The organism is Methylomonas sp. AM2-LC, from assembly GCF_039904985.1.
Taxonomy (GTDB): domain Bacteria; phylum Pseudomonadota; class Gammaproteobacteria; order Methylococcales; family Methylomonadaceae; genus Methylomonas.
Genome location: NZ_CP157005.1, coordinates 2,595,216 through 2,652,886, shown reverse-complemented (window position 1 = coordinate 2,652,886; position 57,671 = coordinate 2,595,216). Strand labels below are relative to the sequence as shown.

Sequence of the window (57,671 nt, the reverse complement as noted above, 5' to 3'; positions counted from 1 at the left end):
AACTGCGGTTTGGACGATAAATTCCGTCAAGGCGTTCTGCTGCTTTTTGATAAATGATTGTTTTTTGATATTGTTGCATATCAGCATATAGAAACGCCAAATCATCATAAAGATTTGCCATAGAAAGGTCTTTTAACTCCTGACTGGAAAACTGAAAATTTGGCACATTGGCAATTGCACGCTGATACAATTTTTCCGCTTCGCCATAATGTTGCTTATTAACCCATATTTTGGCAATTAAACTGTCCAGCATGAAATTGTTTTTCGCAGGCTCTGGCGCCAGCAGTTCATTATTATTGCCTATGCCATTGGCAGCCCATTGCAATAAAGTGCCATTTGTTTTTTCATAGCATCGGCAATGCGTTATTTGATCTAAGGCATCATACACCGACAGAATAAACTGATAATGATCCGCATAATGCTGCATTTGCAAAGCATCCTGAACGTTTTGTTGCAATTCGGCAGTAGCAAGTTCAGCAATGGACGACTGAACGCAGTCCTCAACAGGTTTGGCTTTTTTTGCATAACAATGACTGGATGCCACATCTAAAAGTCCAGTATAAAGATTTAAATACAGAATTTTTAAAGGCGAATCTATAGGGGCAGGCTTTGCGTATTTATCAACAAATGCATACATTTGCTCAACAGATCCGCCCCATTTTGGTGGCAAATTATTCAAACGGGCTTGAAACAAACCTAAATGTTGTGGATATTTTGCCAGAATTTTCTGAAAAGCTGTTGCCTGACTGTCATCATCGCCAAAAGCACCCAGAATATCGATTAACAGTTTGGCATAATAGGGATTGTCATCTAGCTGCATAGCCTTGTTTAAATCCTGCATAGCTAATTCCAAATGCTGTATAAACTGGTTCATACGTTGATCCGGTACTTTATTGGCATAACCATTCCCGCGTATATCCCAACCAGTATTGTAATGATATTTTGTGCGTAGCAAATAAGGAATAGCGTTGTTAGGCTGTTTTTTAACCCAGTTGTTTAAGCTTTCCAGATATTTTTCATTAGAATCTTCGGTAATTAAATCAAAAAAATACTTGGTAGGTTGAAAGCGCCAGTTGTTTTTCAATCCCTGATGCAGAAAGTCTGAAATTATCGTATTTGCAGCAGGAAATTCACCTTTGTTTATATTAGCCCTTACGCGCATAGCTTGCTCGAAGCGTGTTGGATAATCAGGCGATGTACCGATTAGTTTACTCACTTCCGTATCAATATCTTGTTGAGACAATAGCGGTTTTGGTGTTATGGCTGGCGTGATATTAGCGGGTACAACACTGATAGGTGGAGGATAAATTAGTGAGCCGTGGTTCAATACCAGCAGTCCAGATAATGTAAGGATAACAATAGCCAGAATATAAAAAGCTATTTTATAAGGGTTAATGCGCTGCTGCTGATCCTTCATTGTTTATACCAGTTAATGTTCAATGTAATTGACAGAAATTAAATATTACACATTCATGGAATAATTTGCAATGTTAGATTATGTCGAATTTTTTAATCGCATTGCTCTTTGTATAATGAATAGACAAAAGGTTTAAGGGTGGTTTTAGCCGCAAGACAACATGTTAAGTCTGAATTTCTATATAGCTTTGTTTTACAATAGGATAGTTTACGAAACATTCGTATGTTTGATTAAACCCACCCTAATCACAAGGATCATATATCTAATGGGTAAATAATAAGTAACACAGCAAAAGCACTATATAAAACAGAGATAAATACTGATAAATAAATAAGGTATTTAGCTTTGTTTGATTTTATAAATTGTCTAGCGCTTTGACTCAGCATGGATAAGATTGCGACTGTGGCGAAAGCTAACAAAAGTGAACCAACAATCAAAATTAACATTTCTGTACCAGGTACAAAATAGCGCATAAGCCAAGGCAGACTGACTATGAAAATAACGATTGATGATGCAAGTCCAAAATATAATTTTGCTATGTTCATTGGCAACCTATCAACTAATCAGCCCTCGTAGCCGCGATTAGCAACGGAGACGGTGAAAGTATTCATAATTTTTGTCAAAATATCCTATATATAGTTGTTTTTGTGATTTTTTACCACTAGATATACTGGTAAATATTTTAAAAATTGAATACTTTAACAGTCTCAACGCGTAATCGAGGGAATAAATTGCAGTCCAACCTTACCATTAAACGTAGCAGAAATAATATGTATGTCTATCAATTATATAATTATATTTTGGTACATTGCGTAATCAACGCCCAGTAATACCATTAACTAATAACCGAGCTAGTGGCGCATAAATATTGTGTTACCTAGACTGGCTGAAAGACAACTCCGTAGAAATTACTATCGGTAAACTGAGTGGCTCAAGAATAATCACGATTCGCAAAAAATAGCGTAAAATTTACAAATAACTTTTGGGGAATCTGCAATGCACATTGAAGCTGAATTAGACGATGTTTATGCCGAACGTCTACTAGAGTTACAACAACGCCTACAAAAACCACTTTCTGAAATCGTGGCTGACATTGTGACAAAAGCAATTGATGAAAGAGTTGAAGCCCCTGAAACTGAAGGGCAAAAAATGCTAAGTATTTTTGCTGATGAAGGATTAATTGGCTGTCTACATGGCGACGGAAATCTTTCTGTTAATTATAAACAGCATCTATGGGGCAATGAGTGATTATTGCGGACACTGGTTTTTGGGTTGCAATTTTAGATGATAGTGATAATTTTCATGACCTTGCACTTCAAGTAGCTAAAACGCTTCAAGAGCCGCTTATAACCACAATCCCCGTTATTACAGAAGTTTGTTACCTGTTACAAAAGCGCAGGGGTGAGCGCTTCGCAACAGCTTTTTTACGTAGTCATCACCGCAGTGCCTTTCGACTTTTTGATATTACAGCATCTCATCTGTTTCGCTGTGAAGAGTTGATGTCGCAATATGCTGATTTGCCCATGGATTTTGCAGATGCTTCATTAGTTGTACTTGCAGAGCATTTGGGGCATGGTCGCATCGTTTCTACTGACAAACGTGACTTTGGTGCGTATCGCTGGAAAAATCGCCAGCCGTTTCAAAATTTATTGGAAAATGATTGAATAACTCCTTATAGCAGTGAGCCCTTCTCCAGCTACTTCAGCCCGCGTAGCTGCGATTAGCAACAATGAAATGACACGGTAACTTTAAAAATTCATAACTCATCACGAATACAAATATAAAAACAGGGTAATTCAGTATAAAAGTGATATAAACGCATGCCTACTGTTATTCAATTTGCATGAATTGATAGCCATCCCCCGTTTGCCAAGACACATATAATTGCTGTCCATCCGTTAATAAAAAGCCATCATCAGCACTTAGCGCCGTTCTAGCAATTGTTTGCGGAGAATTCCAACTAACACCGGAATCATGCGACAGCTGTAAGATTAATTGATTCTGTTCACCATCAAATTGCGACCAAAGTAATGCCACTGTCTGTCCTTGAGATATCACAGCAGGATGCCCTGCCCCCTGACTAGCAAAAGGATAAGGGTTGGAAAAATGTAATCCACCATCCGAAGAGTTAGCATAAAACAAGCCCTGCCGTCCGCTGGCACCACTAAACCAGGCCACATGATAGTTGCCGCTACTGTCTATTGCCAAGGCGGGTCCGTGGTGTGGACAGGCGTCAATTTGCCAGTTTTCATTACTTACTCGATGTAAGGTCCCAGGTTTAAGGCTATCCTGAAAGCGTAGCAAAGCATGATCGCGAATATTTCCAGCAAACACATGCCGCCAGAGAACAACAGGCAAATTATTGTTATCCAACTCCAACCCTAACCGACAACATTCACAGGTATGATTGATTGCCATCTGGTTTGCATGAAAAGTAATACCACCATCCTCAGAGTAAGCAAAATACAAACTCGATCCTTCAAACGGTTGGTTAACAAGTTTTGCTTGTTCTTTATCGCGTGCATCCAGCCAAGCTATCCATAATTCACCGTTTTTACCGATAAGTAAACTGTCGAAACGATGCCCAATAACGTCCAGATTATCGTTAATGGTAACTGGCTCACTAAAGGTATTTCCGCCATCACTAGATCGACTAAAACGTATATGTCCGGTGTTTTTCTTTTCCAATGCCACTGTCCAGGTAATAAAAATAGTATCCTGAGCATTGAACTTGATTTTTGGACGATATTCCCCGTGAGCAATCACAGCTTCCTCTACACGATTAACCAACTGCGGTGCGGAAAAATGATCACCCTGATCAAGTGATGATTGCAGATAGATATGATTATGATCAACCCACGTTACCCACAATCTGCCTTGATGATCAAAAGCAGAAGTCACAGTCTTTGAACACTGAATACTGGGTGTTTTACTGGCCGAGCATTGAGGGCTTTCAGCACCATGGTGCTGTTGATGGCTGGCCTGGGTAGCCAACGGGGTACTGTAATCCGTTGCACAAGCACATAGTGTTAAGGTAAATAATACAAGCAATAAGTTTTTATAATTCATAATCCTAAGAACAGCAGTTGGTCGCACTAAATGGTGTCGTTTTCAGTTTGCCCGCTAAAGAGTGAAACGCTACTGACATAACAGTAGCGTTGAAATAATAGCCTATCTTGATAAAGCAACAGTGTTCCGAGTTACCCCTATCAGCAACCGCACCTGCACTCTGCATGGACTTTACTTACCAGCTAAACTTAAAACCACCCATGATATTTCGTGGCATACCCATGGTTGGTATGGAAGAAGTGCCATTTGAGTTGGTGGTGATATAAGAAGCATTAGACAAGTTTTGCGCATTGATATACAAATCAAGACGTTTATTGGCTTTGTAATTAAAGTGCATGTCCGCAGTAGTGGCCGCAGTATTTTGCTGGTTACTACCAGGTATTGCCTGTGTATTGGTCCAATAGGCTGGCCAGCTTTTAATTGTCCAAGAGACAGAGAAGTCTGGATAGAAATCCCATTTACCACCCAAATTCAGAGTCCAGGGCTGCACATTAGGAATTTGTCTATTCAAATAATACGCAGCAACACCATGGTTACCCGCCGCAGAAGCAGCATTTAGCGCAGCAAATTGACCAGTAAATGAGTTCATATACGCCCATGTTCTATTTACGCCAGCATTAATATCAAAGGTGGGGGTTGCTTGCCAATCCACCGAAAACTCACCGCCTTCCATAGTAGCCGTGCCGATGTTTTGATTCCAACCGATTGAGGTAGTATTAGAACTTAAATTAAATTGGTTAACATAGCTATTAGCACCACCAGCTGTACAGGTAGCACCCGTGTTACACAAGGTGACACTGTTAATAAAATTACTCAGTTCATTATGGTAAGCAGTAAACTTGGTTTTGACCGTATCATTAGTAAAATCGATCCCAATCTCTTGACCAAAGTTGGTTTCTGGATTCAAGGAAGCGTTTGCCTCGTAAGCAGCATTAGAACCATAATAAGTTCTATACAGATTATTCATACCAGGGGCGGCAAAATTTCTGTAAATGGCACCGCGTAAATCCACGCCAGAATCAAACATATACTTTAAACCTAAGCGCGGATTAAACTGATAAAATCCCTGGCTAGGTGTTTTGTTAGCGAACGTAGGTTTGTTAAAAGTACCGTTGGTTTTATACAAACTGGTAGTACCATAAGCGTCAAACGCTTGCCAAAAATCGTCCCGCAAACCAACGGTTACATCCAGTGGTATATCTTTTGGGCTGAATGTGGCTTGTGCAAAAATACCTTCAAAGGCATTGCTGGCACTCGTGTTAATGTTGGCATACTTGTAAGTGCTGCCATTAGCCAAAAACGATCCGGGATTTAACGTTGAAGAGGTTGATGATGATACAGCTGCATTAACTTGCATAGTATCATCAATATTAATACCGCGCGCATCAAAACCTACTTTAACATCTTTAGCATCGCCCCAATTGCCATGAAACTGTTCCTGAATAAAAGCCGCAGCACCATAGGTTTGGTATTGCTGAGATTCAATTTGCTGGGCATAGGCTTTAGAATTTGCCAGTAGTGTCAAATAAGATTGATTAGGATCATTGGCTACACCACTGATGGTTAAGCCTGAACCATTTGGCTGTATCAAAGCACCATTCATTCGGTCCTGTTCCGAGTGATTGTAATAGGCATTGAAGTTCATACTACCGGTTTTGGAATATTTAATTTCACCACCGCTGCGAAAATCGTATTTGTACCATTGGTTATTACCCAGCGCAAAACCACCCGCCCCTTTATCCATCAACTGCTCAGAAGCCAGAAACTTTACAAAATATTTGGAATAATCGTTAGGTGTAAAATAGGCAGATATTAAACCGTTATTGGTGCTATTAACCGTCGCGCTGATATTAGGTGTCACATGATAAGCGTTAGGCGTCATATTATAGCCATCAGACGAAATGGCATTAAAGTTAGCCCCTACTTTCACATCGCTGCTGTGATACAAAGTACCCGCCAAATCACCAGCTACAGTATTAAAAGAACCGTAGGCTGCGCCAGCGCGTTTTTCATCTTTTATTGGCTCGCGAGTGATAATATTGATAACCCCACCTTCAGCAAGATTACCCCACATGGCCGCCCCACCGCCACCACGGATAATTTCGATTTTTTCAATGGTATCCTTTGGAACTTGGTTCCAGTCTATAGTTCTGAAAAATCCGTCATTGATGGGCACACCGTCCACAGTAACCAATACTTTTTCGCCGCTGGCACCAAAACCACGCATTTGCACCGTGGCACCGGTAGGGTCAGTTTGACCAGGCAAGGTATTGGACGTAAAAATGCCCATTTGCCGATTCAAAATTTGATCGAGAGTCAGCTCCGCACTTTCCTGAATTTGCTGTCTGGAAATAACAGTGGTACTAATATCCATTTTTTCAACATTACTGCCTCGCCCCACACTCACTGCAGAAACTTTTACGGTATCTAAAGTATTAACCGCATCACTCTCTGAACTCACTGTTGGCTCAGAATTACCTGTACCCGCAACAGTATCAGCAGCCAGAACCATTGTGCTAGGCAATAAAGCTGTAGAAACCGCCAAGTATAAAAGTTTGCGTTTAAAGTCCACTACAATGCCTCATTTATTATTATAAAAACAACAACAAAAGCAAAGTATATGCCCAGAATATAAACAGAATATAATTCAAATAGATATACTTATCGTATAATTAGAAGTTAATTAAACTATGTTATATAACACAATAATTAATTCAAAAATACGTGATATAACGTAGTTTTAGGTTTTACACGTAGGCATAGCTGATGAGAAATAGATGGAGACACAAATCAGTGTTATTAAGCCAACGTAGCCGAGAGTAGTTGTAAAAATTCAAATAATAGCCAACATTTAAGTTTGCTTGCTCAGATTAGATGGGGCAAAGACTGACAAAGTGCGGCCAAGTAGCGCCAGTTGGTACGATTTTACCTACAACCAAAAACTGGAAATAAGCCAATGTTTGGCTTGCAGAAGAAGGCTTAGTTGAATGATAATAAAACCCTGCTTCGAAGCTGATAAGCGTTGTAATCCAAAGGAAAACTTCAATGCAAAGAAACCCGGTAATTTCAAAGAATTTTCTGGGTTTCACGTTGTTCAACCCAGCCTAGGGCCCTGAACCCACGAAGGAATGCAACACCAACGCTAGTCTACTTACTCAAATTGAAAAGAAAACCCTCATATTTAGGTGACTTTTGAAAGTAAACGTACAAAAAATATTTGGCAACTGGGATACTGGTTATTCTCTTGACAAGCACTCTCTCGGTAGTGTTTTTATCGGTTACAACAATTACGGGCACCCTATGTTTGATACGACAAGAACAGAGATTGGCGAGGCTTTATATCAGTTAAAATTCCGTTCTGATCGTAACCAAGTTGACGCACTTGGGCAACAGATTGTCGATTCTCTGGGGCATTTTTTCCAAAGTGCATCATTTATCTTGCCCATGCCGGCATCCAAGCTAAGAGCTTTCCAGCCTGTAAATGAAGTTGCAAATCAAGTTGCGGCATTAATGAACATTCCCTACATTGACAATGTTCTAGTAAAAACTGCATCTACGGATCAAGTTAAAAATATGCCATCAAAGGAAGATCGCGTTAAAGCGCTCTGTAAAGCCTTTAAGATTAATGACGTTTTAGTGGAAGGCTCATATAATGCACTGATTGTAGATGATCTTTATGACACTGGGTCATCACTCGAAGCAGCTACAGCTATGTTAAGGCAATACACAAAAATCAAGAAAATTTTTGTCGCTACAATAACCAGGAAAAACCCATGACAAATGTTTTTGTATCCGGCTCAATCAAGATTAAAAAGCTCGACACTAAAGTCATTGAGCGACTAAAAAATATTATTTCATCGAAACTTGAGGTAATTATTGGTGATGCTGATGGGGTTGATAGCTCTATTCAAGAGTTCTTTAAATGCAACGGGTTGCGTTCTGTTGTCGTATATTGCTCTGGAGATACGCCAAGAAACAATCTTGGGAATTGGGTCACTAAGAAAATTAGCTCCAACTACAAACCCGGTACTCGACAATATTTTACCGCAAAAGATAAAGCTATGGCTGCGGACTGCGACTATGGTTTTATGATTTGGGACGCCAGCAGTACAGGAACCCTGAGTAATGTAATTGAACTTGTTGAAAAAAACAAAGTTGGTTTAGTTTACGTAAACAAAACCAAAGAATTTATTAAAATTAAAAATATTCAAGACCTCGAAACTCTAATCAATTTTATGAGTGTAACATCGCTCAAAAGAGCAGATGAAAAAATCGGATTATTTAAAAAAATTGAATCACTAAAGTCCATTCAACGCGACTTGTTTGATGAACAGCCTGTTGAAGCTATTGTACTTGTTAAACATCCAAGCTTAACTAAACGCTCCAGCGAACTCCGCTAATGCTTCGTCTTTAGGCTTTTCCTCTGAACGACTTAGCCTGCGAACCAATCGACATTCTTTTTGTAGGTAACTCCCTAAATGACAGTTGGGCATCTAAGTCCGGCGCGCGGACACTTTGCGTTAATCCAGTAGATGTTGACTTCTCAAACACTCTCGTCTGGAACTGGTACATTAGAGAAATGTCGAATTTGATGGAGATACTACCGTTTGCCACACGTTCCTAGCTTTGTTTTAAGGAGCCCGCGTAGCCTCTATAAGCAACGCGTTATCGCAGGAATTGTTAGCCTTGGAATATTTTAAAGTTTTCCAAAACGGGAATATTATATTAATTGGCAATTTACTTCTGTTAGGTTTAGCGGTAAGTTTGGTCTGCAATATATTCCCGGGATTACGCATTGCTAATCGCGGCTACGCAAGGTAGTTCTCTAAATCATCAAATCTAATCCTGACTTTTACACTTTATGTTGACTTAAACCACCCCCTAAAATCCACCTTTTGGTGCAAATACCCTCAAAAATGAACCATTTCGGTGCAAATACTCTAAACCCAAACACCCAACATCCGATAAACCATTGACTCAAATCATATTTAAAACTGGCACACAGCTTGCTTAACCATAAGCAATCTCCCGCTGAGATTAATTTGATCATTGTTACCTTGGACAAAGGCGTCCTAATGGAATGAATTATTCATTACCATTGGGATGCCTTTTTTTTTGCCTGGAAAAAATGATCACTCTAATTCGCGAGAGTTTTGCTATCGCCTAAATGGCGACACGAAATATATACATTGTAGAGGTCAAAGTATGAGTTACAAACAAACCTTGGTGGTTATTGGTAACGGCATGGTCGGTCAACACTTTCTGGCACAACTGCTGGAAAATGCTACACCCGGTCAGTTTCAGATCGTGGTATTTTGCGAAGAACCCAGAGCAGCTTATGATCGTGTGCATTTGTCAGAATTTTTTAGCGGTAAAAGCGCGGCTGATTTGTCTCTGGTGCCCGACGGATTTTTTGAAACAAATGATATACGCATACTGCTGGGCGACAGAGCGGTAAGCATAGATAGACAGTTAAAACAGGTAGTGTCTGCCCAAGGCGTCAGGGTTAACTACGACAAATTAATCTTAGCAACCGGCTCCTATCCATTCGTGCCACCGGTACCCGGTCATGAAAGACCACAATGTTTGGTCTATCGTACCATTGAAGATTTAGAAGCCATGCAAGCAGCTGCACTAAACTCACGCGTGGGTACTGTCATTGGTGGCGGCCTGTTGGGATTAGAAGCGGCAAAAGCGTTACAGGATTTAGGTCTGGAAACCCATGTAGTCGAATTTGCTCCGCGTTTAATGGCAGTACAACTGGATGAAGGCGGTGGAGCGCTATTAAAACGCAAAATAGAAGCATTGGGCGTTAGCGTGCATCTGAATAAAAACACCACCTTAATCGACGTAGGCAAGCAATGTTATCACCGCATGACCTTTGCCGATGGTGAGATACTGGAAACTGATATTATCTTATTTTCTGCGGGTATTCGGCCACGGGACGATCTGGCACGTGCCAGCGGCCTGGATGTCGGTCAGCGCGGCGGTATTGTGATTAATAATGTTTGCCAAACTTCTGACGAAGCTATCTATGCCATCGGTGAATGTGCGCTTTGGAACGGGCAAATATTTGGTTTGGTAGCACCCGGCTACAGTATGGCACGCACAGTAGTGGCGCATTTAACAGAGAAAACAGCCGCATTCACCGGTGCAGACATGAGCACCAAACTAAAATTATTGGGTGTGGATGTAGCCAGTATTGGTGACGCCCATGCTAAAACGCCAGGCTCATTGGTGTATACCTATCAAGATGGACGCGCAGAGATCTACAAACGTTTAGTGGTCGATGCCAATAATAAAAAACTACTGGGTGCGGTATTGGTTGGCGATGCCAATGGTTATAGCACCCTGCTGCAATATTGTTTAAATGGTATCGAACTGCCAGAAAATCCAGATTCATTGATTTTACCGCCGCGCTCCGATCAGTCGGTGGGGTTAGGACCCGATGCCTTACCAGATGCTGCGCAAATTTGCTCCTGTTACGCTGTTAGCAAGGGTGATGTATGTCAAGCCATTGCGGCAGGTTGCACCACTCTACCTAACTTAAAAGCCGAAACTAAAGCAGGTACCGGTTGCGGCGGATGTGCCGCCTTATTAAAATCGGTACTGGATTGCGAACTAAAAAAATCCGGCGTTGCAGTCAATACCGATATTTGTGAACATTTCCACTATACCCGTCAAGACCTATATAACCTGATACGTATTGAAAAAATCAAAACCTTTACTGATTTAATCGATAACCATGGTCGCGGTCTGGGCTGCGAAATCTGTAAACAGGCCGTCGGCTCTATATTGGCCTCGCAGTGGAATGAGTATATTCTAGAAAAACCGCATATTGGTTTACAGGATACTAACGACACCTTTCTGGCAAATATTCAGAAAGATGGAACTTACTCTATAGTACCACGTGTTACAGGCGGCGAAATTACGCCAGATGGTTTAATTGTATTGGGACAAGTCGCCAAAAAATATGGGCTGTATACAAAAATTACCGGCGGTCAACGTGTAGACCTATTTGGAGCGCGGGTAGAACAATTACCACTCATATGGGCCGAACTGATTGCGGCAGGCTTCGAATCGGGTCATGCCTACGGTAAATCCTTACGCACGGTAAAATCTTGTGTAGGTAGCAGTTGGTGTCGCTACGGGGTCGACGACAGTGTTGGTTTGGCCATAGAACTGGAAAATCGCTACAAAGGATTACGTGCGCCGCACAAAATTAAATTTGCGGTATCCGGCTGTACGCGGGAATGTGCAGAAGCGCAAAGTAAAGATATAGGCATTATTGCAACAGAAGGCGGCTGGAACCTGTATGTGTGTGGTAACGGTGGTATGAAACCGCGCCATGCAGATTTGTTTGCCACCAATCTGGATAAGGCTACCTTAATTCAATATATTGATCGGGTGTTGATTTTCTATATTCGTACCGCAGAGCGCATGCAACGCACCTCAGTATGGATGGAAAACATTGAAGGTGGCCTGGATTATCTTAAAGCAGTGGTTATCGACGATAGATTACAACTGTGCAGCGAATTCGAACAGCAAATGCAGCATGTTATCGACACCTACCAATGCGAATGGAAAACCACACTGGCAGATGACAACAAACTAAAACGCTTCCGCCATTTTATCAATAGCGACATGGCAGACAACCATATTGTATTTGTCGAAGAACGCGGCCAAGTACGCCCGGCCAACGCATCAGAACGTCAGCATTTCGAACTGGTTGAGGTGCCCGTATGAGCACCTGGATAGATGTGTGCAGTGTCGATGATTTGCAACCCGACTCTGGCGTGTGTGCGCTAGTGGCAGGACAACAGCTTGCCTTGTTTTATGTAACTAAAACCCAGCAAATTTTTGCGGTCGCCAATTTCGATCCCATAGGTAAAGCCAATGTGTTATCACGCGGCATGATAGGCGATATCGCTGGCGAACCCATGCTGGCATCGCCACTGTATAAACAGCATTACAGCTTAATTACTGGCCATTGCTTTGAACATGCAGACATAAAAATAGACACTTATGCGGTACTTATCGAAAATAACCGTGTTGCGGTCAAAATAGAGGCAGAATAATTGATGAAATATAATTACTATATTGCCGATGTATTTACGCAACAAATTTTTAATGGTGCGCAGATTGCAGTATTTCCGCACGCCGATGGTCTCGATGCCAAACACATGGCCTTAATTGCCCGTGAAATAAACTTATCAGAAACCGTGTTTATTTTTAAAAGCAGCCAGGGTATACAGCATAGGCGCATGCGTATTTTTACGCCGTTAATAGAAGTAGATTTTGGCGGACATCCAATCATCGCTGCTGGCTATATATTAGGATTATGTGGCGAAGTCGATCTATCCACCCCGCTATCAGCCATGGTGTTTGAACAAAATGCTGGCGCTATCGATGTTTATATCTCCGGCGCAGATCACAAACCCAATTTTGTGCAATTTTCACGCACGGTTAAACCCCTAGTGGATAGATTTGCACCCAGTGATGAAGAATTGGCACAATTTCTGGGCATTAAGCTATCAGCACTGGATCACAAGAAATACGCACCGCGTTTGGTATCATGCGGGTTTCCCTATCTGATAGTGTCGGTATGGAATTATGAAGCCGTCAGAGCCGCCCGCTTCAACTACGCCGCTTGGAGCCAATCAATTGCACCGCAAACCGCCGCTCAGGAAATTATCATTTTTGCGCCAAAATCGCCTTATGCGGACGCCGATTTCAACGTACGCTTGTTAGGCCCACGTATCGCACTGCATGAAGACCCGCCAGTAGGCAGTGCTATGCCCGCTTTTTGTGCCTATTTATGTTCTTTTGAACATACACGCAAAGGTACACATGTATTTAGTGTCGATAGAGGCGATGAACATAGCCGTCGCAGTGTTATTAATCTGGAAATGGATAATAAACACGAAGAATCGTTAACGGTTCGCATTGGTGGACATGCCGTACTAACGGCAACGGGAGCCTTCGAATTATGAAACAGAAACTCGTCGTCATTGGCAACGGCATGGCCGGTATGAAAACGGTCGAAGAATTATTACAGTCGGCACCCGACAAATACAGTATCACCGTATTCGGCGCAGAACCCTACGGCAACTATAATCGCATACTGTTATCTGCCGTATTAAGCGGTGAGAAAAACATGGCAGACATTATTATTAATAACAAACAATGGTATGACGACAACGGTTTGCAATTGCATGCAGGCCACGATAAAGCAGTAGTCAGCATTGAGCGTGGTCTGCGCAAAGTAGTCGCACGCGATGGCACCGTCGCAGAATATGATCGTTTACTGATAGCCACGGGTTCCAAACCAGTGGTTCCAGATATTCCCGGCATCAACTTAACGGGTGTCATTGGTTTTCGCGACATTTTAGATGTTAATACCATGCTGTCATACTGCGAAACTCACCAACAAGCCGTGGTGTTGGGTGGTGGCTTATTAGGTTTGGAAGCCGCTAATGGTTTATTGCAAAGAGGTATGGATGTTACCGTTATTCATAATAACGAGATATTGCTTAATCGGCAATTGGATAGACAGGCTGGACAAATGCTGCAAAGCAACTTGGAAAACCGGGGCGTTAAATTCAAAATGTCTGCACAAATAAGCCATTTAGTCGGCAATGCAGAACAGCATATCCAAACAGTGTACTTTAGCGATGGCAGCCAGTTGCCCTGTGATTTATTGATTATGGCCATTGGTGTGCAGCCCGATATTAGCTTGGCCAAACGTGCGGGCTTGTATTGTGAGCGTGGCATTGTGGTGAACGATACCCTACAAACCTATGATCCCTGTGTGTATGCCGTCGGCGAATGTATACAACATCGTGGCGCCACGTTTGGTTTAGTGGCACCCTTATTTGAACAAGCCAAAGTCTGTGCCAATCATCTAAGCGCACACGGTATGGCAGAATATGTCACCTTGCCTACCGCCACCAAACTAAAAGTAACAGGCATCCAGCTTTTTTCGGTGGGTAATTTCTTGGGTGATGAGCAGTGCGAACAGATTCATTATAATGATGTAAAACAAGGCATCTACAAAAAACTCATCGTTAAGCACAACCAATTACAGGGCGCTGTGTTATATGGCGACACCGCATTAGGTAGCTGGTATCAAGAATTAATTGAACAAAAAACCAATATTGCTGATCAGCGGCAAGCATTGATTTTTGGCGGGCCGTTATCGGGCAATGCCGCAGCCCCCTCCCCTGTTTAATACACATGGCTACTCTTGTTAAAACCACGTGTCCTTATTGTGGCGTCGGATGCGGTATAGATGCTGAAGTAAACACCGACCTGCGCCAGGTGATTATTCAGGGTGATAAGTCGCATCCGGCCAATTTTGGACGTTTGTGTTCAAAAGGCTCGGCATTGGCCGATACCGTTATTTTAGACGGCCGCTTGTTACAACCCAAAATTGCCGGACAAGACAGTCACTGGCCGACGGCACTCGATCTAGTTGCAAGCACATTCAGAGACATTATCGATACACACGGCCCAGACGCAGTGGCAATATACGGCTCAGGACAATTACTAACCGAAGATTATTATGTTGCCAACAAACTGATGAAAGGCTTTATCGGCAGTGGCAATATGGATACCAATAGCCGCTTATGTATGTCGTCTTCGGTAGCTGGCCACAAACGCGCCTTTGGTGCAGATACAGTACCCGGTTGTTACGCAGATTTTGAATCCGCCAACCTGATACTGTTAATAGGTTCTAATGCAGCTTGGTGTCATCCGGTTAGTTTTCAACGCATCAAAGCCGCCAAGGCAGCAAATCCGGCACTCAAAGTGGTAGTGATAGATCCACGCAGAACCAACAGTTGCGATATCGCCGATTTACATCTACCCCTTGCTATCGGTAGCGACACCACTTTATTCAATGGTTTATTACAGTACTTAGCTGCACATAACGCGCTAGACCAGCCTTATATTGAAACCCATACAGAGGGATTTTCCGCGGCATTATCACAAGCCACGCTCACCCTTAAAAAAATCGCTAGCGTTTGCCGCTTACCCAAAGCCGATATCGACTTGTTTTACCGCTGGTTTAGCGAAACCGAAAAAGTCATGAGCTTGTACAGTCAAGGCGTAAATCAATCCTCCTCAGGTACCGATAAAGTTAACAGCATCATCAATTGCCATTTAGCCACGGGCAGAATAGGTAAACCCGGCATGGGGCCGTTTTCTTTAACCGGACAACCCAACGCCATGGGCGGACGGGAAGTGGGAGGCTTATCGCATCAATTGGCAGCACATATGGATTTTTCCAATGCAGCCGATATAGAACGAGTGGCGCGTTTTTGGGGTACTGACAACATTGCCCAAAAACCGGGCTATGCGGCAGTGGAGCTATTCGACGCCATACATGATGGCAAGGTAAAAGCTGTGTGGATTATGGGTACCAATCCGGTTGTGAGCATGCCGAATGCCGATAAGGTAAAACAAGCCCTTGCAAAATGCCCGTTTGTGGTAGTGTCTGATTGTATAGAGAAAACCGACACCACCGCTTACGCCCATGTATTATTACCCGCCGTGGGTTGGAGCGAAAAAGACGGCACGGTAACCAATTCTGAACGCCGCATTTCCAGACAAAGAGCCTTATTCCCCGCCGCAGGTGAAGCAAAACCCGATTGGTGGATAATCAGTGAAGTTGCCAAACGACTTGGCTTTGCAAAGGCGTTCTCCTATCAAAGTGCTGCCGATATTTTTAGAGAACATGCGGCCTTATCCGGTTTTGAGAATAATCAGCAACACGGTGAACGTGATTTTGATATTTCCGCGTATGCGGATATTACGCCAGTAAGTTATGAGCAACTGCAACCCACACAATGGCCAGTTAATCAACACTATCCAGAAGGACGTGCGCGTTTGTTTGCGGATGGGCAGTATTTTACCGCATCGGGTAAAGCGCAATTTATTGCCATTACACCCCGATTACCCGTAAATCAACCCAATAAACACTACCCACTGATTTTAAACACCGGGCGTTTGCGTGATCAATGGCACACTATGACGCGCACAGCGCTGTCAGCCAAACTGAATCAACATAAACCAGAGCCCTGTGTCGAAATACATCCGCTAGACGCCCAACAGTATGGCTTAATAGCTAACAGTCTGGCAAAAATCGAAACGGCTTGGGGAAGTATGCTGGCACGGGTAACCATCACCGACCAACAGCAATCCGGCCAGCTATTTGTACCCATGCACTGGACAGCTCAATATGCCAGTCAGGGTCGCATGGGCAGCCTGGTTAATCCAGTTGTCGATCCCATTTCCAAACAAGCAGAAAGCAAACATACCCCGGTACGCATTAGCCCCTACACACCCGATTGGTACGCTTTTATATTATCCAGACACGCATTAAAGCTGGATAATATTGAGTACTGGATTAAAAATAAAGCAGATCATTATTACCGATACGAGTTGGCAAGCGCGGCTTTATCGCAATCCTGGCCGGATTGGATAAGCCAGCATCTGCCAAATAGTCATCAAACCGCAAACGATGTAATGGAATATGCAGACTCTGGCTTACAACAATATAGAGCCGCCTATCTGCATGAGAACGAATTAGATACGGTTATTTTTATTGATGGTACCAACACCCTGCCAGAACGCGCCTGGCTAGGCAGCTTATTTGCCAAAAACCAACTGGATACCTCAGAACGTAGTGCATTACTCAGCGGTAAACCTCCGCAAGGCAAACCGGATTGTGGCGCCATCATCTGTGCCTGTTTTAACGTGGGCGAAACCACAATACGTAACGCCATTGCCAGCCAGAGTTTAAAAACCGTTCAAGAGGTGGGGCGCTGCCTAAAAGCTGGTACAAACTGTGGATCTTGTCTGCCGGAGATTAAGGCTTTGTTTTAAAAGCATATCAAAGGGTCAGACTCGATTGATTTCTTTATTTAAACTTTTAGTAAGATGCGAATATGCCATTCAATTCTTTAGCAGACACTGCTTCAGTCGCATAATTAAAAGTGCCAGCCGATTGTACTTCTGTGGCAGCACGCAGAAAAGCGCCGTAGGCCGCTCTTGCCAGTGAGCCGCCTAAACTAATACGTGTCACACCTAGTTCTTGTAACTCCGACACGCTTAGCTGAATACCATTAAAACCCATGATAACATTGAGCGGTTTATCAATGTTTTGCAAGATGGCTTGAATGTCATGTTTCGATTGAATACCCGGTGCAAACAAAACATCGGCACCCGCTTCTTGATACGCTTGTAAACGCCGAATGGTGTCACCAATATCGGGTTTACCATAGAGATAATTCTCCGCACGCGCTGTTAACATAAACTTAAAACCCAGCGTTTTGGCTGCCGCTGCGGCACTTAAAATGCGTTCAGCGGCTAATTCAATGTCATAGATAGGATTATCTGCATTTCCGCTAGCATCTTCTATGGAACCACCAACGATACCCGTTTTTGCCACCGCCAATATGGTTTGCGCAACATCATCTGCACTGTCACCAAATCCATTTTGCAAATCTGCACTTAGCGGCAGATCAGTTGCCATTGACAATTCAGCAAGGTGTGGAAGCATATCACGTACATTAATGCTCAAGTCGCTGCTGCCTCGAGAAAAAGCAAATCCTGCTCCAGTTGAGGCTATGGCTTTAAAGCCAAGCTGTGCAAGTAACCTAGCCGAGCCAATATCCCAAGGATTTGGCATCACAAAACAATTCCCGCTTTGATGTAACTCCACAAACTCCTTGGACTTTTCGATCTGATTTTTCATGGTAAGCTTCAGATAATTAAATATAAACGGACTAGCCGATCCGACGTAAAAAACACATACTGATTAATTGCTAAGCGCTTACTTAGCGTAATTGACTACCCTAAAATAGTCTAGGCCAGCTTCTCAACGATAGCTTTTATCTATCGTATTTATCAAAACAATCGATTATACATTGAGTCTGTGCGCTACTAGACTATAACCAACCCGAATAACAAGGATACTGTTCAGGTTTGCTAAACCAATGTAAAAACCAAGTCGCATGCCTAAAATGGCAGGAGTCGCTATATGATAAGCACAGTTACCCATGCATTATGCAAATCCTTACGGATACAAAGTTGCATTTGCAAACATAAACACTACGCTAATTCATAAACTACAGCCCTGCACTCTTAAACATGCACCAGTTTGACTATAAATAAGCTAAATAATAATTGATAACAACCCTTACCGGGTATTGATTTCCCCTAAACCAGTAGTAGAGGTGCTTTATGAAGATTAAACCATCATTCAAGGTCACTGCAATTGCAGTCGCCGTATTTTCTGTATTAACGACCAGCACGGTTTTAGCCGATACACAACCGACTGTAAACAGTTTCTGGTGGCCGGAACAGTTAGATTTAAAACCCTTACGCCAGAACTCGGTTGAATCCAACCCGCTGGGTAAAACATTTAACTATGCTGCACAATTTAAAACCCTGGATCTGAAAGTTGTAAAAAATGACATTGCAACAGTGCTGAAAACATCCCAGCCTTGGTGGCCAGCCGACTATGGTAATTACGGACCATTTTTTATTCGCATGGCCTGGCATAGTGCTGGTGTTTACCGCATATTCGATGGTCGCGGTGGCGCTTCCGGTGGTCAGCAACGCTTTGAACCTTTGAACAGCTGGCCGGATAACGTAAACCTGGACAAAGCCCGGCGCTTGTTGTGGCCAGTAAAACAAAAATACGGCAACAAACTGTCATGGGCCGACCTGATGGTACTGGCAGGCAATGTAGCCTTGGAGGATATGGGCTTCAAAACACTCGGTTTTTCGGGTGGTCGTGCCGATGATTGGGAAGCGGAGAACGTTAATTGGGGTGGCGAAAAGAAATTCTTGGCCGACGAACGTCACGATGGTAAAGGAGACTTAAATAAACCATTGGCTGCTGTGCAAATGGGCTTAATTTACGTTAATCCAGAAGGACCAGGCGGCAACCCAGATCCGCTGCTGGCTGCTAAAGATATTCGTGTCGCTTTTGGCCGTATGGCCATGAATGACGAAGAAACAGTGGCACTAATTGCGGGTGGTCATACATTCGGCAAAGCACACGGCGCACATAAGCCAGCCGAATGCGTAGGCAAAGAACCCGCTGCAGCCGGCATAGAACAACAAGGCTTGGGCTGGGAGAACAAATGTGGCAAGGGTAATGGCGTCGATACGGTTTCCAGTGGCTTAGAGGGTGCATGGTCAACCAATCCAACACGCTGGACACATGATTACCTGACTTGGCTGTATACCTTTGATTGGGAAACCAGTAAAAGTCCGGCTGGCGCGACACAATGGATTCCAAAAAATGGTCAAGGCGCAAACTTTGTACCCGATGCGCACGACTCCACTCAACGTCATGTGCCTATTATGTTTACCACGGATATTGCTTTGAAAATGGATCCGGATTATCAAAAAATTTCGAAGCGTTTTCTGGATAACCCTAAAGACTTCGAACTTGCATTTGCTAAAGCCTGGTTCAAATTAACCCACCGCGATATGGGACCTAAAGCGCGCTATGTAGGTGCCGAGGTACCTGCCGAAGATTTCATCTGGCAAGACCCTATCCCCAAAGTAGATCATAAGTTGATCGATGCCAAGGATATTAGCAAACTAAAAGCAAGCATTCTGGCTTCTGGTTTAACGGTGCCAGAATTGGTTAAGACTTCTTGGGCTGCAGCCGCAACCTTTAGAGGTACCGATTTACGTGGTGGCGCTAACGGTGCGCGTTTACGTCTGGCCCCGCAGAAAGATTGGGAGGCCAATGATCCAGCTGAACTTACTACTGTGCTAAATCGCCTGGAAAGCATCCAAAAAGATTTTAACCAGTCGCTTAAAGGCGGCAAGAAAGTATCGCTGGCCGACGTAATCGTGTTAAGCGGTACTGCAGCCGTAGAAGCCGCCGCCAAGCAAGCCGGTTACAGCGTACAGGTACCCTTTACACCGGGTAGAATGGATGCCACACAAGAGCAAACCGATGTTAACTCTTTCCAAGTTTTAGAACCTAAGGCCGATGGCTTCCGCAATTACTTTGCTAAAGATAACACCCGCTCCCCCACTGAATTGTTGATTGAGCGCGCCAACAATTTAACCTTAAGCGTACCCGAAATGACGGTTCTGGTGGGTGGTTTGCGAGTGCTGGATGCAAATAGCGCACATAGCAAAAACGGTGTATTGACCAACCGCCCCGGCCAATTGACTAACGACTTTTTTGTTAATCTACTGGATATGTCTACCAAATGGAGCAAGGCAACACCCGAAGGACTTTACGAGGGACATGATCGCGTAAACGACCAGGTTAAATGGACGGCTACACCGGTAGATCTAATTTTCGGCTCCAACTCAGAGTTGCGTGCGGTTGCAGAAGTGTATGCCTACGATAACGCCAACGAGAAATTTGTAAAAGACTTTATTAACGCATGGACTAAGGTAATGAACTTGGATCGCTTTGATCAATGATACGTTAAGCAGCGCTGTTCAATTTATTCATAATTGAACAGCGCCACCTTTGATTCAAGCGCTAACATATGGCAACATGCTTGATCCAAACTTCACCGCTCCAAACATCAAAAATCACATTCCGATGACCGGTACCACCAATATGCTCGGCTGTAATGGAAAATCCATACTGTTTTAATAATTTGTGGCCAATCTGGATATTATTAGCCGGTATACTGATCAATTCGCCATTAGCATATCCGGGAAATTGATCGCCACCACCAAACATTTTGACTTCATAATTGATCGGTAGGCTAGCTGTTTTGTTAAGCTCACGCATGAATAAAGTCATCGCATCATCAGCATAACGACCATCCAGCTCTGTGTTCCTATTTCGACTGTCCCGCACGGGTAACATGTAGTGACACATGCCACCAATCTTCAAACACGAATGCCATAGGGTAATCGCCACGCAAGAACCCAGCATGGTTCTGATCCGCGTATCCTTAGCACCAAAATAAAATTCGCCGGGGTTCAAAAAAACATCCACGCAAAAATCGGGGGTCGTTAATTCGCTATTCATAGCCAATTTTCCGGTATATCGATGGAGAAATCATGTTCAAATCACTTTGCATGCCATTAAGATTTTCAGAATGGCTAATAATAAAATAACCGCCAGCTCGCAAATAGCACTGAATACGTTCAAGCAAGCGTTGTTTTGTCCGACTATCAAAATAAATCATGACATTGCGTAAAAAAATAATGTCAAAACTACCTATATCAGGTAATTGTTCAATCAAATTGGCATAGATAAATTTAACTCGACTGCGTAGAACTGAATCAATTATGAAAAAGCCATCACGTTCATTTTTACCTTTCAAACAATATTTTTTTAACAACTGCATAGGGATTTTTTCCGAAGCGCTCATAGGATATAAACCATTACGTGCTTTTTCCAGTATTCGAGTGGAAATATCGGTGCCGACGATTTCCCATTGACTGGTTTTTGCATACTCAGCCACTATCATGGCCAGCGTATAGGCTTCTTCACCGCTAGAACTGGCGGCACTCCAAATCCGCAAATGCTGACCAGCCGGATGCTGGGGGAAAATCTGGTTTTTGAGAAAGTCGAAATGTTTAGGTTCTCTAAAGAAATAGGTCTCATTGGTAGTCAACAAATCGATGGCCATCAGAGTTTCTAACTCGCATCCTGGCTTACCGAGTAATCGAAAATATTCGCTATAACTGGATAATCCAAGGCTACGTACACGATTATCCAAGCGTCCAGAAACTAGCGCATGTTTGTTGTCGGTTAACACAATGCCCGCATGTTTATAGAGATAGTCCTTGATCCACATAAACTCGTGATTTTCCAATACTGGCGTGACCCGAGAACTGAGCATATTCTCCACATTTATCATCGCCATCTCATACAAAACCATCCACAACAGTTTTACTTAAGCTTGCCATCTCATTAACCGACAACACCCTGTCGATGTTAAGCAAAATAATAAATCGGTCATTTCGCTTTGCCATACCATTGATGAAATCAGGGCGAATGCCAGTGCCAAAATTCGGTGCGGGTTCAATCTCTTGTGGACTGATATCAACAACTTCATTCACTACATCAACTATAATACCAATGTATTGTTGACTGTCGTCTTCGCTATCGTTTGGGATTTCGACGATAACAATCCCCGTGCGTTTAGCAATCGGAGTCATTCCCTTGCCGAAACGCGCCAATAGATCAATTATCGGCACTACACTTCCGCGTAAGTTGATGACGCCGCGCACAAAAGCGGGCATCATCGGCACTTCGGTCAGGTAATCGTAATCAATAATTTCCTTGGTATTTAATATGCCCAGCGCATAAACCTCACCGCTCAACAAAAAGGTGAGATATTGGCCAGTACTGACAGCTTGATCGTCAGTCAGCACAGTTGCCGATTTCTTGGTCAGTGTTGTGATCGTTGTTGCCATCATCCACTCCTAGAAGCGTTCGAAATTCTTTAATTCAAATTCGGATTTGGCGTTAGTCCGATTAACCTGCAAGATTGGTTTAGATTTAACCGCCTTATGGGGGCTTTTTGTTGCGGAATGCCGTAACGATGCATCATTGTGATCGGTAATGTTGAAAAAACTCATCAATTTTTGCAGTTGTTCAACCTGTCCAGTCATTTCTTCAGCAGTTGCTGCCAATTCTTCACTGGTAGAGGCATTTTGCTGGGTAATCTGATTCATCTGGTTCATTGCGATATTGATCTGGCTGACTCCTGACGATTGTTCCAGTGAGGCGGCGGCAATTTCCTGCACTAAATCAGAGGTTTTAGCAATGCTCGGTACAATGTTATCCAGTAGTGTACCTGCGGTTTCAGCTGTCTTGACACTGGTTTCGGCTAGTGTACCGATTTCCTGTGCCGCAATTTGGCTGCGCTCAGCCAGCTTGCGGACTTCAGCCGCCACCACCGCGAAACCTTTACCGTGCTCACCAGCCCGCGCCGCTTCGATAGCGGCGTTCAAGGCCAACATATTGGTTTGATAGGCAATGTCGTCGATGATGCCGATTTTATTGGCAATGAGCTTCATAGCATCCACGGTCTGTTTTACTGCTGCACCGCCTTCGATAGCCTCTTTGTTAGTTTTTCCCGCCATACCGTCGGTGATTTTGGCGTTCTCGGCATTCTGGTTGATACTGGCTGCCATTTGTTCAACACTGGCCGTTGTTTCCTCGACGCTAGCGGCTTGTTCGGTGGAAGCTTGAGACAAGGACTGCGAAGTAGCGCTGATTTGTTCAGAGGCATTACTTAATTGGTCAGCGGAACTGATAACTTCGGCGATGGTTTGCGATAACTTAGCGATGGTATTGTTAACAGTATTTTTAAAGTCGTCTAGCTGACCATTGTAGTCACCTTTGATTATTTGGGTTAGGTTGCCCTGTTCGACAAGCGTCAAAACTTCTATGGCTTCATGCAGCGGCAGTACCACGCCATCCATGGTATCGTTCAAGCCTTGCACAACTTTACGAAAATCGCCTTGATGTTTACTGATATCTAAACGTGTTTCTAAACGACCTCCAATCGCATCCACTGACAGCAAGTTAGCATCCGTTACTAAAGCCTGAATATTACGCTTGAGCAGTAATAGCCATTCGTGTATCTGGTCATCACTGGATGCTTTCGCCATTTCCGCATTCATATCACCACTCGCAATCTTGGTAACATACACAATCAAGTCGGATAGCCAGCTATGCACACCATTAACTGCCTGTTTCATTTTATCGTGATCGCCTTTACAGGCGATTTCTACCCGCTGGCGCAAGTCTCCGCCGCTAATTAGACTCAAAATACGGTTGCCTTCGCCGATAGGTAACAGAATGGCATCTAACATATGGTTAACACCACTGACGATTTCCCCATAGGCGCCATTGAACTTCTCGGGCGTACCCCGTTCAGAGAGCTGGCCCTCTGTAGAAGCTAAGGTTAGACGCTGTAATTCATGTTGTAGCCCTTGTAGTGAAGTAGCGACATTGTTGACCGCTAATTTCATTTTTTCGTGATCGCCCTGATAAGTCTCAGCGATTAATTCATCAATTTTGCCTACGGAAATTTGTGCCAGAATCCGATTGCCTTCACCAATTGGCAATAGAATAGCATCCAGCATCTGGTTTACCCCCCTAACTATTTCCCCATATCCACCCTTGAATAGCTCCGGTTTACCCCGTTCGGCAAGCTGCCCTTCTCTTGAGGCGACTGTGAGGCGCTGGAGTTCATTTTGTAAGCCCTGAAGTGTTGTAGCGACATTGTTGACCGCTAATTTCATCTTTTCGTGGTCACCCTGGTAAGTCTGGGCGATTAACTCGTCGATTTTACCGTTGGAAATTTGCGCTAAAATCCGATTCCCTTCACCAATAGGTAGTAAAATGGCGTCTAACATCTGGTTTACACCACTCACTATTTCCCCATATCCGCCTTTGAAAAGCTCCGGTTTACCCCGTTCGCTAAGCTGGCCATCTCTTGAGGCGACGGTGAGCCGTTGTAATTCCCTATTCAAGCTCTGTTGCACCTCAATAACACTCACCAGACTTTTAGCCACTGCATCGTTTTCCGATCGTACATTCACTTTTACCGAGAAATCACCGTCAGCTAACGCTTGGGTCACCGCTGCCTGCTGCGTGATAGTGTCAATAATCAAATTAAGATTATTCTTAATGACAGTAAAGTCACCCGTGTAATGATCAACAATTTTGGCAGGCACAGCACCTATGGAAATACTTTCGACACATTCTGCCGTTACTTTCAGAGGCTGAACGATCGCATCCAGAATTTGATTGATCGACTCGCCAATGTGTTGTGCTTCATGGCTACTACCCGTGGTATTGAAACGCTCATTTATACGCCCAGCGATAATAGCTTGGGTAACTCGGTTAAGTTCAGCATCAAATTGTTGATTGCTGCGATTGGCAAACATATTGAAAATGCTCATATAACTCTCTCTCCTGTGACAAAACGTGAGTATCTGAAAAGTGATTTAAATTCGGATAATGACTTGGACTTTTACGGAATTATTAAAATATTGGAGAGCGATTCCATATAGCCAGCAAATATGCACAAATGTATTGTTTGTGGTCTTAAATATCGGGCCCACATGGTTCAAACGCTTTAAAATCAGCGAAAACTTGTGCTTGAACAGCGCCCAATGTTCTGTCGGATGGTATATAGCCTTGTGCATCTGGGAACTTCGAAAAACCCGGCTTTTGAGCATTGACAGGGGTCTCCTGTGTTGTATCGAAGGGTGGTTTTTCAACGTTCCCATCTGTTTATGTCATCACTCATAGGCTTCAGAAATTTGCAAAAGGCAAGTTTAGTGTCTATGTCACTTCGCATCGGTACCTGTAATAAATAGTGGCCAATTTTTGCTTCCAGATAACCCACGGTCATTGCTTCGCCTTATCTTGCTTGATTTATCCTATGAATAATTCCTCCAGTACACGGCTTAAGATAGACCAGTACTGGTATCAATTAAATCAGTTATTCTCTTCATTTTTTGTAGGGTAAGGATTTAATAACAATTAAATTCCCTACATTGATGAGTATTCTTGATCAAAAATTAAACGAAATATTAAATTAAGAATTCGATTTTATTAAACATACTCGTTAGTGAGTTTATAAGGTGATGCTATCTTTTAGTTATCCAACAGCAGCAAAGTATGTTGAATTACGGAAATTTCTGAGCTTGGCAAAATGGCCTTCTGAGGTTAAGATTCAACTATTCCATTCAAAATAATATTTATAACCCCGTCTGGAATAGTTACAAACTAAATGAGTGATTTTAAAATTCTTCAAATTGATAATGACGTCTACCAGCAGACTATCACTCGGCTAATCCCGTTTGTCGACTGTCCCGAAATTGAAAGCATAGACATTGCCACCCCCAAGCAATACCTTGACAGCCTCACTCGAACAGACATTACTTTGGTGATTACCAAATTTGATCTGGGGTGGACAAACGCTTTTCAAGTGTACGCAATCAAAGTAAAGCTCCTCCACCTAGATGGCACGCTAGCCGATAATAAAGTTTCGGCAATAGCGTTTATTGACGATAAAGGGCTATTACTGTTGGTAATTTTGTTGCACATTACCTCCCGAAAACAGGCCGAAACTGCATTGCAAAACAGTCAACATAAACAGCGCGAATTGTCTAATCATCTGGCATTGATCAGAGCGGAAGAAAGCACTCGTATTACACAACAAACAGACTCTGGCTACCTCATCCTGAGCAGGCATTCACATGCACAATACTTAGCTGCTAAACTCAGGATTATTAGTAGCCTAGTGACTAGAAAAACAGTAGTATTACCTATGCCGTTTCAAGACATAAGGAGTTAGATAAGTATGATTAAAGTAATGCTGGTGGATGATCACGCCATGTTTCGAAATGGCCTCAAGCTCATACTTAACGAGGTTTCTGATATGGAAATCGCCTTTGAAGCGGCGGATGGTGATGAAGCAATCAGTGGAATACGCACTAATCTTTGGGATATTTTAATACTGGATATCTCTATGCCTGGCAAAAATGTTTTGGATTTGATTAAAATGGCTAAAGAATATCATCCAAATAAGCCAATCTTGGTATTAAGCGCATATCCAGAAGATCAATATGCCATTAGGATACTCAGAGCAGGCGCACAAGGCTATTTAAGTAAAGAATGCGCAGCCGAAAAACTAGTGGATGCCATTCAAAAATTAGCCAACGGCGGCAAATATGTCAGTAGTGCTTTAGGCGAACTACTGGCAAACGAATTGACCTCTAGTACTAGACTACCCCATCAATCACTTACCGACCGCGAATATCTGGTTTTTCTTGCCATCGCCAAAGGAAATCGTCTAGTAGACATCGGTATTGAATATTCGCTAAGTCAGAAAACCATTAGCACTTACCGCGCTCGGATACTCAAAAAAATGCAACTATCAACCAATGCAGAAGTAATCCACTATGCCATAAAACATAACTTATTAAACACACGCTTACTTTAATAACAAAGTCAGTTAAACGAATCAAACGGGCTTTGTTGAATAAATCAAAAAATGGACAGAGCACCCCATTTTTCGGCAATCCAACACAAATATCGATAAAGCGTGTCGTTTGACTAGCGCCTTTGCTTCTTTTAATAATTGGCTCTGAAAATTAGTATCGACTTCTTTCAGGCCAAATTTATTCATGACCTCGCAGCGGTTCCGGTAGTGACTGCTTGTCGATACCGAAAGGTTCCTCAGGAAAATATAACTGCATAATGAACGTTACGTCAGCTTTAACTTTTTGGAAACTGAAAAAGAAAAAGTAATTGACGGCCCTGTAATAACCAAGCTGTAGGATGTAATCCACTTTTCGGGCAGTGTTGTCATCAAAGCTTTCGAGAACGGCTACATCGTTGATATCGAGGGAGAACAAAAAAGACCGCTCTTCATCATCAAGCGGGGGTATTTCATAAAGAGCGTTGATTTCGTCTGGGGTTAAAATCGATAGTCGAGCCATGCTGAATCTATATTGGATGAGGATAAAGTTATGGCACGGTTTTTTCTGCACCACCGCCTTTCTGGGTGTTGGTTAACTATGCAAATATAGCTGAGTAAAATTAAGATAGATTTAGCCTACCATTAGGCCATGGTCTAGTGATAGATTCGAAAATGCCATAAATATCTATCATTAGACATATTTTTGCTTTATGATTGACACTCTATCACAACATCTTAAATTCTTTTGAGCGAAAATGATTATCGGCTACGCCAGAACTTCGACCGTCGATCAAATTGCTGGTCTTGAAGCACAACTACGGGAACTCGAAATTGCCCAGTGCGAAAAAATATTTCGGGAGCAAGTGTCATCCATTTCAATTCGGATCCAGCTTGAGGCTGCTTTAGAATTTGCACGAGAAGGCGATGTATTAGTTGCCACTAAGCTTGATCGACTAGCTCGATCAGTTTCCGATCTTATGACCATCATCAAAACACTGGAACAAAAAACCGTCGGTTTGCGGATTCTTAATCTAGGTATGGACACACAAACCCCGACCGGAAAATTGATGTTAACTGTTTTGGGTGGTGTTGCTCAATTCGAACGGGAAATGATGCTTGAGCGGCAGCGGGAAGGTGTTGCGAAAGCTAAGGTAGCTGGTAAGTACAAAGGCAGAAAACCTTTGGCGAATGAACTCCGTCAAGAAGTTGTTACCCTCGCTGAAAACGGAAAAACCAAAAGAAACATTGCCAAACATTTAAGTATTGGAGAGGCTACCGTTTATCGTATTCTAGCCACTTTGAAAAAAAATGATGCGTAATAAATTTTCGTAAATCTATATGAATACCCAGAACCCTTCACCTCAGCAGCAAACTTATAAAACGATAACCATCCAAGAAGCTCTAAACATTGCTATCGGATATTTTCAACAAGGCAATCTCGCAGACTCCAAGATACTCTGTCATAAAATATTATCGACCAATCCTAAAATATCGGACTGTTATAATTTACTCGGTAACATTGAAGCGCAGGAAGGGCAATATCAAGATGCAATACTTTATTTTAATCAGGCCATAGCGCTAAAAAAAGACTTTTCTTATTTTTACAACTTGGGCAATTGTTTTAAAGCGTTACACCAGCTGGACAAGTCCATAGAAAACTACCGCTTAGCTATACGCTTAAACCCTAAGTTTCCGATCCTATATTTTCATTTAGGTATGGCTTTGCGAAATCAGGGGAAATACAAAGAAGCGGCCAAAATATTCAGAAGCTGGGTGAGTCTTAACCCATTGAATCCAGAGTCTTTGATAAATCTCGGTTCCATACTTGCTGAGCAAAATGAAAATGATGACGCAATCGAATGTTACGAAAAAGTCTTAGCGTTAGAGCCAACACATCAAATAGCCCTATACAGTTTGGCAGGCGTTTTAGCGAATCAAAGTCGAATGAGCGAGGCACAACAAGTATTTGAAAAGCTGTTGCATAGTTATCCTACCGACGCGCTTAAAATAAAAGCGGCTTTGCAAATACCGATTATCGCTCCCTCTGTACAAGCTCTGGTCGATTGGCGGAATGAATTTTCATCAAAAATAGATGAACTCATAAAAACTGGCGTGCGGATAAAAGATCCGTTGAAAGAATTAGGGAAAACAAATTTCTATCTTGCATTTCAGGGCTTCGACAACCTTGAGCTAAACAACAAAGTGGCTCAACTGATGGTGTCGGCCTGCCCGTCATTGGTTTGGACAGCACCTCACTGTTTAACAATACGTCAAACACAAAGTCGAATTCGGGTCGGATTTATTTCAAACTTTTTCCATTTGCATAGTATCGGTAAAACCAGCCGAGGGCTGATTGCAGAGCTTTCCAGAAACCGGTTTGAAGTTCACTCATTATTTGTACCACCAGTAATCAACGATCCAGTTTCTAAATTAATACAGGATTCGTCAGATCATTATCACATTCTGCCTAATTCACTTGAAGACGCCAGAAAAGTGATTGCCGATTTGAAGCTTGATATTCTTTTCTATCAAGATATAGGTATGGAGCCCTTTACTTATTATCTAGCTTTTTCCCGCTTAGCGCCGGTACAGTGCGTATCGTTTGGACATCCCGATACAACTGGAATTGATAATATTGACTATTTTGTTTCAACCGACTTTTTTGAAACACTAGAAGCAGACTCTCATTACAGCGAAAAATTAATCAGATTACATAATGTAGGGACGCCCACTTATTACTACGCTCCGAATATAAATTTCAAAGTCAATAAACGTTCTTATTTTGGGCTTAAAGATCAAACTCACCTTTATTTTTGCCCGCAAACTTTGTTTAAATTTCATCCAGATTTTGACCTTATTCTGGCAAACATATTGAACAGAGATTCGCAAGGCGTCATCGTTTGCTTGGAAGCGCACATACCGTATTGGACTAAATTACTGAAACAACGATTTCAGCTCTCCATCGGCAAAGCCGCAGATCGCATATTGTTTTTGCCTCGCCAGAATTACAACGATTACCTCAATTTATTGATCCTTTCAGATGTGGTGCTCGATACCATTCATTTTAACGGAATGAATACGAGTCTTGAGGCTTTTACTGTCGGTACTCCAGTCGTTACCCTTCCAGGCAAATTTCAACGGGGAAGGCATACATCTAGCATGTATCGAAAAATGGAAATAGAGGAATGCATTGCACACAATCCAATCGACTATACTGAGTTGGCTGTTCACTTAGCCTCTGATAACACTTTAAGAAAAACTATCTCTAGTAAAATCCTCGAAAGAAATTCAAAATTATTCAAAGACAGAAAAGTGTTGGAACGGTGGGAAGACTTTTTTACCAACGCATTAAATTCATCTATTGAAAAATAGTTTATGACACGTTGCTCTCCTCAGCTGGAACACAGCATACCATATATCACTGTGCATCTAGCATATATCATGAGTATTCGGATTTGTCATCGAAATGACATCTACAGAAAGTATGATTAAGATTACAGATTATTTGATGAAAAATAGGGTGCGTGGGCCACATAAGCTAAGCATATGCACACCAACAAAATATTCAACAAAAACCCATGACGATAGGCCACGTAGCCTATCTATTTGGAGTTGTTTTGTTATTTAACCTATATGGTTTCTAATCATGAAAAAGTATGCTCTATTGCTTTTATGCTGTTTTATTGCACCAAACTTATATGCTATAACTCCAATGGCTAATGGAGGAAACTTTGGTTATGGGACTTATGAATATTACAGTTATTCTGTGCAAGCAGACGGGACAGTTCAAACATGGGGCGGTCCCTACCTTTTACCTGTATCGATTCCCGGCTTAACTGGGGTAGTACTGACAAATAGTGGCTACTTTGTCAAAAATGACGGAACAGTCTGGAGCCTAGCTAATGGCTCGGCTACTTCTGGATTAGTTCAATTTGGAATTTCTAATGTTCAAAAAATTTCTACCAGTGGTTCTCATGCTCTTGCCTTAAAATCGGATGGTACAGTATGGGGATGGGGTGATAATCAGGTAGGTGAGCTTGGCATAGGTCAATTTACTTATACTCAATCCTCTCCGGTGCAAGCAATTGGACTTACAGGTATTGTCGATATTGCTGCAAGCAATTCAAACTCTAGTGAAATTTCCAGTTATGCAGTGATGAATAATGGTACGGTCTGGGCATGGGGGAACAATTACTCTGGTCAATTCGGAAATGGAGCAACCTGTGGAGTGATGTTTTGCGGTATATCGACTCCCACGCAAATATTTGGCTTATCTGGAGTTAAGGCAATTGCAAGTGGTTCTAATCACACAGTGATCCTAAAAAATGATGGATCGGTATGGGTAGCAGGCGGTACTAATGGATTAAGTTTTATAAAAGTTGCTGGACTTAACAATATCACAGCTATCGCTGCTGGTGGTTCATCTCAAGGTGGCGGAGACTATTCCTTGGCTTTAAAAAATGATGGAACAGCTTGGCTTTTCCAAAATAGTCCTAGTCCGGTAGCTTCACAAATTAACGGATTAAGCAATATTCAATCGATACAAATTGGCCTTGGTGGTTTTGTTTTTTATGCAGTAGGTCAGAATGGGACGGTCTATGATTGGGGGAATGTTTCGGCTAACGGTCTTTTAGGGAATGGAACATTGAAGGGCAGTGCTAGCCCTGTTTCAGTTGGTGTAGCATACGTTTCGCCACCACCACCTTATACGAGTACTACCGTTCCAGCACTTTCTGAGTTTGGGATCATGATAATGGGAGCTTTACTTCTGCTTATTTCGTTTGTAATTCAAAAAGAAAAGGACAGTCATCTAAGGTAGTCGCTCACTCTCTCGTTTGTGATCGAAACAACGCGAATGCTAATTATATATCCGATGAAAAATCAGTACGGATGGCTAAGATTTATTCTATTTGTCGGCTGTTACGTGCTGCTTGACTACGCTTATTTTAAAATTTCGATCGATACCTTCATCAATGTGATTTATTACCACGGTATGGTGACGGTTTGTGCCGATTTAATCAATATGATCGTCCCGCTGGAACAGATTTTACCGCTGCAAAATCATTTGATTTCAGCCAAAGCCGATCTGGAGATCGTGCGCGGCTGTGATGGTGCCGGAGTATTGTTTTTGGTGATTTCGGCCATTCTGGCCTTTCCGTCAAAACTGGGCTGGAAACTGATTGGAGTAGCGTTGGGCATAAGCTTAATCTATATCATTAATCTGCTGCGCATCAGCGGGTTATATTTCGTCATTGCTTATCACCCTGGCTGGTTTCAGTTCATTCATGCCTATCTGGCTCCGACATTCATGGTCATTACCAGTTGCGCCTATTTCATCTTGTGGGCGCTCGGTTCTGTTAATAAGGTCCATGAACCGGCGTGATTTAATTTTCCTGGCTCTGAAAGGCTTGCTGGCTTGGCTGATCTTGTCCGGCTTGGTTTTGTATTTCGGGGAATGGCTGGTAAAAGGGCTATTCCCTGTGATTAGGGCAGTCATGATGATGATGTCGCAGGAACTGTCCCTCAACTTAAAAGTGGTCAAGTCGGCGCAATCCCAATTGGACTATTCGATTGAATTATCCGCCTGGGTGCTTCGCCCGGTTTATATCAACGCAAAGCTCGTCATTCCACCGGGAACCGATTTAAAATCATCAATCCACTTGCTGCACTCCCTGGTTCCGCTGGTCATTGAGGGATCAATTCTGCTGGTTTGGCCGGTTCAGCGCTGGCCGCAGCGTTTATTGCTGATTGTGTTGGGTTTGTTGACGGCGGTGCTAGTCATCATAGCGATCTTACCGGCCCATCTGCTGGGGATACTGGAAATGTCTTTTCAGGATATGGCTTTAACAGGTCAAAATCCACGCCCTATCCCGTGGTTTGTAGATTGGATGGTGTTTTGCGAAATGGGCGGTCGCTGGCTGTTGGGAATTACGGCGGCTTGGTTATGTATTCAATTACAACGTAGGTTAATACGGGGTGTGCAAGTCAACGTAACAAGTATGCAGTAAGGAAAGTCTTGGGTGAAAAGGGCTAAATGTAATTTAGCAGATATTGCACAGCTTAGATTTAATCACCAAATATGAATTTTGCAATGGAAAGAGTTACCTTAACATTCAAGAAGTTATTAAAAATTTTATTAGCAATTTTAAAATGGCTATTATTGCCCAACCCTGTATAACCGCATTGAACATCCTGCCTACAGGGAACAATAGTGGGCATTATTGTTAAAGCGTAATTTTTGATTTAAATCAAAAAATCGCAAGTATTCCATAGAAATACAGCGTTTTTCAGTCATTCACTGGCAGCATATTAACTTCATTGGCAAGTATGAATTATATAATACGGAACATATTGTTAATATTCAATAGGTTATAAAAAAACTAATTGGCGAATTTGAAATCGATATTTCGGCTGGAAGCCGCTAATACCAAGGACTCCAGAGGTGTCGTGAAACAAACCGTTCTTTTGGTTAAATAACCCCAAAAAGGGAAAGATAGTTAATTCTGAATGCCCCGGTTTCAGGGAATTCATTTGCAAATAAAATGAGCCCACGAAAATGGATTGCGAGCCGACACGGATAAATGCAAGCTCATTTGCAGATAATCTGAGCCCGACGGCTATTTCATTTGCAATTATTTTGAGCCCAAAACGGCGCTAAATGCGAGCCCGACTGTTTTCAAATGCGAGCCGTTACAGATAAGAATTGAAATGCAAATCATAAATTAAATAACTATAGATTTGGTTATTTCACAGCATTTGCTAGGTTTCATTGTCATTCAACCCTGCCCTATTCCCATGTTTCTCTCTCAATTGGTATTGAATCCGAGAGAAAATCGAAAACCGTGCGTATCAGCGGGTTTCCGTTTATTTCTCGATGAACCACAAGCCAAACAGGAAGCGTTGGGAGGGGTAAATGTGGTAATACTGATGTAACATTAAGCATATGCGCAACATACTTAGGGATAAAACCAATACCGCAACCCTCTACTAACAAATTTATATAAGCGACTTGATCATCCGTACGCACAGAAAAATCGCTCCGTGAAATTGATATACCTGCTACTTGTAATCCCCGAATCAATGACTCATCCTTATCAAAGCCGAGCAAATCGTGTTTAAGCAAATCATCGACTTGATTGGGAATACCACACCGCTCAAGATAGCTTGGTGCCGCAAACACACCAAATGCGATATCACCAATATGTTTCGTAATCAAAGATGTTTGTGTGGGTTGTCTCATGCGTAATGCTATGTCAGCTTCGCGTCTCAATAGATTACTTACTTCATTTGTAACGACAAGATCAATTTGAATGCCTGGATGAACCATACGCAATTTTTTGATGCAAATAGGCATTAGAAAAGAGCCAACAATTTCGCTACATGATATGCGGACAGACCCCAGCTTGTTTCCTTGTTCCTTAAGCAAACCGGATTGAATTTTATCAGCAGCCACCGCCATCTCTCTTGCTGCCTCAACAATTTTTAGTGCAGTAACCGTAGGATTAAGACCACGACCAGTGCGTTCGAATAGCGGCACACCCAGTTGAGACTCAAGCTCAGTAATCTGGCGGGAAAGCGTGGGTTGATAGGTGCCAAGTTTTTTGGCCGCCCCAAGAAGGCTGCCGCAATCTATAACAGCCAAGAAGCTGCGTAGTAATGACCAATCAAGTTTTTTAACATCCATCATATTTGCATAGCTTGGTTGATTAAATATGCAATTGTAATGCATTTTAATTCATGATTAAATTCGAAAATCACCAATCAGTCTGAAGGAGAGTATGAAGTTAATTAAAGTAGCTCCCTAGTACTAGTCCTTACCCAAATTTTTTAATCTAAATAGAGAGAAGTTGATGATGTTTACGCTATTCAAAACACCCATAGCCTTGTTAAAGCTAGAAGGCTTTGCTGTCTTTCTCATGGCACTAACAATCTATTGGCAACATTCATTCGGGGGATGGCCTCTATTTTGGTCAACTATATTAGTACCAGACTTAGCAATCCTTGGGTATCTAGTTAATGCCCAATTTGGCGCAAAGGTCTACAACATTACCCACTCAACGTTGTTGCCTAGCACTTTAGCTCTTGTTGCCATGGGTACAGAAAGCACCATGTCATTAGCCTTGGCTCTTATTTGGTTTGTGCATATTGGTTTTGATCGGATGTTAGGTTATGGACTCAAATATCCAGAAGGGTTTAAAGTTACACATCTTGGCACCATTTGACAAATAGCTAGCGCGTAGGATGTGCCAACCAACGGGCGGCGCATCAATCGAGTTCAATACCCAAATATCAGGCGGGATTATGTTACCTCAATTTCTTGGATAAATCCCTGCTACGACATAACGGTAATAACTTGAATACGGCCATTCTTGCACATTTTTTACCCATTGATTGGTCATTAGCAAAACAGCAATATTGATGCAATCCGGCCAGTCAAGTGTTTGCCAATTCAGGACATTTCTAAATTGCGTTTACTGAAGATGCCTTGGATAAGTGGGCTTATGTTAAATTAACCTTTTGTGGGGTGTAAATTAGACGGCATAGGTACTATAAAATTTTAAGTTTTCATCTTTTTGTCTACTGTTTGGCTATTTTAAGCCAGCTGTATGCATCGCCAATGTTAAGGCACATATTTTAAACATCAGACATTTGAGTTCAGACTGTCTAATCATTGCCCGCCTTCCGATTCGAACCATTTAATATCTCATTTCCGAATAAACTTAGGTAGTTATACGAATATTTTTTTTGTATTAAGTGTGATCCAATTAACCAAGAATTTGGGGATGCTCTCGGATCCCTTTGTTCAACAACCATAAGATTTGGTTTGTTCAAGAACAAATTTTTTATGGTGTATAACAACATTAATGACAAGAAATTTAGGAGAAGAACATGAATACGACCAACATTTCCGGCGAGTTGGTCAGAGTCCAGGCGGCAATCCTTAAGGCGGGCGCTACCTGGATCGCGGGCGAAACCTCCGTTTCACGACTGTCCCCAGAGGTCCGTGCGAGACTCGTGTCGCCACGACCGATAGGGCCGATCCCGCCCGGCAAGCCACTGCCGCCGCCGCCACCGCTGCCGATCGTGTTCGACTGGTCGAATCTGGACGGCAAGAACTACGTCACCTCGGTGAAGATGCAGGATGGCGGCACATGCACAGTCTACGCCTCGACCGCCGCGATGGAGTCTAGTGTGATCTGCGCCGGTGAAGCGAATACGACCATCGACCTCTCCGAGCATTCCATCATCTCAAGCCCCGATGGCTGCAGCGGTAACCTCCACGGCATCGCTGCCTTCATTCAAAATACCGGGCTGCCGCCCGAGAGCTGGTTCACGGGTAGCCTCGCGTCGGCCAAACCGGGCTGGAAGGACGAGACCTACAAGGTCGTCGATTGGTCCTGCTACTACCCAACCACCATCGACGAGGTCAAGGCTCTGCTGATTGACAACGGACCCGTGGTCACGACCATGAACGCGCCCGACGACTTCTTTTATTACAAGAGCGGCGTCTACAAGAACACGACAGCGACATCCGGCGGCTTCCACGCCGTATTGCTCGTCGGCTATGACGACGGCCTGCAGGCTTTCCACTGCAAGAACAGCTGGGACACCGACTGGGGAGAACAGGGCTTCTTCCATCTCGCCTACAGCGAGTTCAAGAGCCCTGTCATCAACTTTGGTTGGGACATCCACACCTACAGAGGAACGATTCCACCACCGTACTTTAAGGAGGTCGAAGTTGGCTTGAACCAGGATAGCCGGCTTGAGGTCTTCTTAATCGGCAGAAACGACAGGATCTACCAAAGGACCCAAACGCAACCGAACGGAAGTTGGTGTGCCGAAAGACCGCTGACAGGCTCGGCCAAGCAGATCGCCGTGGCGTCGAACCAGGATGGTCGCCTGGAAGTGTTTTACATCGGTACGAGTACAGCCCTGTTCCACAACTGGCAGATCAAGCCCAACGGCTCATGGAATGGCGAGAGCTACTTCGGCGGCAACGCCAAGCAGATCGTCGTCGGCCGGAACCAAGACGGTCGCCTGGAAGTGTTCTACGTCGGTGTCGATGACAAGATCTACCACAAAGCCCAGACGGCACCCAACAGCGGTTGGGGTGGAGAGGTGGCCCTCGGCGGCTTGGCCAAGCAGATCGCCGTGGCGTCGAACCAGGATGGTCGCCTGGAAGTGTTTTACGTCGGTACGAGTACAGCCCTGTTCCACAACTGGCAGATCAAGCCCAACGGCTCCTGGAATGGCGAGAGCTACTTCGGCGGCAACGCCAAGCAGATCGTCGTCGGGCGGAACCATGACGGTCGCCTGGAAGTGTTCTACGTCGGCGTTGATGACAAGATCTACCACAAAGCCCAGACGGCACCCAACAACGGTTGGGGTGGAGAGGTGGCTCTCGGCGGCTTGGCCAAGCAGATCGCCGTGGCATCAAACCAGGATGGTCGCCTGGAAGTGTTTTACGTCGGTACGAATACAGCCTTGTTCCACAACTGGCAGATCAAGCCCAACGGCTCCTGGAATGGCGAGAGCTACTTCGGCGGCAACGCCAAGCAGATCGTCGTCGGGCGGAACCAAGACGGTCGCCTGGAAGTGTTCTACGTCGGCGTTGATGACAAGATCTACCACAAAGCCCAGACGGCACCCAACAGCGGTTGGGGTGGAGAGGCCAGGCTTTAGGGTCGTTGGGGTGAGGAAAGCACCCCAACAATCTCGAATGGCGACACCTAGACAAAATAGGACCGGATGTGCCAACCAACGGGGGGCAGCACATCCTACCTAGCGCTTAACTTGGCCGCAATAGTGGTTTCATACCCTTAACAACCCCCTATTTACCTAACATTCTCAGCAAAGTACGGTCTTTGTCAAAATAGTGATGCTTAAGTGTACCAACCACGTGCAGTATAATAGTTGCTGCAAGCACATAACCCAGCAGTCCATGCGTTTCTTCCGCAAACTCTGCAAGCGTAGCGTTTAACGGAATCGCCTCAGAAGGATTGGCACTGCTAAAGTTAGATGGAAACAGAACAAAGCCAAGCACATCTACACCATGACCACCGGCGCTAGACATTATAAAACCAGAAATTGGCATCAAAATAGTCGAAATTAACAAAACCCAATGCACAACAACAGCCAGCTTATGCTCTAATACAGGGTACTCTCGAACCGGTGTTGGCCAACCTTTTTTCAGCCTTAATACTATACGGGGCAGGATGATAAGCAATGCAATAACACCCACCTCTTTGTGTATATCATATAAATCCCATACTTCATAAGTTGACATGTAAAAGCCAACTACCGTTAAAAAAATCATACCTAATGCGACTAACCAATGTAATGAACGCATGGTCATACTCAATTGCTGCTTATCCACCTAGACTCCAAAGCTGTCGTAAAACTAAATCATACAATGTTTCGGATCTATCAGTAACCTATTTTGCAGCTGGCGTAAGACTGTCACTTAATAGCATTTCTATTTCTGCACACTAAACACGATACGCGTTTCCTGGTTTAATAAATCAAGAAAGCGGTTAAATTCAGCAATTTTCTCGACAGGTATTTGCAGACGGGGCATTTTTAATTCTGTAAACGCGGTGATGCTGGTCTCGTCATTACGATAATAGCGGTGCAGACTGCCCCACTCTGCCGTGTAATCCAGCTTAGGACCAATGTTATTAATACGTTTTTGATTTTCAAGTTTATAGCTTATTTGACTTTTATAATTAATACCTTGAAAGCTATAGGGGTAAATAACGTTAGTGGTTTTGGTATTATTGATCAGGTTTCTTAACCAATGATCTATTTCGCTAAAATTAATCAATTGCTTAGCGTTATAAGCGTTGCGAAACTCTGTATTGGTGCTAAGTACCAACAGTGAATTAGGGTCCTCCAACCCTTGTAATTTAACGGTGGGCGTTACTTTGTCACCCATCACAGAACGGTAATACTCTAACAATGAGCGATCCTGATCGTCTTGAGACTTAGACACCAAGCTATGCCGTAACCCGGCAGCCCAATGCGAATCATAATGCCGTTCAAGTGTTTCAATAATAGAACCGTCGTCAGTCAGTTGATGATTCGCTTTAATATCCACCACCCAAGTATAAGGTTCAGAATCTAGGGTAGAGGGCGCATCCGCTCCGCGACCAACCGACAAACTTACCGCACCCTGTAACGTGTTGGGTAAATAGGCAGGAGAAGTTTGGGAGTCTGTTAAGTCTATGCAAGCATCTTTGTAAGCACTCAGCTTAACGCAGGCTATCATATGGTTAAAGTAATTTAAGGAGGGAAGCAATAATTTCGACAATGCGTGCCGATTTGTCGAAGTCAATACCGGATAAGCATCCAGCCCCGCTTGCCTGGCCAAATCCACAAATAACATGGTTTTATCTTTGCAATCACCAAAACGACGTTCCAATGTCTTGAGAGTGGGTCTGGGTACCACACCGTTATAACCATGTTCAATACCCACATAGCGTATTTCTCGTGCCACATACGTAGCTAAACGCTGTAACTTGTCTTCCGCACTACTCGCTTCTTTAAGCAACTGATCGGCTAAGTCTTTAATGACTGTAGTGTTGGATAAAGCCGGTTCAGTATACGTTTGCATTTTGTTGGAAATAGCGTTCCAATCGGTTGCCTCGGCTAATACCAACACGGGTAAAACATCATTATAGGCAGGCATACCTCTTTCCGTTGGCACAGGTAAACTGGGTTCAAGCGTGTTGCAAGTCAGGCTTAATGCGCCCTCCTTGCACACCAACTTTGCATAATCGGTTTTCCACGCCGGTTTCTGCTTTTCCTTCGCCCAATTTATCTGGGCTTGAAAACGCTCTATATGACCAAAATTGGCCGGATTTAACGCGCGAAACCAAGGCAAAGGTAATTTATCGTAATAGGTAACGATTTTGTAAGTCAGAATAGAAATACTACCTGGTATTAATTGAGAAAAAGGGATGGTTACATAACTATAATCATTGAAAATACTCGTTGAATTATCGCCGTTAATCTGAATGTTTCCCGCATCAACACTCACCAAACTGCCGTCAGGTTGCAAAACATACGCTTCTTTAATTTCCACGCGCTGACTTGTGCTGTCAATCCAAAATCCGCTATTACCAACGGTTTCGATGCCGTTAGAGTCCATGTAAAACCGAGATACACTGACAGTTTCTTCAACGGTTTTATCATCTCGCAACCAAATTTGGTGTGTTTCGCCCAAGGTTACGCTGCCATAACCCAGTTTTTTAAAGGTAGCAATTTTATCGGGTTGCGGTAACAGATCCCGATACTGGTAGCTTGGGTTAACAGGAGACCACAGCACTTGATTCGGCATATTGCCGGCTAGTTTAAACACCCGGTTCGAAGTATCAGCCACTGTCACAGTACAAGCCAACAGCAGTAAAGATAACCATAAACAAGCCGATATTTTCATTGATTACCTTCCGTAGCAGTTAATTGAAAACTATTTACCAGCTCTTGCACTGTACTTGCCGGATGCTTAGAACCTTGTCCTATCACCTCGTAAATGGTTTTTGTTGTAACGATAGTGGCGACAAAAAATGATTGATTAAAAAAGTTAGACGTTTGTGAATGGGAGTAATGTGCAATAGAAACTGGCGTTAAGTGCGCACCAGAATCGAGAGTACGCGTTTCAACCACCTTAAAATCTTTCCAATTGGCAGCAATAATCGCCTTACGGTTATCGACTAAACTATCTAATGTTTGATGTTGATTCGGTTGAACACGGATCACAACCCATTCATTGCTAGGCTTATTCATCAATTCCATGTCGGTATCGTTATACATGGTACCTACTGGCACGACTCGCCAATTTCGATCTGGTATATGCAACTGATAGGGTAATGATTGCCCGACAAGCGCAGCACCGACGGCTAGATTGTCAGCTTTAAAATATTGAAAATCTGCTTTGCTGCCATAGATAGCCAAGCCCATCAGGGGTACACCTAAGATAAACACACACCGTTGTCGCCAAGTGTATTGGTTTACAGGTTGCAACCAATCTGTAGATTGCCCCTGCCGAAGGCGATTCATTTGCTGGTGTAATATCAACCAAGGTATCACTACCACAGAAATTGTCAGTGGATATAAAAAGGTCGGCATACTCACCGATAATATACCCGCCAATATCAATAAGACAGTTAGCATAGAGGCAGATACTTTATTCACCATCCCTTGCTTTTTGGTTAAGCTGGCAATGGTTTTGGCCATGCGCATAAACACCAACAGCCCATATAAGGGCATTAATATTAACGCCGCATCGCGTTTGGGACGAAATGAATTCTCACCCAAAGTGTACAAATCTTTACTGGTTCTATAGGTTAAAAAAATCGAATACAATGACCCGCTAAACACCATTAACAGAAATGTTCTCCAAGTAGTCATAGGAGGATAAAGTGCTGCGACTGGCACTTTGCTTGGAAATGGGGCTAAACTATCGTTGCCAGTTCTTAAGCTCTCTACTTCTGTTTTTATTGCCAAGGCATTGGCGGCGGCTAACGCCTCGCTAACCAACACAGCCCAACGCTTTTTATGAAGCTTGTGTCCTAATCGTAACAGTATTAAACCTAACACCAGACACACTAATCCAGCCCACAGCAGTGGAATAAATGAACCTGAGACTCCGGTGGCAATAAAATGGTAAACCCCACCCAAGAAAAACAGGGCTATCGACAGCAACAGTATTGCGGATAGAAAGTACCAGCCACCCAGATAGTTTTTGATTGCTGCAGTTAATAGCACTGCACCGCCAAATAAAAAACTACAGCCAACAATTAAGCCAATTAACCAATCTTTAGGGGTGCCAAACAACAACAAAAAACAAAATAAGGCAATAAAACTAAACAGCAGTCCAATTACGTACAAGGTTATTCGCATTTAATGTCCTCATTATTAATTCTATGCTTATCCTAGAGACTGCGCATTGAGCAAGACTAATGGTTATTGATTCTACATCCGGCTATCGATCTTTATCTTTGCATAAACACGAATTGATGGGGTGGCTGTTTTCTATATAGTCACGAAAGGCTGAATCACCAACTGATACAGTGTTAGTCAATTTTACACTAACAGCAAGCATACGCTCTAATTGTTTCAAGCAACTTCAGCCTAAAGCAACAGTGTCGCAATACAGCAGCGCCGATTACCACCTATTCAGACATTTCGGGTTTCCCAATACTCTAGTTGTGTTGTGGGGTAAAACCAGCTGCATGCCCTGCCCTACAGGTTTTCTTTTACACACGCTTTACAATGCTAATGATAATGATTATCTTTTGTATAGTTTTTATTATTTGAGATTACTTTACAGTACATCAACCAATAAATGATCCTATAGCAAAGCACTACCACTATCTTGGAGAATTAACGATGCCTATTCGAAGTTACCCGCATAACAAAAGTCGTAAAACTCATTTAGTCAATACACCTAGTCAGTTCATAGGGGCAACGGTATTTGGCATTGCGGCTTCCAGCACCTGGTCGCAAGTCGCTAAAGCGGATAATGACAGCGTTTTGCCAGAAGTCAATGTTGAAGCAAGTTCAACTACTAACGACAATAACAATCTGCGTAAACTCAATCTGGATCTATATTCAGCACCTATTCAAGATACCCCGCAAGCCATAGATGTCATTGACAAAGAGCAACTACAAAACCAATCGATTACCCGCTTACAAGATGCCCTAAAAAACGTAGCAGGCATTACCATGAACTCTGGCGAAGGCGGCGCTCATGGCGATAATGTCAATCTTCGTGGTCTGGTGGTGCAAAACGGATTTTTCATGGATGGCTTACGCGACCCTGGTAACTACACCCGCGACAGTTTCAATCTGGAATCAGTGGATGTCATCAAAGGTTCCTCATCGGTCATGTTTGGTTATGGTTCGACAGCGGGCGTGGTTAATCAGGAAAGCAAGATGCCAACACAAACCACACTGCGTTCCTTTGCCGTAAAAGGCGGCACCAATGCTTTAGCACGTATAACGGGTGATTTTAATGAAGTCATCAATCCCGGTACTGCGGTTCGGCTTGCACTCATGGCCGAACGTTCCAATATTGCAGATCGCGACATCGCTCTAAACCGGCGTTATGGATTTGCCCCCTCTATCAGTTTCGGCATGGATGGACCGACACGATTAACCCTCAGTTATTTGCATCAGGAAGAGAACAATATTCCAGACTATGGCATTCCAATTCTCTGGGGATCGGTTGCCCCGGTAGCACGTAATAAATTTTACGGATTAGCAAATTATGATCGCACACAAACAGACACCAATGTACTAACAGCCAGTTTTGAACATGCATTCAATTCAAAAACAAAATTCACCAATACCTTTCGCTATGGCAGCTATGACTTTAACTACCAAGTCACATCGCCAACATTAGGCGACAACCCGCCGTCTATAGGCACCGCACTCGATCAAATTCTGGTATATCGCGATCAACCCAGTAGCGCCGGATACACCACGCTATTTGCCGACCGCATGAATTTAACGACGCAATTTAATACCGGCCAATTTAAACACGATCTGGTCACAGGACTGGGCTTAAGCCGCGAAAGCATGAGCACCACACGCTATGCCAATCAAATTGACCAAATAACACCCACATCCTTATTGAACCCTAATCCGCAACAGGTGTTGTCCATCCAGTCACAAATTGCTGCGCAGCCCGGATCACGTGGTGATGATATTAATTTATACACAGTCGATACCTTACATGTAACCGAGCAATGGGATGTAATGGCGGGGTTGAATTTTGATCGGTTTATCTCCAAATTTTATGACAGTCAATCCGGAAATTCTTTTACCGAAAACAATTCCTTGCTAAGTCCGCGCGCGGCATTGGTTTTTAAGCCATTCGACACGCAAAGCTATTATTTCTCTTACGGCACATCTTATAACCCAGCCATACAGTATTTAACCCTAGCCCCCTCCACTACGTCGTTAACACCGCAAAAAACCACTAATCTGGAACTGGGCGGCAAGCTAAGTTTGTTAAACGGCAAACTGTCATTGAACGGTGCTTTATTTCAACTCCAAGCTGACAATTTAAGAGTGGCAGACCCGAACGATCCAACCTTACAAGCGGTCACTTTCGGCGAACGCGTCAGAGGATTAGAATTAACCCTAAATGGCCGAATCACCCAAAACTGGGAAATCAATACTGGTTACACCCATCTCAATGCCTTAATCGTCAACGGCATAAATACAGATACGGGCTTAAGCGAAGTGGGCAACAAAGTGCCGAATGTCGCCAGCGACACCTATAATTTATGGACGACTTATACGCCAACCGATAGCTGGAAAGTAGGCAGCGGTGTGTATGTCTATGGACCGCGATACGCTTCTCCGGATAACTCCGCACGCATGGCAGGCTACGCGCTATGGAATATGATGACTTCTTACCAGATTGATAAACATTTTAACGTGCAACTGAATCTTGATAACGTCACCAATAAATATTATTTGCAGAGCGCCTATTATTCCAGTTCATCAGAAAGTCATGCCGTTCCTGGGCCTGGGCGTACCGGATATCTGACACTGAATGTCAGCTTTTAAAGATGATTAAAAGTGATGAAAAAACCAGCCCAGCTTTACATTTACCCGATCTCTATTTAGATAAACTTACGCAACTAAGCAGTGTCGAGCTGGAACGCTTATTAACTGGCGATGCCAAACAAGCAGCCATTTGGGTACGTATGGCGGCAATTAAGGGTATTACTGCCGCACAAATCCGTTTAGGACGTATGTGCCTGGAAGGCTATGGTGTCAATAAAAATCCTGCCGAAGCCTTTAGCTGGTTTCAACGAGCGGCTGCCAGCCAGGATGCAGATGCCATCAATATGCTAGCTCGCTGTTACGAAAACGGTTGGGGTGTCACCCTAAACCACACTTTGGCCTTTCAGCACTACGCCCAAGCGGCACAGCTAGATCATGATTGGGCGCAATACAATCTGGGCCATTGCTTTCTGGATGGTCTGGGCACACAGCGCGATCCGCTACTCGCCTTTTATTGGTATCAGAAAGCCGCTAACCAAGGACACGGCCGCGCCATGAATTTACTCGCACGTTGCTACGAAGAAGGCTGGGGCGTGGAACGCCAGCTGAAAACCGCTTACCACTGGTATCACAAATCCGCAGAAAGCGGTTATTTTCGTGGTCAATACAATTGGGCCAGCTTATTGGTAGATGCAGGTCGTATTCATGAAGCGGCAGAATGGTTTTTACTTGCCGCCAAACAAGGTACACAAAATGTACGCAGAACCATTGCCAGGCAATTAGTACAAAGCCCGCATCCTCATCTGCAAGCCAACGCATTAACCGTGCTGGAATATTGCTGCGAAAACGGCGCAGCGCAAGATTTTCAGCACTATGCACTGGCTTTATTGCAGGGTTTATCAGGAGCCCCAGAGCCAGACAAAGCCCAGTATTGGCTAAATCGCGCTGCTGAGCTTAAGCAAGACGTTATTACTTAAGTCAGTGCCATACACCACTGACGCAGTTTTAAACACTTAAATGCAAACAGATTATTATGTTACTCCATATTGAGAATGTTTTAAGCCAAGAAGAATTACTAAACATACAACAACTGTTTAAGCAAGCCGACTGGGTAGATGGCCGGGTAACAGCGGGTTATCAGTCTAGTGCAGTCAAAAACAATCGCCAGCTGGCAGAAAACTCGCCATTGGCAGTTGAAATGGGGGATTTAATTTTACGTGCGCTGGAACGTTGTCCGCAATTTACCAGTGCGGCCTTGCCGCGCCGTATATTTCCGCCTCTATTCAATAGCTATGCAACAGGTATGCAGTTTGGTTATCACGTGGACAATGCCATACGTGGAAGCACAGATCGCATGCGCACCGATTTGTCGGTAACCTTATTTTTGTCAGACCCAGCAGATTATCAGGGTGGTGAATTAGTCATCGAAGACACCTATGGCACGCATCATATTAAACTGCCTGCGGGAGATCTGGTGCTTTACCCGGCCAGTAGTCTGCATCAAGTGACGCCAGTGACGCATGGCACCCGCAATGCCTGTTTCTTCTGGATACAAAGCATGGTGCGTGACGATGCCCAGCGCAGGTTATTATACGATATGGATCAATCCATCATAGCCTTGCATCAACAACAGTCTAATAGCCTGGAAAATCCGGCGTTACTAAGGCTATCAGGCTGTTATCACAACTTGCTAAGGTTCTGGGTAGACGTATAAGCAATTTTTACTTATACCAGAGTAAGCGGGTCGACCAGCAAACCATTAACCACAGGGTATATGTGCTTCTATAATTGAGCAATAATATAAGTTGGTGCTAAACTAAACACAGCATTAGCATGATTGGCCATATCATGACAATTAACATCAACCATTAAAAAAACAATATATTGCTGATGATAGAGTCCATAATAAGCGAAACTCCGCATATTTTAATTGTTGATGATGTTGCTGAAAATATTCAATTAGCCATGAATATTTTACAAGAAGATGATTATGAATTTTCGTTTGCGGATAGCGGCGAAAAAGCAATTACGCTGATTAATGAAAATAATGTCGTTTTCGATTTAATCTTGCTGGATATTATGATGCCTGGCAAAGATGGTTTCCAGATATGCAAGGAGATAAAATCATTACCCAACTGTCAGGACGTGCCGGTCATTTTTTTATCGGCTAAAACGGATGTAGATTCCATCACCAAAGGTTTTGAATGCAAAGGTGTCGATTACATCAGCAAACCTTTTCATGCCAGCGAGTTACTGGCCAGAGTACGCACCCATCTTGAACTCTACGGCGCCAAAAAAATCCTTAAAACACAGAATGTTAAGCTCGAAATAAAATCTCAGGTCGAGCGCCTGCGTTTATTAACTGAACTGGAACAAAATCAAAAGGAAATGATTTACATCTTAACAGAAGTGATGGAATCCACTTCAGATGAAACCGGCAAACACATTAAACGCATGGCCGAGTTATCCCGCTTACTGGCTAAACTCTATCCCAGTTTAAATGACGAAGATATAGACACCATTTTTAATGCGGCCCCCATGCACGATATCGGCAAAATTATGATTCCGGCAGAAATTTTGCACAAACCCGGACGTTACACCGATGCCGAATTTGAGGTCATGAAGCAACACAGTGGCTTGGCTTATCAGCTACTCAGCCGTTCACCACGCAAACTGATGAAAGCGGCCGCCATTATTGCCCATGAACATCATGAGAAATGGGATGGTTCCGGTTATCCGCGCGGCTTAAAAGGTGCCGATATTCACATTTACGGCCGCATTGTCGCCTTGGCCGATGTCTTTGATGCCCTAACCCACTCTAGACGCTATAAAAATGCCTGGTCCATTACCGAAGCCGTTGACTACATTAAATCGCTAAGCGGCAGCCATTTCGATCCTGAGTTAGTCGATATTTTTATACAGCATATTGATGAATTTATCGCCATAGCTGCAATAGAATAAATAGTGATGTTCTTGGGCAGGTTGGCTAAATTCCTAAGTACTGCTGCTTCCATCTATATTTTACTGCTATTTTTAATCATCATACCCGCAAGCGCAGCAGCCATTACTTCGTTTGAACAGCCTGCAATTGATAACCAGCCACAGGCATTAATTACTGGCAAAGCCAAAGCCATTAACCAGACCTTAACCGCCAAAGAAAAAAAATGGATCAAACAACATCCTAAACTGATCGTAGGTGCAGAACATGACTGGGCACCGTTCGATTTTGTTAACGCCGAAGGCCAATATAATGGCGTAGCTTACGATTATTTAAGCTTGATTGCCGAAAAAACCGGCTTAAAATTTGAGATTAAACTCGGTATCTGGAACGATTTACTAGACAAAATCCGCAATCGGCAAATCGATATTTTACCCGCAGCCTTCTATAGCAAAGAACGCGCAAGCTATGTCAATTTTACTAGCGCCTATTTCCAAGCCTTAGACTATTTTTTTATCCGCAGTGATCTCGATATCAAGTCCCTGGACGATCTTGATGGCAAAAGAGTGGCCATACCCAAGAACTATGTTTATGCAGAACATCTAAGACTAGCGTTTCCAAAAGTAATCATTGTCAATGTCGATACCTTTACCGCAGCCATTGATGCCGTATTGGAAAACCGCGCCGATATGTTATACGACACCTATGCCAGCATTAGTTATGCACTCAAAAAAGAAGGGGTAAACACTATTATTCCCTTCAAATCGGCTAGAGAGCTGGACAGCCACCCCATACATATGATCAGCCGCAATGATCAGCCAGAATTGGCAGCTATACTGCAAAAAGCCTTAAACTCCATTTCAGCACAAGAAAAACAGACCATTTATAACCGCTGGATCGGTTTTGAAGCCCCAGTTGAGAAACAAAACTTAAACTTAAGCTCCGAACAGCAAACCTGGCTAAGCAAACATCCGCTGATCAAACTGGGTAGCGAAGCAGAATGGCCACCCTATGAATTTGTAGATCAAACCGGAAAGTTTCAAGGTTTAAGCGCAGATGTCATCCATTTATTAGAACAACGTCTAGGCATACATTTTGAAATAACAAGCCGCTATCCGTGGTCAACCACCTTAGCCAAAGTCAAAAATCACGAAATTGATATGGTCAGCAGTGTGGTTAAAACCCCTGATCGTGAACAGTTTCTGAATTTTTCCATGCCTTTTGTCTCACCACCCAGCGTAGTCTATACGCGCAAAGATGTCGCCGATATTTCCCGACTTGACGATTTAAACGGCAAAATCGTTGTAGTCGAAAATGCCTATTACTTGCACGAGCGTATCGCCAAAGACTATCCAGCCATCCAACTATTAGTAGTTGATACCACTACAGAGGCTTTAAAAGCCCTATCGTTTGCAAAAGCCGATGCCTATATTGGTAACCAGGGCGTTGCCAACTGGATCATTGAGCAAAATGCTTACACTAACTTAAGAATCAATCACGCTTCAAGCTTTGATAAGGGCGATTTGTGTTTTGGGATACGCAAAGATTGGCCGCTATTGCCAGAAATTATAAACAAAGCCCTGGAATCCATCTCCGCAGATGAAATGCTGACAATCCGCAGAAAATGGTTGGGTGTCAGCCCCGATCAGCAAGGTTTGAATTTAAGCGCAACCGAACGTGCCTGGCTGGATGCGCATAAGCTTATTCATTTTACCGGCAATCCCAATCGACTACCCTATGAAGCCTTTACCGATAAAGCCGAATACGCCGGTATGGTGTCGGATTATTTAAGGTTAATTCAACAAAGACTGGGTATCACTATCCAGATTGAAAAAAGCAAAACCTGGCAGGAATCGCTGCAAAAATTTAAAAATGGACACATTGATCTATTGTCGCAAACCCTTGATTCTTCGGCGTTATCCACCTTAAAATATACGCAAACCTATTTATCCAGTCCAGTCGTAATCGTCATGCGCGACGACGAAAAGTTTATTGAAAACTTAGCACAAATACAGCATAAAAAAATAGGCGTGATTAAAGATTACGACTATGTAAATACTATTACCCGCCAATACCCCAATATCGACTTTTATGCAGTCACTAGCATACAAGAAGGCTTAAGTCTGGTATCCAGCGGTAAAATCGACGCATTTTTAGAGGCCGTGGCCCCCGTCAGTTATCAAATTACCGAACTAGGCATTCATAATATTCGCATTGTTGGAAAAACCGAATTTAACGCCCCCCTTGTATTAGCAGTGAGTGAAAATTACTTACCGTTAATCCCACTACTAAACAGAGCGCTCAACGATATAACGCCTGCGGAAAAACAAAAAATTCATAATATCTGGACAGGTAAGCAGGCAGTCACCGTACTGACCGATTATTCCTTGCTGGCAAAAATTGCTGGCGCGCTGATATTACTGAATGCGATATTTTTTTATTGGAATCGCAAATTAAAGAATGAAGTGCAAAAACGTCTGGCGAGTGAATGTGAAGTCAGGCTACTGAACGAACGATTTGCCTTGGCAACCGAACTGGTCTCCTTAGGCGTATGGCAATGGGATTATAGTGCCAGCAATAGCTTTGTGTTTGATGAACGCATGTTCGAAATGTATCAGATCCCCCCTCAAGCACGCGTGTCTTTCACGGAATGGATCAGTAAAATTCACCCAGACGACCGCCACTTAATCGAAAACCTACCCCATCTGGCTGATCAGCAACATTTAGAGTTTCGCATACTGCGGGCCGATGGTCAGATTCGCTATATTTATGCCGGTTCTACCCGAGTAGTGGATGAAAGCAGTGGCCATATTAAGGTGTTTGGCGTAAATTGGGATATTACCGAACGTAAACAAGCGGATGCGCAATTTAAAGCCATTATAGACGGCTTGCCGCTAACCGTTTTAATTGCCGACAATAATGGGCTTATATTATTGGATAATCCACAAGCAAAACGCGAGATAGCCGATCACACCAGCATCATAGGCCGCAATACCTCCGAATTTTATGCAGACCCACTAGAAAAAGGCAAAATATTAGACATTTTGCACACTCAGGGCAGCATCACACAACGTCAAGTCCGTTATAAAATTTCCGCCGATGAAACCATAGATTGCCTACTATCGATTATGCCTATCCATTATAAGGAGCAACATGCCTGGTTGGCGGTAATCATTAATTTAACTGCACGCATCAAAATGGAGCAGGACTTGGCGGAGGCCAAAAATCAGGCCGAACGGGCCAACCATGCTAAATCAGCCTTTCTGGCAAATATGAGCCATGAAATTCGTACCCCCATGAATGCCATCCTGGGTTTCACCGAATTATTGAATGAACGCATACAGGACCCACACCTTAAGTCTTATGTAAAAACCATCCATAACGCAGGATACACCTTATTAACCTTGATTAACGACATACTGGATTTAAGCAAAATTGAAGCCGGTAAAATGAGTATCCAAAAAACGGCGGTTAATCCTCACGAGATGTTTACCGAACTGGGCCATATATTTATGATGGCCCTGCGTAAGAAAAACCTGGATTTGATATTGGAAATCGATGCCAATATTCCAGACAGCCTGATGCTGGATCTTACCCGTTTACGTCAGGTACTCTTCAATCTGATTGGCAATGCCGTAAAATTTACCGAGCAAGGTTATATCCGTGTTAGAGCCAAAACCGCAAACGAAAACCCAATACGCAGCCACCTGGATTTATTAATCGAAATCGAGGACACCGGTATCGGTATTCCAGGCAATGAACAGGAATCGGTATTTTCAGAGTTTACGCAACTGGATAGTCCCGACCAACAATCCGGTACAGGTTTAGGCTTATCGATCAGTCGACGTCTGGTAGAACTAATGGGCGGGAGTATATCCATTAAAAGTCAACCCGGCCACGGTTCTACTTTTACGGTACGCTTGAATCAAGTGGATGTGGCTGCCATTAAAGTAACGCCCAGCTCCCGTTTTAACCACTCAACACCCGCAGAAATCCTATTTCGACCAGCCACAGTACTGGTGGTAGACGACATAGAAAATAACCGCCGTCTGATTAGGGAAAACTTTATCGGCAGTCAAGTAAGCTTACTAGAAGCCGAAAATGGGCTTGAGGCCATCGCAGTAGCCGAATTACAGGATATACACTTGATTTTAATGGACATCAGAATGCCGGTGATGGATGGTTATCAAGCGGCAAAAGCCATTAAAGCCTTTAAACAAGTTCCCATTATTGCTTTAACCGCTTCAGTCATGCAAGATGACTTCGAACGTATCCAGAGCGATCATTTTGATGCCTACTTAAAAAAACCCATCCTGCGTCAGGAGTTAGTCGCTTGCTTAAGCCAATTTCTTCCGCACCAAGTTAACGAACCTGAACCTTTGCAAAATAAGAATGTGAGCTTAACAGAGGCAGAACTGCTGGTGTTACCCATGGTTTTACAGCAACTGCATCAGCAACAAGATAACTGGAAGACAATACAAGACAGTAATAATATTTCGGCCATGAAACGCTTCGCCGCTAATTTACTAAAAATTGCCGATGAATATGATTTTACACCGCTCCAGGACTACGCCAATAATTTACAGGACTGTATAGGTCATTTCGATATTGATGGTATTACCACCCTACTTCGAGAATTTCCCGATTTTCAAAAAAGTTTACAGGTAGCCCAAACTGTAAGCCCATAACCCACAATCGTCAAAGCGATCACTCCATAGGACGTCAATAGCGCAGCGTATTGCGCCGGTTGCAATCAAACAACTTTCTTGAAGCCTAATGCTCCCTAAACAACCCTCTCTTTGATAATTCGGCACTATAGGCAACACTGTTACCCGACAGACAGCCAATCAACAACCGTTGATGACCAAGCATCACCACACTATCCATAAAAACAAATTAACATTACATTTCAATAACATATAAATTGGCATTGATAATGCTTTTACCGAATTAGCAGTTTATACAATGATGGTTATAACTGTTTAATTTTTTAATGACATTGAGGTTTATATGAAAAATTTAAAGCACGCTTTTCTCCCCACCAAAATCACTTTATCTGTCGCCATTTGCCTATCTGCCACACCGGTTTTTGCGGATGAGGTAACCAATTGGAATTATTATAGCGTTCTGGCCACAAAAGCCGCGACCTCACTAACGACAGGCAATGCGGGTAATGCGCTAAACTCTAACGTAGCTACCCGAATTGAAGCTATTGAAGCGCGTGCGGTTTACGATGCAGTGAATGCAATCAATCATTTCAGTAATGACAGTTACTATTATACAAACACCAGCACCTTAAGCGGATTAACCTCCATTTCCGCCTCGGTTGCAGCGGCTCAAGCGGCACATGACGTACTAAAAGCTTCCCTGCCAACCACAGGCACATGGCCTGCCACCTTAACTTGGTTAGATACGCAGTTAGCCAGTGATCTAACCGCCTTAGGCGCTAGTTCCAGCGATGCCGGTATTGCTGTCGGTCAAGCAGCGGCCGCCGCTGCATTAGCGGCAAGATCAGCAGATTATTCCAAAGTAAGAACCACCTATACTCCTTCTAGCAATCTGTCAGTTAATGCTGCCAATGCCGTCGTAGCCAATGCTACGGGTAACCCTGGAGTCGGTTTATGGCGCCCAAGCAACGGCGCAGCAGGCGTGATAGATCCAATAACAGGTGCGCCAACCGGTTTCGACGCAACTGGCAACATCCAAGCAGCTGCCGCCATAGACTTTAACTGGAAAAATGTAACACCGTTTAGCATAAGCACATTCGAAAAACAGAAGTTAGTCGCCGCAGTACCCGCCGCCCTACAAGTGGGTAGCGCGGAATATACTCAGGAAGTGTCATTTGTACAAAATCATGGTGAGGATTCCTCAAATCCAGGCAGCCGCAGCAATGATCAATTGTTACAAGCCCTATATTACAAACAGGATGCGGAATTACACATTAATGAAGCGGCAAGATTAGCCTCAGCAGCACACAATTTAGGTCTAAATCAAAACGCCAAACTGTTTGCAGCCTTGGACAACGCACTTGCTGATTCACGTATTGCCACTTGGCAAGCAAAATACGATCTGGATTTCTGGCGTCCTATCACCGCAATCAATGCAGATGCAAACGGTAATGTTGCCAGTTACAACTGGAAACCACTCGGTGTAACCCCGGCTCACCCATCCAGCCCAGCCGGACATAGTGCAACTGTAGCAGCAGGTGCAGAGATACTGCGCGCATTTTTCAATTCCGATAGCATACTCCCCAATAACTCACCCGTTACCCTTACCAGTATTCCCTGGCTGATAGGCACCAATAACGGCACAGGTCAATTGGCAACCGCCATTAATGGACAGGACTCAACTACGCGTAACGTTTCCAGTTTTAGCCAAATACAGCTAGAAAACGGTCAAAGCCGACTTTATTTGGGCGTACACTTCGGTAATGACAATTTTCAAGGACAAACGCTGGGCTTATCAATCGCAGATCAGATTATCAATGCACAATTGGATCCAGCAGCGCACGGTTTGAGAATCTTTAAAGGCAATAACAGCGTGGCTAACGGCATCAATTTGCATAGAATTTTAGTCAATGACTCTGCTAATTCTGGGTTCTTTGGTCTTTAAGTCAGATAAGTGTTAAACGCAATCAATCATTAATAGGAACAAAGCATGGAGGTAGGCCGATCTGTTAATAGCATCGCCTATCTCCTTGACTGCACATACGTATTATTTCTGATAGAAAACTTATTGCTTCTTCATTTAGCTAGATACAACATACTTTTAAGGATAATGGTTATGAAACCAAATACTGTCAATCGTCTCAACCCATGTTTGCCACTAGTCATACTATTGATTTCGGCATCAACTGCACAAGCGGACACGCTAGATATTTTTGCTGGTTATAATGCGACCACTAACAACACCTATTTTGAAATTCAGGATAATACTGGCTACGATTTAACCAATATCCAGTTCACCGCTACTGCTGCAGGCGCGACTGATACCAGCAGTGTTGAATATGGTTGGACGAGTTCACCATGGTCAGTTGCCGATATAGCTGCTAACCAACAATCGGTCAATTACTTCAACGGCACACAAGCTTTTCAATCTGCATTCGCAGGCACTTATGCTAATTCAGGACTCACGCCCAGTGACTTGACTTACCAATTTAGCGGCGATTTGAATGGGCAGTTAATTCAACTGACATTTACGGGTGGAGATGGCGTTAGTGGACCCGCATTTTTAGGCCTAGATCAATTTGGCAATGCCACAGGTCAAACTGATTTTGGGCAAGTAGCTACTTATACGGTGGCTAGCGTTCCGTTACCCAATGCATTTTACTTGTTTGCAACCAGCTTAATAGGTTTTGTCGTTAGCCGTAAACAAAAACCAGGCATCCAAACAGCGTTTGCATAGCCTTAGAAACCATTCCTTTTCTCACTATTCGTTCTGCAGCCTTCGATAAACTCAGAAAAGCTTTATCGAAGGCTAGTGTCTTGAAGGTGTTCATATCCTGTTGCCTAATTACCTATAAGCGTCAGCAACACCGATCCCTTATCACTAGATAGAAGTAGCTGATAAACTTTAAATCAGTTTTTGCTGTACCCGCTACAAGCCATAGGCTTTTAAGACTACATTTGCCATTAAGCATTATTACGGCTGCGAATTAGGCCTAAAAATCCCATTCCCATCAAAATAAATGTCGAAGGCTCCGGTACGGCTGTCGCCAAATTAGTATTTGTTCCACTTGATGGAGGCGTCAAAGGAGCGCCGTCAATGGAAAGATCGATAACTACATCGAAGAAACTGCTTATATTGAACTGACCCGTTCCGTTTGGCGAAATAGTGCTAATACCTGTCGAACTGGCTGTCGGATCCAGCTTCAGTTCGATGGTGTGACCGCCGGCTACCCCGGTCAGATCCATTGACGTTATTTGGGTCAAAAAACTACCCAATGGAGAAGCACTGGATCTCCCCATTACAGTAACTTGTGTAATGCCATCCAGGCTAAATGCGGTATTGCTTCCAAAAGCATCCAGAAACCCAACAAAATGCGTACTGAGCGTATCTACTTCATTGCCTTGAATAGACGATACGCTAGTTGGAGTAAATTGAAAATCGCCAGCCTTGATGGTTGCAGTTCCAGGATAAACGATATCGGCGCTATGATAACTAGGATTTCCGGGCTGATTGAACTGCGGAAACGGTTGCGGGATGTCGCTAGTGAACGTGTCGGCCTGAACATTCCGCATAAAAACGACTACTCCCATAATACCAATATAAAACAACTTTTTACGCATTGTAATCACCTATGAATTTTTAAGAAAAAAACTGCATTAATCTCATAAATTTACTACTGATAAATAATCACGCCATTCATCATAAAACATTCTCGGTATTAATATGATTTACTTTTTATGCGGCAAGCTGAAATTTGATTACCCAAATAGATTAATATAACACCATTTTTCCCATAACAATTTGCCAATCAGATTTTTTGGTTAGCGCTTGCTATGCCTGTGCATTGGCTGATACTATCCAGATACTCAACAAAATCCGCCAAGCTTCAATCACGTTAGCATTACGCTACGTACGATTACATTAACGTTTTAATACAAAAACCCAGGTTACTATCAAAATATTTAATCATTTAATAATCAATAACCTACCACACATACACCTACTTTAGTTTGATTACGTTTGAAAAAAACCAATATTTCTGATAAAAACGCTAATAAGAAAAAAAGCAACTCCCAAATTATCAGGCTTGACCGTTCGTAAGTTCGTACTTTGTACGCCCCATAAACTGCGTAGTCCAAAGCACTTAACCAAAGACCTTTGTAAATTCTCAGTTCCTAGACGGGTGCAACCCACCCCTACCGATTCAGGCTATTTAACCAAGGTGAGAAGCTACGAAAAACGCTAAACAGTATCTGTTAGGCATTGGAAAGAAAATCTCTGGCTTTGTGGAAAAAGATAGCCGGACTTCCTCTTTGCAATTAATACCGCTCCCCCCATTAACTAATCAAAGAGGTTTTATTCATGGATTTTAAATTTAGCAAAACAGTCATGTTAGCCATGGGGTTAATTCTGGCAAACAATGCAAATGCAGATACCTATCACTTTTCGGAAACCATTTCAGGTGCGACAATTACCGGCAGCTTTACCGGAACAACCACTGACGGCAACAGCATCACTAACCTATCTAACATCAGTGTGTTTGATAATGGGGTAGCGTTTAATGGAAACGGTAATTTACTGGCGTATTCGTTTCAAAGTACCTCACCAACAACCACGGCACCGACACTAGGTGGCGCAGTCGTCACCATCAATGGTTTTGGCAATAATTTCGTGTTTTTGGATAAAGATTATTATAGTACCTGGACCAATGAATTATCCGGTGGAAACGATGGCACCGCTAAAAATACCTACAACTTAATTGCTTTTCCAAGAGATAACCTGCACTTTAACAACACCGCTCCCGAGAATTGGAGCGTTACAGATGTGACTTCACCTGTTCCTGAATCAGCAGAGTGGGTAATGATGCTATTAGGCTTACCCATGATTGGCTGGGTAGTTCGCCGTAAAACAGGTTTGGGTCGCTAAAACCTTGAATTAAAATTTTTCCTGATTCCCCATAAGCATCAGCACAAGTAAACATAGCATTCAGATTTTGCTACAGGGCTTTTATCTGATTACAAAGTGTCGGTGTTGCAGAAGCTTATGAGTAATCAGGTAATGTTAAGCGTTTTCGACACCGCGGCTGACTGCCGCCATTTCT

The 57,671-nt window shown here is 43.2% G+C and carries 43 protein-coding genes and 1 pseudogene (2 of these 44 cut by a window edge); 27 read left to right on the top strand and 17 right to left on the bottom strand.

Annotation, left to right across the window (positions count from 1 at the left end):
* A protein-coding gene (locus ABH008_RS11930; protein WP_347985842.1) for a DUF4034 domain-containing protein crosses the window boundary here: on the bottom strand, positions 1 to 1,417 show its 5' portion. Its footprint begins 473 nt before the window's first position; the window shows 1,417 of its 1,890 coding nt (coding positions 1-1,417); the start codon lies at positions 1,415 to 1,417; the stop codon falls past the left edge of the window.
* Positions 1,418 to 1,671: 254 nt separating this feature from the next.
* The gene (locus ABH008_RS11925; RefSeq protein ID WP_347985841.1) at positions 1,672 to 1,962 is read right to left on the bottom strand and encodes a hypothetical protein; all 291 of its coding nucleotides are present in this window, start codon (positions 1,960 to 1,962) and stop codon (positions 1,672 to 1,674) included.
* Positions 1,963 to 2,413: 451 nt separating this feature from the next.
* On the opposite strand from ABH008_RS11925, the gene ABH008_RS11920 reads away from it, so the two are divergent.
* Both ABH008_RS11920 and ABH008_RS11915 read left to right on the top strand, forming a co-directional pair.
* A complete protein-coding gene (locus tag ABH008_RS11920) occupies positions 2,414 to 2,665 on the top strand; it encodes a hypothetical protein (protein WP_347985840.1) in 252 nt (83 codons plus the stop codon).
* On the top strand, positions 2,662 to 3,081 hold the full coding sequence (locus ABH008_RS11915) for a PIN domain-containing protein (protein WP_347985839.1): 420 nt from the start codon (positions 2,662 to 2,664) through the stop codon (positions 3,079 to 3,081). Before ABH008_RS11920 ends, ABH008_RS11915 begins: the two co-directional genes overlap by 4 nt.
* Before the next feature lie 166 nt (positions 3,082 to 3,247).
* Here ABH008_RS11915 and ABH008_RS11910 read toward each other — a convergent pair whose 3' ends face one another.
* The 3 genes from ABH008_RS11910 to ABH008_RS11900 all read right to left on the bottom strand — a co-directional run bounded on the left by ABH008_RS11910 (position 3,248) and on the right by ABH008_RS11900 (position 7,575).
* Positions 3,248 to 4,486 carry a sialidase family protein gene (locus ABH008_RS11910; protein WP_347985838.1) on the bottom strand — a complete coding sequence of 413 codons (1,239 nt, stop codon included), beginning with the start codon at positions 4,484 to 4,486 and terminating at the stop codon, positions 3,248 to 3,250.
* Positions 4,487 to 4,661: 175 nt separating this feature from the next.
* Positions 4,662 to 7,058, bottom strand: a complete 2,397-nt coding sequence (locus ABH008_RS11905; protein WP_347985837.1) for a TonB-dependent receptor — start codon at positions 7,056 to 7,058, stop codon at positions 4,662 to 4,664.
* A 298-nt stretch (positions 7,059 to 7,356) separates the two neighbouring features.
* Positions 7,357 to 7,575: a hypothetical protein gene (locus ABH008_RS11900; protein ID WP_347985836.1), complete on the bottom strand. Its 219-nt coding sequence runs from the start codon at positions 7,573 to 7,575 to the stop codon at positions 7,357 to 7,359.
* Positions 7,576 to 7,678: 103 nt separating this feature from the next.
* On the opposite strand from ABH008_RS11900, the gene ABH008_RS11895 reads away from it, so the two are divergent.
* The 7 genes from ABH008_RS11895 to ABH008_RS11865 all read left to right on the top strand — a co-directional run bounded on the left by ABH008_RS11895 (position 7,679) and on the right by ABH008_RS11865 (position 17,374).
* Positions 7,679 to 8,263 (top strand): ComF family protein, encoded by a 585-nt coding sequence (locus ABH008_RS11895; protein ID WP_347985835.1) that lies wholly within the window; start codon positions 7,679 to 7,681, stop codon positions 8,261 to 8,263.
* On the top strand, positions 8,260 to 8,886 hold the full coding sequence (locus tag ABH008_RS11890) for a hypothetical protein (protein ID WP_347985834.1): 627 nt from the start codon (positions 8,260 to 8,262) through the stop codon (positions 8,884 to 8,886). The genes ABH008_RS11895 and ABH008_RS11890 overlap by 4 nt, the downstream gene beginning before the upstream one ends.
* 805 nt (positions 8,887 to 9,691) lie before the next feature.
* Entirely contained in the window at positions 9,692 to 12,232 is a 2,541-nt protein-coding gene (gene nirB / locus ABH008_RS11885; RefSeq protein WP_347985833.1) for a nitrite reductase large subunit NirB, read from the top strand.
* Entirely contained in the window at positions 12,229 to 12,564 is a 336-nt protein-coding gene (gene nirD / locus ABH008_RS11880) for a nitrite reductase small subunit NirD (RefSeq protein ID WP_347985832.1), read from the top strand. The genes nirB and nirD overlap by 4 nt, the downstream gene beginning before the upstream one ends.
* A gap of 3 nt (positions 12,565 to 12,567) precedes the next feature.
* Positions 12,568 to 13,479 carry a PhzF family phenazine biosynthesis protein gene (locus ABH008_RS11875; RefSeq protein ID WP_347985831.1) on the top strand — a complete coding sequence of 304 codons (912 nt, stop codon included), beginning with the start codon at positions 12,568 to 12,570 and terminating at the stop codon, positions 13,477 to 13,479.
* Positions 13,476 to 14,717 (top strand): FAD-dependent oxidoreductase, encoded by a 1,242-nt coding sequence (locus tag ABH008_RS11870; protein ID WP_347985830.1) that lies wholly within the window; start codon positions 13,476 to 13,478, stop codon positions 14,715 to 14,717. Before ABH008_RS11875 ends, ABH008_RS11870 begins: the two co-directional genes overlap by 4 nt.
* Before the next feature lie 5 nt (positions 14,718 to 14,722).
* Positions 14,723 to 17,374: a molybdopterin-dependent oxidoreductase gene (locus tag ABH008_RS11865; RefSeq protein ID WP_347985829.1), complete on the top strand. Its 2,652-nt coding sequence runs from the start codon at positions 14,723 to 14,725 to the stop codon at positions 17,372 to 17,374.
* 46 nt (positions 17,375 to 17,420) lie between these two features.
* Here the strand turns inward: ABH008_RS11865 and ABH008_RS11860 are convergent, their stop codons facing one another.
* Positions 17,421 to 18,245, bottom strand: a complete 825-nt coding sequence (locus tag ABH008_RS11860) for an isocitrate lyase/phosphoenolpyruvate mutase family protein (protein WP_347985828.1) — start codon at positions 18,243 to 18,245, stop codon at positions 17,421 to 17,423.
* A gap of 488 nt (positions 18,246 to 18,733) precedes the next feature.
* Here ABH008_RS11860 and katG point away from each other — a divergent pair, with 488 nt between their 5' ends.
* A complete protein-coding gene (gene katG, locus ABH008_RS11855; RefSeq protein ID WP_347985827.1) occupies positions 18,734 to 20,953 on the top strand; it encodes a catalase/peroxidase HPI in 2,220 nt (739 codons plus the stop codon).
* Positions 20,954 to 21,014: 61 nt separating this feature from the next.
* Here katG and ABH008_RS11850 read toward each other — a convergent pair whose 3' ends face one another.
* The 4 genes from ABH008_RS11850 to ABH008_RS11835 are packed head-to-tail and all read right to left on the bottom strand — an operon-like array spanning position 21,015 to position 25,414.
* Positions 21,015 to 21,515: a chemotaxis protein CheD gene (locus tag ABH008_RS11850; protein WP_347985826.1), complete on the bottom strand. Its 501-nt coding sequence runs from the start codon at positions 21,513 to 21,515 to the stop codon at positions 21,015 to 21,017.
* Positions 21,508 to 22,335, bottom strand: coding sequence for a protein-glutamate O-methyltransferase CheR (locus ABH008_RS11845; RefSeq protein ID WP_347985825.1), 828 nt, complete (start codon positions 22,333 to 22,335; stop codon positions 21,508 to 21,510). The genes ABH008_RS11850 and ABH008_RS11845 overlap by 8 nt, the downstream gene beginning before the upstream one ends.
* Positions 22,336 to 22,360: 25 nt before the next feature.
* On the bottom strand, positions 22,361 to 22,915 hold the full coding sequence (locus ABH008_RS11840) for a chemotaxis protein CheW (protein ID WP_347985824.1): 555 nt from the start codon (positions 22,913 to 22,915) through the stop codon (positions 22,361 to 22,363).
* A gap of 6 nt (positions 22,916 to 22,921) precedes the next feature.
* The gene (locus ABH008_RS11835) at positions 22,922 to 25,414 is read right to left on the bottom strand and encodes a methyl-accepting chemotaxis protein (protein WP_347985823.1); all 2,493 of its coding nucleotides are present in this window, start codon (positions 25,412 to 25,414) and stop codon (positions 22,922 to 22,924) included.
* An 836-nt stretch (positions 25,415 to 26,250) separates the two neighbouring features.
* On the opposite strand from ABH008_RS11835, the gene ABH008_RS11830 reads away from it, so the two are divergent.
* Together ABH008_RS11830 and ABH008_RS11825 are read left to right on the top strand one after the other, a co-directional pair.
* Entirely contained in the window at positions 26,251 to 26,817 is a 567-nt protein-coding gene (locus ABH008_RS11830) for a hypothetical protein (RefSeq protein ID WP_347985822.1), read from the top strand.
* 6 nt (positions 26,818 to 26,823) lie between these two features.
* The gene (locus ABH008_RS11825) at positions 26,824 to 27,465 is read left to right on the top strand and encodes a response regulator transcription factor (protein ID WP_347985821.1); all 642 of its coding nucleotides are present in this window, start codon (positions 26,824 to 26,826) and stop codon (positions 27,463 to 27,465) included.
* A gap of 78 nt (positions 27,466 to 27,543) precedes the next feature.
* Here the strand turns inward: ABH008_RS11825 and ABH008_RS11820 are convergent.
* Positions 27,544 to 27,964, bottom strand: a pseudogene (locus tag ABH008_RS11820) (DUF4158 domain-containing protein); the annotation flags it as partial.
* Between the two features lie 235 nt (positions 27,965 to 28,199).
* Here ABH008_RS11820 and ABH008_RS11815 point away from each other — a divergent pair.
* The 5 genes from ABH008_RS11815 (at position 28,200) to ABH008_RS11795 (ending at position 33,452) form a co-directional block, all read left to right on the top strand.
* Positions 28,200 to 28,763, top strand: a complete 564-nt coding sequence (locus ABH008_RS11815) for a recombinase family protein (protein ID WP_347985820.1) — start codon at positions 28,200 to 28,202, stop codon at positions 28,761 to 28,763.
* Between the two features lie 469 nt (positions 28,764 to 29,232).
* Positions 29,233 to 30,816: a tetratricopeptide repeat protein gene (locus ABH008_RS11810; protein ID WP_347985819.1), complete on the top strand. Its 1,584-nt coding sequence runs from the start codon at positions 29,233 to 29,235 to the stop codon at positions 30,814 to 30,816.
* Between the two features lie 274 nt (positions 30,817 to 31,090).
* The gene (locus ABH008_RS11805) at positions 31,091 to 32,263 is read left to right on the top strand and encodes a hypothetical protein (RefSeq protein ID WP_347985818.1); all 1,173 of its coding nucleotides are present in this window, start codon (positions 31,091 to 31,093) and stop codon (positions 32,261 to 32,263) included.
* 54 nt (positions 32,264 to 32,317) lie between these two features.
* A complete protein-coding gene (gene xrtM / locus ABH008_RS11800; protein ID WP_347985817.1) occupies positions 32,318 to 32,827 on the top strand; it encodes an exosortase family protein XrtM in 510 nt (169 codons plus the stop codon).
* A complete protein-coding gene (locus ABH008_RS11795) occupies positions 32,814 to 33,452 on the top strand; it encodes a hypothetical protein (RefSeq protein ID WP_347985816.1) in 639 nt (212 codons plus the stop codon). The genes xrtM and ABH008_RS11795 overlap by 14 nt, the downstream gene beginning before the upstream one ends.
* A 779-nt stretch (positions 33,453 to 34,231) precedes the next feature.
* On the opposite strand, the gene ABH008_RS11790 is transcribed toward ABH008_RS11795, so the two are convergent.
* The gene (locus tag ABH008_RS11790; protein ID WP_347985815.1) at positions 34,232 to 35,131 is read right to left on the bottom strand and encodes a LysR family transcriptional regulator; all 900 of its coding nucleotides are present in this window, start codon (positions 35,129 to 35,131) and stop codon (positions 34,232 to 34,234) included.
* A gap of 163 nt (positions 35,132 to 35,294) precedes the next feature.
* Here ABH008_RS11790 and ABH008_RS11785 point away from each other — a divergent pair, with 163 nt between their 5' ends.
* Both ABH008_RS11785 and ABH008_RS11780 read left to right on the top strand, forming a co-directional pair.
* A complete protein-coding gene (locus tag ABH008_RS11785; RefSeq protein ID WP_347985814.1) occupies positions 35,295 to 35,666 on the top strand; it encodes a DUF4260 domain-containing protein in 372 nt (123 codons plus the stop codon).
* A gap of 667 nt (positions 35,667 to 36,333) precedes the next feature.
* A complete protein-coding gene (locus ABH008_RS11780) occupies positions 36,334 to 38,127 on the top strand; it encodes a C1 family peptidase (RefSeq protein ID WP_347985813.1) in 1,794 nt (597 codons plus the stop codon).
* Positions 38,128 to 38,275: 148 nt separating this feature from the next.
* Here the strand turns inward: ABH008_RS11780 and ABH008_RS11775 are convergent, their stop codons facing one another.
* The 3 genes from ABH008_RS11775 to ABH008_RS11765 all read right to left on the bottom strand — a co-directional run bounded on the left by ABH008_RS11775 (position 38,276) and on the right by ABH008_RS11765 (position 42,345).
* Positions 38,276 to 38,821 (bottom strand): cytochrome b, encoded by a 546-nt coding sequence (locus tag ABH008_RS11775; protein ID WP_347985812.1) that lies wholly within the window; start codon positions 38,819 to 38,821, stop codon positions 38,276 to 38,278.
* A gap of 99 nt (positions 38,822 to 38,920) precedes the next feature.
* Positions 38,921 to 40,882, bottom strand: coding sequence for a DUF3857 domain-containing protein (locus tag ABH008_RS11770; RefSeq protein WP_347985811.1), 1,962 nt, complete (start codon positions 40,880 to 40,882; stop codon positions 38,921 to 38,923).
* Positions 40,879 to 42,345 (bottom strand): hypothetical protein, encoded by a 1,467-nt coding sequence (locus ABH008_RS11765; RefSeq protein WP_347985810.1) that lies wholly within the window; start codon positions 42,343 to 42,345, stop codon positions 40,879 to 40,881. The genes ABH008_RS11770 and ABH008_RS11765 overlap by 4 nt, the downstream gene beginning before the upstream one ends.
* Positions 42,346 to 42,834: 489 nt before the next feature.
* On the opposite strand from ABH008_RS11765, the gene ABH008_RS11760 reads away from it, so the two are divergent.
* The 7 genes from ABH008_RS11760 to ABH008_RS11730 all read left to right on the top strand — a co-directional run bounded on the left by ABH008_RS11760 (position 42,835) and on the right by ABH008_RS11730 (position 55,306).
* Complete coding sequence (locus tag ABH008_RS11760) at positions 42,835 to 45,024, top strand: TonB-dependent siderophore receptor (RefSeq protein ID WP_347985809.1); 2,190 nt, start codon at positions 42,835 to 42,837, stop codon at positions 45,022 to 45,024.
* Between the two features lie 2 nt (positions 45,025 to 45,026).
* Complete coding sequence (locus ABH008_RS11755) at positions 45,027 to 45,941, top strand: tetratricopeptide repeat protein (protein WP_347985808.1); 915 nt, start codon at positions 45,027 to 45,029, stop codon at positions 45,939 to 45,941.
* A gap of 56 nt (positions 45,942 to 45,997) precedes the next feature.
* Positions 45,998 to 46,678 (top strand): Fe2+-dependent dioxygenase, encoded by a 681-nt coding sequence (locus ABH008_RS11750; RefSeq protein ID WP_347985807.1) that lies wholly within the window; start codon positions 45,998 to 46,000, stop codon positions 46,676 to 46,678.
* Between the two features lie 176 nt (positions 46,679 to 46,854).
* Positions 46,855 to 47,925, top strand: coding sequence for an HD domain-containing phosphohydrolase (locus ABH008_RS11745; RefSeq protein ID WP_347985806.1), 1,071 nt, complete (start codon positions 46,855 to 46,857; stop codon positions 47,923 to 47,925).
* Positions 47,926 to 47,931: 6 nt separating this feature from the next.
* A complete protein-coding gene (locus ABH008_RS11740) occupies positions 47,932 to 52,590 on the top strand; it encodes a transporter substrate-binding domain-containing protein (protein WP_347985805.1) in 4,659 nt (1,552 codons plus the stop codon).
* Between the two features lie 322 nt (positions 52,591 to 52,912).
* A complete protein-coding gene (locus tag ABH008_RS11735) occupies positions 52,913 to 54,514 on the top strand; it encodes a vanadium-dependent haloperoxidase (RefSeq protein ID WP_347985804.1) in 1,602 nt (533 codons plus the stop codon).
* A gap of 171 nt (positions 54,515 to 54,685) precedes the next feature.
* Entirely contained in the window at positions 54,686 to 55,306 is a 621-nt protein-coding gene (locus ABH008_RS11730) for a hypothetical protein (RefSeq protein ID WP_347985803.1), read from the top strand.
* A gap of 227 nt (positions 55,307 to 55,533) precedes the next feature.
* Here ABH008_RS11730 and ABH008_RS11725 read toward each other — a convergent pair whose 3' ends face one another.
* Positions 55,534 to 56,190, bottom strand: coding sequence for a PEP-CTERM sorting domain-containing protein (locus ABH008_RS11725; protein WP_347985802.1), 657 nt, complete (start codon positions 56,188 to 56,190; stop codon positions 55,534 to 55,536).
* A gap of 742 nt (positions 56,191 to 56,932) precedes the next feature.
* On the opposite strand from ABH008_RS11725, the gene ABH008_RS11720 reads away from it, so the two are divergent.
* Positions 56,933 to 57,496, top strand: a complete 564-nt coding sequence (locus tag ABH008_RS11720) for a hypothetical protein (protein ID WP_347985801.1) — start codon at positions 56,933 to 56,935, stop codon at positions 57,494 to 57,496.
* 135 nt (positions 57,497 to 57,631) lie between these two features.
* Here the strand turns inward: ABH008_RS11720 and ABH008_RS11715 are convergent, their stop codons facing one another.
* Positions 57,632 to 57,671 carry the 3' portion of a chemotaxis protein CheW gene (locus ABH008_RS11715; RefSeq protein ID WP_347985800.1) on the bottom strand. The gene runs 503 nt beyond the window's last position, so only the last 40 of its 543 coding nucleotides appear in the window; its start codon lies beyond the right edge, outside the window — the gene reads right to left on this strand; it ends in the stop codon at positions 57,632 to 57,634.

Excerpts from the sequence above, each read along its gene's own strand:
- ABH008_RS11925 (WP_347985841.1), bottom strand. The coding sequence starts at position 1,962 with ATGAACATAGCAAAATTATATTTTGGACTTGCATCATCAATCGTTATT.
- ABH008_RS11920 (WP_347985840.1), top strand. The coding sequence starts at position 2,414 with ATGCACATTGAAGCTGAATTAGACGATGTTTATGCCGAACGTCTACTA.
- ABH008_RS11910 (WP_347985838.1), bottom strand. The coding sequence starts at position 4,486 with ATGAATTATAAAAACTTATTGCTTGTATTATTTACCTTAACACTATGT.
- ABH008_RS11890 (WP_347985834.1), top strand. The coding sequence starts at position 8,260 with ATGACAAATGTTTTTGTATCCGGCTCAATCAAGATTAAAAAGCTCGAC.
- nirB (WP_347985833.1), top strand. The coding sequence starts at position 9,692 with ATGAGTTACAAACAAACCTTGGTGGTTATTGGTAACGGCATGGTCGGT.
- nirD (WP_347985832.1), top strand. The coding sequence starts at position 12,229 with ATGAGCACCTGGATAGATGTGTGCAGTGTCGATGATTTGCAACCCGAC.
- ABH008_RS11875 (WP_347985831.1), top strand. The coding sequence starts at position 12,568 with ATGAAATATAATTACTATATTGCCGATGTATTTACGCAACAAATTTTT.
- ABH008_RS11870 (WP_347985830.1), top strand. The coding sequence starts at position 13,476 with ATGAAACAGAAACTCGTCGTCATTGGCAACGGCATGGCCGGTATGAAA.
- ABH008_RS11865 (WP_347985829.1), top strand. The coding sequence starts at position 14,723 with ATGGCTACTCTTGTTAAAACCACGTGTCCTTATTGTGGCGTCGGATGC.
- ABH008_RS11860 (WP_347985828.1), bottom strand. The coding sequence starts at position 18,245 with ATGAAAAATCAGATCGAAAAGTCCAAGGAGTTTGTGGAGTTACATCAA.
- katG (WP_347985827.1), top strand. The coding sequence starts at position 18,734 with ATGAAGATTAAACCATCATTCAAGGTCACTGCAATTGCAGTCGCCGTA.
- ABH008_RS11850 (WP_347985826.1), bottom strand. The coding sequence starts at position 21,515 with ATGAATAGCGAATTAACGACCCCCGATTTTTGCGTGGATGTTTTTTTG.
- ABH008_RS11845 (WP_347985825.1), bottom strand. The coding sequence starts at position 22,335 with ATGCTCAGTTCTCGGGTCACGCCAGTATTGGAAAATCACGAGTTTATG.
- ABH008_RS11840 (WP_347985824.1), bottom strand. The coding sequence starts at position 22,915 with ATGATGGCAACAACGATCACAACACTGACCAAGAAATCGGCAACTGTG.
- ABH008_RS11835 (WP_347985823.1), bottom strand. The coding sequence starts at position 25,414 with ATGAGCATTTTCAATATGTTTGCCAATCGCAGCAATCAACAATTTGAT.
- ABH008_RS11830 (WP_347985822.1), top strand. The coding sequence starts at position 26,251 with ATGAGTGATTTTAAAATTCTTCAAATTGATAATGACGTCTACCAGCAG.
- ABH008_RS11825 (WP_347985821.1), top strand. The coding sequence starts at position 26,824 with ATGATTAAAGTAATGCTGGTGGATGATCACGCCATGTTTCGAAATGGC.
- ABH008_RS11815 (WP_347985820.1), top strand. The coding sequence starts at position 28,200 with ATGATTATCGGCTACGCCAGAACTTCGACCGTCGATCAAATTGCTGGT.
- ABH008_RS11805 (WP_347985818.1), top strand. The coding sequence starts at position 31,091 with ATGAAAAAGTATGCTCTATTGCTTTTATGCTGTTTTATTGCACCAAAC.
- xrtM (WP_347985817.1), top strand. The coding sequence starts at position 32,318 with ATGAAAAATCAGTACGGATGGCTAAGATTTATTCTATTTGTCGGCTGT.
- ABH008_RS11795 (WP_347985816.1), top strand. The coding sequence starts at position 32,814 with ATGAACCGGCGTGATTTAATTTTCCTGGCTCTGAAAGGCTTGCTGGCT.
- ABH008_RS11790 (WP_347985815.1), bottom strand. The coding sequence starts at position 35,131 with ATGATGGATGTTAAAAAACTTGATTGGTCATTACTACGCAGCTTCTTG.
- ABH008_RS11785 (WP_347985814.1), top strand. The coding sequence starts at position 35,295 with ATGATGTTTACGCTATTCAAAACACCCATAGCCTTGTTAAAGCTAGAA.
- ABH008_RS11780 (WP_347985813.1), top strand. The coding sequence starts at position 36,334 with ATGAATACGACCAACATTTCCGGCGAGTTGGTCAGAGTCCAGGCGGCA.
- ABH008_RS11770 (WP_347985811.1), bottom strand. The coding sequence starts at position 40,882 with ATGAAAATATCGGCTTGTTTATGGTTATCTTTACTGCTGTTGGCTTGT.
- ABH008_RS11765 (WP_347985810.1), bottom strand. The coding sequence starts at position 42,345 with ATGCGAATAACCTTGTACGTAATTGGACTGCTGTTTAGTTTTATTGCC.
- ABH008_RS11760 (WP_347985809.1), top strand. The coding sequence starts at position 42,835 with ATGCCTATTCGAAGTTACCCGCATAACAAAAGTCGTAAAACTCATTTA.
- ABH008_RS11755 (WP_347985808.1), top strand. The coding sequence starts at position 45,027 with ATGATTAAAAGTGATGAAAAAACCAGCCCAGCTTTACATTTACCCGAT.
- ABH008_RS11750 (WP_347985807.1), top strand. The coding sequence starts at position 45,998 with ATGTTACTCCATATTGAGAATGTTTTAAGCCAAGAAGAATTACTAAAC.
- ABH008_RS11745 (WP_347985806.1), top strand. The coding sequence starts at position 46,855 with ATGATAGAGTCCATAATAAGCGAAACTCCGCATATTTTAATTGTTGAT.
- ABH008_RS11740 (WP_347985805.1), top strand. The coding sequence starts at position 47,932 with ATGTTCTTGGGCAGGTTGGCTAAATTCCTAAGTACTGCTGCTTCCATC.
- ABH008_RS11735 (WP_347985804.1), top strand. The coding sequence starts at position 52,913 with ATGAAAAATTTAAAGCACGCTTTTCTCCCCACCAAAATCACTTTATCT.
- ABH008_RS11730 (WP_347985803.1), top strand. The coding sequence starts at position 54,686 with ATGAAACCAAATACTGTCAATCGTCTCAACCCATGTTTGCCACTAGTC.
- ABH008_RS11725 (WP_347985802.1), bottom strand. The coding sequence starts at position 56,190 with ATGCGTAAAAAGTTGTTTTATATTGGTATTATGGGAGTAGTCGTTTTT.
- ABH008_RS11720 (WP_347985801.1), top strand. The coding sequence starts at position 56,933 with ATGGATTTTAAATTTAGCAAAACAGTCATGTTAGCCATGGGGTTAATT.